General features: G+C 71.5%; 18 protein-coding genes and 1 pseudogene (1 of these 19 cut by a window edge). 6 read left to right on the top strand and 13 right to left on the bottom strand.

Annotated features, from left to right (window positions below; genetic code table 11):
* Positions 1-150: 150 nt before the first annotated feature.
* From AQJ54_RS20105 to AQJ54_RS20090, 4 genes are read right to left on the bottom strand one after another with little or no spacing between them, the layout of a single operon-like run.
* Positions 151-1,371 carry an ABC transporter permease gene (locus AQJ54_RS20105; RefSeq protein ID WP_062239259.1) on the bottom strand — a complete coding sequence of 407 codons (1,221 nt, stop codon included), beginning with the start codon at positions 1,369-1,371 and terminating at the stop codon, positions 151-153.
* Entirely contained in the window at positions 1,368-2,072 is a 705-nt protein-coding gene (locus tag AQJ54_RS20100; protein WP_062239256.1) for an ABC transporter ATP-binding protein, read from the bottom strand. Before AQJ54_RS20100 ends, AQJ54_RS20105 begins: the two co-directional genes overlap by 4 nt.
* A complete protein-coding gene (locus AQJ54_RS20095) occupies positions 2,069-3,163 on the bottom strand; it encodes an efflux RND transporter periplasmic adaptor subunit (protein WP_248845397.1) in 1,095 nt (364 codons plus the stop codon). Before AQJ54_RS20095 ends, AQJ54_RS20100 begins: the two co-directional genes overlap by 4 nt.
* Positions 3,147-3,761 (bottom strand): hypothetical protein, encoded by a 615-nt coding sequence (locus AQJ54_RS20090; protein ID WP_062239250.1) that lies wholly within the window; start codon positions 3,759-3,761, stop codon positions 3,147-3,149. Before AQJ54_RS20090 ends, AQJ54_RS20095 begins: the two co-directional genes overlap by 17 nt.
* Positions 3,762-3,966: 205 nt before the next feature.
* Here AQJ54_RS20090 and AQJ54_RS20085 point away from each other — a divergent pair, with 205 nt between their 5' ends.
* From AQJ54_RS20085 to AQJ54_RS20065, 5 genes are all read left to right on the top strand, one after another.
* Positions 3,967-4,893: a M20/M25/M40 family metallo-hydrolase gene (locus tag AQJ54_RS20085; RefSeq protein ID WP_062239247.1), complete on the top strand. Its 927-nt coding sequence runs from the start codon at positions 3,967-3,969 to the stop codon at positions 4,891-4,893.
* Positions 4,890-6,299, top strand: coding sequence for a M1 family metallopeptidase (locus AQJ54_RS20080; RefSeq protein ID WP_062239244.1), 1,410 nt, complete (start codon positions 4,890-4,892; stop codon positions 6,297-6,299). The genes AQJ54_RS20085 and AQJ54_RS20080 overlap by 4 nt, the downstream gene beginning before the upstream one ends.
* Before the next feature lie 46 nt (positions 6,300-6,345).
* Complete coding sequence (locus AQJ54_RS20075) at positions 6,346-6,984, top strand: HAD family hydrolase (RefSeq protein WP_062239240.1); 639 nt, start codon at positions 6,346-6,348, stop codon at positions 6,982-6,984.
* A gap of 113 nt (positions 6,985-7,097) precedes the next feature.
* A complete protein-coding gene (locus tag AQJ54_RS20070; protein ID WP_062239238.1) occupies positions 7,098-7,748 on the top strand; it encodes a hypothetical protein in 651 nt (216 codons plus the stop codon).
* Positions 7,736-8,353: a hypothetical protein gene (locus AQJ54_RS20065; RefSeq protein WP_159055537.1), complete on the top strand. Its 618-nt coding sequence runs from the start codon at positions 7,736-7,738 to the stop codon at positions 8,351-8,353. Before AQJ54_RS20070 ends, AQJ54_RS20065 begins: the two co-directional genes overlap by 13 nt.
* A gap of 134 nt (positions 8,354-8,487) precedes the next feature.
* Here the strand turns inward: AQJ54_RS20065 and AQJ54_RS20060 are convergent, their stop codons facing one another.
* The 3 genes from AQJ54_RS20060 to AQJ54_RS20050 form a co-directional block, all read right to left on the bottom strand.
* A complete protein-coding gene (locus AQJ54_RS20060; protein ID WP_062239232.1) occupies positions 8,488-9,315 on the bottom strand; it encodes a class I SAM-dependent methyltransferase in 828 nt (275 codons plus the stop codon).
* A gap of 169 nt (positions 9,316-9,484) precedes the next feature.
* Complete coding sequence (locus AQJ54_RS20055) at positions 9,485-11,311, bottom strand: HAMP domain-containing sensor histidine kinase (protein ID WP_062239229.1); 1,827 nt, start codon at positions 11,309-11,311, stop codon at positions 9,485-9,487.
* Positions 11,301-12,080, bottom strand: a complete 780-nt coding sequence (locus AQJ54_RS20050; protein WP_079069944.1) for a response regulator transcription factor — start codon at positions 12,078-12,080, stop codon at positions 11,301-11,303. The genes AQJ54_RS20055 and AQJ54_RS20050 overlap by 11 nt, the downstream gene beginning before the upstream one ends.
* Before the next feature lie 783 nt (positions 12,081-12,863).
* Here AQJ54_RS20050 and AQJ54_RS45695 point away from each other — a divergent pair.
* On the top strand, positions 12,864-13,157 hold the full coding sequence (locus AQJ54_RS45695; RefSeq protein WP_159055536.1) for a DUF6422 family protein: 294 nt from the start codon (positions 12,864-12,866) through the stop codon (positions 13,155-13,157).
* 128 nt (positions 13,158-13,285) lie between these two features.
* Here AQJ54_RS45695 and AQJ54_RS20045 read toward each other — a convergent pair whose 3' ends face one another.
* The 6 genes and pseudogenes from AQJ54_RS20045 to AQJ54_RS46395 all read right to left on the bottom strand — a co-directional run.
* The gene (locus AQJ54_RS20045; protein WP_062239227.1) at positions 13,286-14,119 is read right to left on the bottom strand and encodes a methyltransferase domain-containing protein; all 834 of its coding nucleotides are present in this window, start codon (positions 14,117-14,119) and stop codon (positions 13,286-13,288) included.
* Between the two features lie 64 nt (positions 14,120-14,183).
* On the bottom strand, positions 14,184-15,545 hold the full coding sequence (ccrA, locus tag AQJ54_RS20040; RefSeq protein WP_062239224.1) for a crotonyl-CoA carboxylase/reductase: 1,362 nt from the start codon (positions 15,543-15,545) through the stop codon (positions 14,184-14,186).
* A 62-nt stretch (positions 15,546-15,607) separates the two neighbouring features.
* Entirely contained in the window at positions 15,608-17,911 is a 2,304-nt protein-coding gene (locus AQJ54_RS20035) for a type I polyketide synthase (RefSeq protein WP_062239221.1), read from the bottom strand.
* Positions 17,908-21,078: pseudogene (locus AQJ54_RS20030) on the bottom strand (type I polyketide synthase); the annotation flags it as partial. The pseudogene AQJ54_RS20030 and the gene AQJ54_RS20035, both read right to left, overlap by 4 nt.
* Positions 21,079-21,169: 91 nt before the next feature.
* Positions 21,170-29,767 (bottom strand): type I polyketide synthase, encoded by an 8,598-nt coding sequence (locus AQJ54_RS20025; RefSeq protein WP_062239218.1) that lies wholly within the window; start codon positions 29,765-29,767, stop codon positions 21,170-21,172.
* Positions 29,768-29,824: 57 nt separating this feature from the next.
* Positions 29,825-47,599 carry the 3' portion of a type I polyketide synthase gene (locus tag AQJ54_RS46395; RefSeq protein WP_428843804.1) on the bottom strand. The gene runs 6 nt beyond the window's last position, so the window shows 17,775 of its 17,781 coding nt (coding positions 7-17,781); its start codon lies off the right edge, out of view; the stop codon is at positions 29,825-29,827.

The raw sequence follows: 47,599 nt of genomic DNA, 5'->3' as shown, positions 1-47,599 counted from the left end.
CCGCGGGCCGAGTGGAGCGCTTCGAGCGCCGCTACGGCCGTAGCGCCAAGGACCCCCGCTTCAAGGCACGCCAGCGCTGACGCCCCCGCACAGCACCCTCACCGGCCCAGCACCGCATACACCCCGGCACATCGGACGGCCCCGCACCCCTCAAACCGCCGCCAGCGCCTCCGTCGGTGGTAGTCGGGAGGCTCGTACGGCGGGGTACAGGCCCGCGGCTGCTCCGACGGCCACCGCTCCCAAAACGCCTGCGAGCAGGGTGAGTTGGGGGAACACCACGGGCCAGGACTGGGACCTCGCGTAGCCGGCCGCCACCGCTGCGCCGAGGGCCGTGCCCGCGCAGCCGCCCAGCGCCGAGAGAGCCACCGACTCCGCCATGAACTGCCCCCTGATCTGGCCGCGGCTGGCACCCAGTGCCCGGCGCAGACCGATCTCGCGGCGTTGCTCCAGGACCGAGACGACCATGGTGTTGGCCACGCCCACGCCGCCGACGAGGAGCGCCACGCCCGACAGGCCGAGGAGCAGCACCGACAGCGTCTGCCGGGTGGCGCGCTTGGCGGCCAGGGCGTCCGAGGGGCGGCTGACCTGAACCAGACCCGGCAGTTGGGGATGGACCGTGGCGGGGAGCACGGCGCGTACGGCCTCGATCTGCGACTCGCGGGCCGTGACGTAAACGACGGTGGGATGGCCGTCGAAACCCAGTTGTTCGCGTGCCGCGTCCCAGCCGACCAGGACGGAGGTGTCGAGGTCGGGGGCGAGCGGCAGGGGAGCGAGGATGCCGATGACGGTGAACCAGTGCCCGTCGATGTAGACCTGCCCGGTCTCCCGGCCCGGGCGGACGCGGTCGAACCCGAGGCGCGCGGCGGCGCGGGAGCCCAGGACCGCGGTCGGGAAGTGGGCGGACGTGGGGGAGAGGAACGAGCCGGAGCGGACGGTCCCGTGGACCGAGCGGAGGAGGTCGGTGCGCGCGGCGAGGACACTGATGCCGGAGGCGTCGGAAGGGTCGGCGCGGTCCGAACGACGTACGCTCCTGTGGGTGTTGGCGACCGCGCTCGCGCTCGTCACCGGCCCGATACGGGCGGCCATGGCGTCCGCGGTCTCGGGCAGGACGACCGGGGGATCGCTGTCCGCCTGCGGAGCCACGCGCAGCATGTCGGTGCCGAGGGCGGACAGTTGGTCCATCAGGGCCTGCTGGCTGGACGCGGGTACGGAGGTCACGACGACGAGAGTCGCGATGCCGAGTGCGATGCCGAGCGCGGACAGCGCGGCGCGTGGACCGCGGGTGCGGATGCCGAGCAGGCCCAGGCGGAGGATGTCCGCGAGACCCAGTCGTACGGGATGGGGGCCGGAGGCTTTCGGCGGGCGCGTCACGCGGCACTCACCACCCCGGTGACATCCGCCGTGATGCGGCCGTCACGCAGTTCCACCCGGCGGGGGAGGCGAGCCGCGATGTCGCGGTCGTGGGTGATGACGGCGATGGTCGTGCCCTGGGTGTTGAGGTCGACGAGCAGACGCAGGACCGCCTCCCCGTTGGCCGCGTCCAGCGCGCCCGTCGGCTCGTCGGCGAGCACGAGCGCCGGCCCGTTGACCAAGGCGCGCGCGATGGCGACGCGTTGGCGTTCACCGCCGGACAGCTGTTGGGGGAGGTGGGAGCGCCGGTGGTCGAGACCTACCCGGGCCAGCGCCTCGCGCGCGAGGGGTCCTCGTCTGCGCCTGGCGACACCCGCGTAGAGCAGGCCGGTGGCGACGTTCTCGGTGGCGTCGAGCCCGTCGGTGAGGTGGAAGTGCTGGAAGACGAAGCCCAGCAGGCGCGCCCGCAGCGCGGAGAGGTGACGGTCGCCCAGTGCGTGGACGTCGTGGCCCGCGATGCGGACGCTGCCGTTCGTCGGCCGGTCCAGGGTGCCCATGATGTGCAGCAGCGTCGACTTGCCCGATCCGGACGGGCCCACGATGGCGACGAGTTCGCCCGCGTCGACGCGGAGGGAGACGCGGTCCAGGGCGGTGACACCGCCGGGATGGCTCTTGGTGACCTCCTCGACGAGGAGGACGGGGGTCGCGCTGTGGGTGCTCACGATGCCGTCACCACCTTGGCGCCTACGGCCACTCCCTTGCCGCTCACCTCGACCAGCCCGCCCGCGAACATGCCCGTCGTCACCGCGATCAGCGTGCCGTCCGGGCGTTGTACGGCGTACCCGCCCTCCCGCAGGGCGACCAGCGCGCCCACGGGTACGGCGAGCACGCCCTTGCGGGTGGTGGTGTCGAACCGCACCTGTACCGCGGCCGCGTCCAGGCCCTTGAGGTCCGTGGCCCGGTTCGCCGCCACGGTCACGTCGATGGTGGCCGGTCCTGTCTGCTGCGCCGACTCCTCGGCGGAGCCGCCCTGCACGGTGCGGCTGAGGGCCTTGACGGTGCCGGGAATTGTTCTGCCGTCCGGCAGTGTGATGGCGGCGCCGTCGCCGGCTTTGACGGTTCCCATGTCGGTCGCGTCCATCGCGACGGTGACGGTCTTGGCGGCGGAGGTGTAGGTGAGCAGCGTGCCGTCGGCCGCGTCGCCGGGTTGCGCCTGGACCGAGTCGACCCGCACCGGGCCCGGCAGGACCACGGCCCGGCCCGGGGTGAGCGTACCTGTGGCGGTCTGCCCGGTGTCGTGCTGCCAGCGTTTGAGGGCGGCGGCGAGGGCGGGGGTGAACTCCTCGCCCTCGCCGCCGTCACCGGTGTTCCTGGCGACGGTGGCCGGGCCCGTGGCGTAGCCGAGCGCTCGCAGGTTGTTCCCGAGGACGCTCACGTCGTGACCGCGTACACCCGTCTTGGTCAGGGGACGGAAGAAGGGCGTGTCACCGAAGAAGACCGGGACGGGCCGGTCGTTTATCCGGTACAGCGCCTTGCCCCTGACCGCCAGGGCCCCGGGCTTCGGCAGCCGGGTCACGATCCCCTGCCCCGTGCCCTTGAGGGCGTGCGGGGTGCCGAAGCCGAGAGTGCCCGGCAGGGTGCGGCTGTCGGAGAGGTCGGTGCGCGTGACGGTGGCGGTCCGCACCCGGTCGGGAGCGGAGGCCCTGCTCTCCGGTCCGGAATGGACGTCGCGCCACACATACGCGCCCCCGCCCGTGACGCCCGCGACCAGTACGACGCTGAGCGCCACGACCCCCTTACCGCGTCGTGCCACGGAACGCCTCCAAGGTGCAGCTCCTGTCGACCTGGCTCTGCCGGGCGGCGCTCATCGTGGTGTTGCCGTCGTAGGTCCAACCGGAGTTGTCCGGCAGCGCCGTGACCTTGAGCCCTTTGCGGTTCAGGCACTTCACGTAGGCGCGGTAGTCGTCGTCGTAGTGCGGGTTCGTCGCCTCGTCCAACTCCGGCGGCTGCAAAGGCAGTTTGTTCGCGCAGGCCTTGGTGGCGGCCTTGGCCGTGGCGCTGTGGTCGGACTGGTCGATGGAGTCCGGGCCGCGTGCCGTGAGCATCTTGTGCCCGTGGTCCTTGAGGCACACGGCGTACAGGTGCCAGTAGCGGTCCTTCTCCTCCTCCGAACTGTCGAGCCGCAGTTGGGGGCGGCCGTCGTCGGCGGACGGCGTGGCCTGAGCGGTCGCGTTGCCGTCGGCCGCGTTTCCGTCGGGGGCCTCACTGTGCAGGGAGGCCACGTCCTGCCGCGTCGAGCCCTTGTCGTCGGAGTCGCCCGAACCGGCGCAACCGGTGAGCAGCAGGACGCCGGCGGTGAGAGCGGCAGCGCCGAGTACGCGGCGGTGGACCGCGATGTCGAAGTGGTTCATGCGGCTCATGGTCCGCGCCGGGTGTCGGGAAACGGTCGGCAACCGATGCGGGTCCGTTGGGACTTCGGTGCCGCTTCGGCCACGGCACGACGACAGCACGCGCACAGCACGCCCACGGTGGGCCGACCATTCCGCGACCGGAACGGGACATCCGCTTCCTACCGTCGTGCCCCGTCCGTTCCACGAGTGACAGGAGAGCCACTTCATGGCATCCCGCCCGTTCCTGCGCCGCGCCTCCGTCGGCGTCCTGTGCGCCGGCCTGTTCGGCGCCGTACCCGTCGGCCTGTTCGGTGCCGCACCTGTCGGCGCGAGCCCGCGTGTCTCCGGTCCGCCGGTGGTCACGGCCCAGCGCGTCATGCCGTATCTGAAGGGCTTTCAGTCGATCGCCGACCGCAACGGCGGCAACCGCGCCCACGGCACCCCTGGTTACCGGGAGTCGGTGACCTATGTGAGACGGGTCCTGGACGAGGCCGGTTACCGCACCACTCTCCAGCCGTTCAGCCACGACGGCGCCACCGGCTACAACGTCATCGCCGACTGGCCGGGCGGGGACACCCGCAAGACCGTGCTGGTGGGAGCGCACCTCGACAGCGTCCTGGCCGGCCCTGGCATCAACGACAACGGTTCCGGCTCGGCCGCCGTCCTCGCGACGGCGGTCGCCGTCGCCAAGGCGCACCTGCCGACCGAGCGCCACCTCCGGTTCGCATGGTGGGGCGCCGAGGAAGGCGGTCTGTTCGGCAGCGCGCACTACGTCAACTCCCTGTCGCCCGCCGAGCGTTCCTCGGTGCGCTCGTACCTCAACTTCGACCAGGCCGGCTCCCGCAACACCACGACCTGGCTGGTCACCCACGACCCGGCCGGATCCGAGGGCGCCCAGGAGGCGACCAAGGCCTTCGAGAAATACTTCGCCGCCCGCTCGATACCGACCTTCGACATCGGCGACACGGGCTCGGACGACCAGTCCTTCGCGGCCGCGGGCATTCCCGTCGCCGGTTTCACCACCGGCATCTCCGACTGCATCCACAGCGCCTGCGACGACATCCACAACGTCGACCCGGCCGTGCAGACCGCCAGCACCAACGCCGTGCTCGACGTCACCTGGCAGCTCGCCGTCACCAAGGACCGCCGATGAGGCGGCTCGCGGCCCCGCCGCTCGCCGCCCTCGCCCTGTGCGTGCTCACCGGCCTGGCCCCCGCGTCGGCGGCCGACGGCGGCCCCGGCCTGGGAGATCCCTACTTCCCCACGGACGGCAACTCCGGCTACGACGTCGACCGTTACGACGTCCGCATCGCCTACGATCCGGCCCGGCCCGACCACCTCACCGGGGACACCACCGTCACCGCACGGGCCCTGACCGATCTGGGCCGCTTCCACCTGGACCTGACAGGGTTCGACGTGTCGTCCGTGACGGTCGACGGCCGTACCGCCCGCTCGGTGGAGCGCGAGGGGGAGAACGAACTCGTGATCACTCCGGCGCGGGAACTGCGCAAGGGCGCCGACTTCTCCGTACGCGTGCGGTACTCGGGCAAGCCTGTCGGGGAGGGCTGGCACCCCATGGCCGACGGCGGCGTCGCCATCAGCGGCGAGCCGCACTCCGCCACCACCTGGTACCCGGCCAACGACCACCCGTCCGACAAGGCCACCTTCCGCCTCACGGCCACCGTCCCCGACGGCTGGAGCGCCGTCGGCAACGGCCGGCCCGGCCGGGTGACCCGGGACGGCACGGGCCGGCGCACCTTCCGCTGGTACGAGGACCGCCCCCTGACCACGTACGCGAGCATGGTGGCCGTCGGCCGCTTCACCGTGCGCAGCTCCGAACTCCCCGACGGCACCCCGGTCGTCAACGCCTACAGCCCCGACGCGCTGATCGACCCGGATGCCGAGGCGCTCCAGGAGGACATCCTGGGCTTCCTGGCCTCCCGGTTCGGCCCGTACCCGTTCTCCTCGGCCGGGGCCGTGGTGCTGGCCGGTCCGTCCGGTACCGGCCCGGTCGACCTGGAGACGCAGAGTCGTCCGACGTACGACACCGGACTCTTCGACGTCGCGATGGTGCACGAGCTCGCCCACCAGTGGTACGGCGACAGCGTGTCCTTCACGGACTGGCGTGACGGTTGTGTCGCCGAGTGCGTGGCCACGTACGCGCAGTGGCTCTGGTACGAGCACCAGGGGGACGACCTCGACCGCGACTACTACCTGGCCACGGTTAAGGAGCACCGCACCGATCCGGCCTTCTGGAGCGTCCCGCTGTACGACCCGGGAGCTGGTCGGGAGCTCGACTCCGCGCTGTACGCGCGCGGGCCGTTGATGCTGCATGCCCTGCGACGGACGGTCGGCGACCAGGCCTTCTTCGACATCCTGCGGACCTGGCCGGCCAGACACCGCTACGGCAACGCCTCCTGGCCCGAGTTCGAGACCCTTGCCGCCGAACGCTCCCACCGGGACCTGCGGGGCTTCTTCACCGCCTGGGCACACGGCACGCAGATCCCTCCCGACCGGTACCTGCTCCCGGAGGGCCTGTCCCGGGCTGCGACGGGCTGACGTACCTCGTGAGATGGCACGCTTGGCCATTGGAAGGGGTGAGGCCGTGAGGAAATACGTACTCTTCGATCACGATGGCGTCCTGGTCGACACCGAGCTCTGGTATTTCAGATCCGCGGAACGTGCCCTGGCGGAAGCCGGTTTCACGCTGGACAAGGATCAGTACCTTCGGGACATGGCTCGGGGAGCGGGCTCCTGGGCCCAGGCCAAGGCGGCCGGCATCGACGACCGGACCCTCAGCCGTGTTCGCGAGGCACGCAACGGCTACTACCAGGAGTACCTGCGGACTGAGGCCATCGAGATCGACGGAGTCGAGGACACTCTCGCCGAACTCTCGGCTTACGTCCGCATGGCCATCGTGACGACCGCGAAGCGAGCCGACTTCCACGTCATCCATGAGAAGCGTCAGATCATGCAGTTCATGGAATTCGCGATTGTGCGTGAGGACTACGAACTCGCCAAACCGCACCCGGGGCCCTACCTGGCCGGGTTGAAACGCTTCGGCGCTGCCAGAGAAGAGACCCTGGTCGTGGAGGATTCGGCCAGGGGACTGGCGGCGGCTGTGGCGGCCCGTATCGATTGCGCCGTTGTTCACAACGAGTTCACGAAAAACAGCGACTTTTCCCTGGCAAGGTACCGGATCGACAGCCTGAGCGAGCTGAAGGGCATCCTCGAGCTGAGCTGATGCGCTGTGACTCGGCTAGCGTTGCGCCGGAGAAGTTCGTGGAGGGGGATGAGGTGGGCGGCGCACTGGGTCTCCGACGCCGCCCACGTCAACCGCCGTGTCTCGGAGAACCGATGAAGCTACCCGTCACCATCCATCAAGTGCGCCTTGGACCCACGGAGTTCAAGGTGATTCGACCAGCCCGGCCTCTGGTCCACGCCGTGCTCGTCGACCATGATCGGCACCTGGACGCCTACCTCGATCATGAGGCCGCGGAGCGAATCGGCGGGCTATGGACGCTTGCCGCCTCTTCACCACGTTCGCTGGTCCACCTGCCGATGCGGGGGAACCGTGGCCCCTCCCACGGGCTTCCAGAAGACGGCGCCCGACAGCTTGATCTCGTGCTGCTGCACCACTCGCTCCAGTTCGCGCCCTCACGCTGGAAGGAAGTGCGCGGGCGACTCGGCCCAGGGCGCCCGCAGACGGTGACGCTGCCCGACCCAGGCCACACCCCGGAAGCGATTGATCCCGAGGCACGGCACCACCGGGAGAACCGGGATCTGTTTCACCAGCATCTCCACGCCGAGACCCTGTTCATGACCGGTAGCGCGAAGGTCTTCAGAGACACCACTCGGCACTTCTTCGACGTCGCCCGGAACGGCCCCGGATACGTCCCCGTCCATCCGAGCTACCCACACTTCTGCACCGAGCTGCACTCCAACGACGGAGTTCTCGGCGACGCGCGTGAGATCCACATCGAGTATTGCGACCAGTGGGACTCATGACCTCAGGGGACAGAACACCGCCGACCATGACGTTCCATGGTCACCTTCAGCGCCTCGTCGAGAGGGCCCTCGCGGCCATTCCGGCCGCCGATGCCGGCGACATCTACGCCCTCTCCTTCCTCATTGCCAACGAGGACGACGACCCTCGTCAGCCGACCCTGACGGTCGGCTGCAACACTGAAGCCCAGGCTCGACGCAGCATCCAGGACGCCTCTGACGAAGCAGAGGCCCGCTGGAACTACGCCTTCTGGATCCAGAATGAGCTGACTGTGGTCGGGGACCTGACCAACGACCCCGTCGGGGCCGCAGCTCGCCAGAAGTGGCTCACCGGACTCGGACTTTGGTACGACGAGCCGACCGACCTCGCCGACTGGGATTCAGTCGTCGGGCCACTCGCCGCGCAGATCGAGTCCCATTTCAACCAGACCTGCTGCCAGCTCGCCCGAACCCTCCATACGAACGGCGCGATCGAGAGATCTGTCGGTCGAACCGTGCCCGTGATCGTCCACGAGTTGGAGTACTACGAGGCGATCGCCCGGCAGACCGAGGAAGCCAACCCGCCCGGCGTCGCCGACGAGTTCACCGCGTGGGTCCGCGGCGGCTGAGGGGGTGCGCCTCAGCCTTGCCGCCACCGAAAGCAGACTTTCTCAGCTGGACGACCGCCGGCACCGGGCTACGACCATCAAGCTCGGGAGCCCTCGCAGGCCGTATCTCGCAGCCCAGAGGCAGGGCACTGGCTTCACTCGGCACGCTGCCCAACACGCAGGACGCTCAGATAACGGCGTGACGTGCGGTCGCCCATGCGTGAGCGGATGCGCTCGGCGATGGCGTCGAGCAGCGGCTCTCGGACATCCCGGTCGAGCCTCCGAAACAGCGACAATGAGCGAAGGTGATCGGCGAAGCCATCCCCGTCGAACCATTGAACAGTTGGATACCAGCGCACGATCGTCGGACCGAACAACCCTCCCGGACCGTCGACCAGGCCCCAACCCCCGTCGGTGCTGCGCACCTCTTCCTCCAGCGGTGGATGACCCCAGTCGGGGTTCCCGGGGCAGAACCTCTCGTGCAGATCGGCGGTCTCGGCGTACACCTCCGGCTCGCCCGGCCGGCGGACGACGACGTGGCCGAGCAGCGCCATCCACCCTCCGGGAGACAGCACGTCGTGCGCTCGCTGCCAGCCGATCGACGGGTCGACCCAGTGCCACGACTGCGCAGCCACGAGAACATCGAAGCGTCGGCCGCGGTCGTCCCACTCCTCGAACGTCGACCCTTCGATGTCGACGTCGGGGAAGGAAGCGAGCCGCTGCCGAGCCAGTGCGGCCATGCCCGCGCCAGGTTCGACGGCGGTCACCGAGCAGCCGAGCGTTGCCAGCGTGCGCGTCGCCTGACCGGTACCGCAGCCCACCTCCAGCACCGACGACGTTCGGTCCATGCCGGTGATGGTGCCGAGGTCCGCGAACAGTTCGTCGGGGTATCCCGGCCGGACCCGGTCGTAGAGCTCCGGTACCTCGTTGAACACTCGGCCGAGGTCGAGGCGATTCGGGCGCGTCTGCGGATCATCGGTCACAAGTGCACAAGCTATTGGGCTTGTCCGTGAAGGCGCCACTCGTTTGCCAGCAGCCACTGAGACGCTTTCGACGGTAGTCCAGAGTGGCGACCTGCTCTCCCTGCTGCATCGCAGGCACCCGTTGTCGAGCAGAGTTGTCTCACCAACCCCGACAGTCCAGATCGTCGTCCTACGACTCAGGCCGCCCGGTCGACATGCCGGGCAGCCTCAGCGAGAAGAGCGATCCCTTCCCCAGCACGCTGGAGGCGTGCACGGTGCCGCCGTGGGCTTCGACGAGTTTGCGGACGATGGACAGGCCAAGGCCGCTTCCCCCGCCCTGTCTGCTGCGCGACTTGTCCGCCCGCCAGAAACGGTCGAACACCTTGGGCAGGGCCTCTTCGCCGATACCGGAGCCGGTGTCCTCGACGGCGAACACCACCTGGTCGCCCAGTGGACGTACGGACAGGGTGACCGTGCCGCCGGTGGGCGTGTGCCGGATCGCGTTGGACACCAGGTTCCCGATCGCCTGGCGCAGCCTCAGGGAGTCGGCCCGCAGCCACGGCCGCTCGTGAGGGGAGCGCACCCGCAGCTCCACTCCGGCGGCACCGGCGCTGCCCTGGTGGGCGCGCGCGACCTGGGCGAGCAGAGCGGCCGCGTCCACGTCCTCCGGGTGCAGTTTGAGCGCACCGGCGTCGGCTGCCGCGAGGTCACGCAGGTCGTCGATGATGTGCTGGAGGAGCAGCGCCTCCTCCAGGAGGGAGGAGATGAGGGGCTTGTCCGCCGCTACGACGCCGTCCTCGACGGCTTCCAGCCAGCCCCGGACGTTCCCCAGCGGGGTACGCAGCTCATGGGCCACGTCGCTCACCAGCGCCCGGCGCAACTGCTCCAGTTCCCGGCGCCGGCTCGACATGAGGTTGAACGCCACGGCGAGCCTGCCGAGTTCGTCGTCGCCGGTGACCTCCACGCGCGCGTCCTCGTCCCCCTCGGCCATCCGCTGGGCCGCACCGGTCAGTGCCCGCAGCGGCCGGACCATACGGGTGCCGACGACCAGGGTGACCGTCACCGTGAGGAGCAGCACCACGAAGGTGACCCCGGCGATCCTCAGACGATTGGCGTCGGAGAGGTCGAAGAACGTGGCGATCTTCTGTTCGGGCGCGGTGGCGAAGAGCAGTGCCGGCGGAGCCACGTAGGGGGAGAGCTGGTCGCGACGCGCGGTGGAGATGCAGGACGTCACCGCACGGCTGTTCGGGGCGCCGCGGGCCGTGGAGGGCGTCCAGGTCAGGTCGTCGGCGAGCTGCACCGGGGCCGCGTGACGGGCGGTCAGGCACGCGTTGACCAGCCTGCCCAGCTGAGCCTGGGCCCGCCTCTCGGTGGGCGTGCGTTCGAGCAGGATGTCGACCCCGCACCGGTCGCCCGCGGTCAGGACGCTGCCGTCGAGCTCGATCTCCGGCCGGCCGTTCGGGGCCTGCACGATCTGGATGTCCGCCGCCCCTCCTCTGCCCTGCTGACAGGAGGACAGGACGCGGGTGGCGGTGACCCGCAGTGCCGCCTTCTCCTGAGCGGTCAGCCGGAAGGGCCCGACCGCCCGCGGGTCGATGCGGTCGGACGGTTCGCCGCCGTGACCGGCCACGAGTGTGACGTCCACGGCGAGTGCGTCGACGGTCGCCGACGGTGTGTCGGGCAGCGATCCGGCTGACCGCGAGGCCCTTCCGTCGGAGTCCGCGAGCAGGTGGCGGTTCTCGTCGGTGAGGGTGATGCGGCGGCCGGTCTCGCGGGCGAGCGCGCGCACCGTCGGTTCGACGCCCCGCCAGTCGGGGTGCGTGGCGGCGAAGCCGACCAGTGCGTCGTACACCCGGGCGTCGTCGGCGATGGCTTGGCCGCGCTCACGTCCGATGGCGACCGCGGTCACGCTGACGACCAGCCAGGCGGTTGCGACGATCGAGCACAGGGAGACCAGCACGCACACCGCGAGCAGCCGTGTTCGCAGGCTGCTGCGCAGGGGTATGTCAGCACGCATGGGGGGAACCGGCCGCGTCGTCGGGCTCTGCCTCCGCCGGTGGTTCGGCGGCTTTGTAGCCGACGCCGTAGACCGTGAGCAGCCGTTCGGGCCGCGCGGGATCGCGTTCGATCTTGCGACGCAGGTTCATGACGTGGCCGTCGACCGTGCGGGCGGTGACGTAGCGGTCGATGCCGTGCAGGTGCTCCAGGATCTGCTTCCTGGTGAACACCCGGCCGGGCGCCGAGGCCAGCACTTCGAGCACGCGGAACTCCCCGGGCGTGCAGTCCACCAGGCGCCCTTCCACCCGTATCTCGAACCGGCCGGGGTCGACCACGAGCGAGCCCACGGCGTGGACGGGTTCGGCAGGGTGCGGCGCGGTCTCGATGGCCGGGGCGGGGAGCTGAGCGTCGGCGGCTGCCGGACGGCGGGTGCGTCTGAGCAGCGTACGGACTCGGGCGACGAGCTCGCGGGGGCTGCACGGCTTGGTCATGTAGTCGTCGGCGCCCAGGTCGAGGGCGAGCAGCAGGTCGTCCTCCTCCGCGCGCGCCGTGAGCATGAGGACGGGGACGTCGGACTCGCGGCGCAGCACTCGGCAGACGTCCAGTCCGTCCACGCGCGGCATCATCCAGTCCAGCACGACGAGATCCGGCATGCGCTGCCGGATCTGCTCCAACGCGGCCCGCCCGTCGTGGACGACGTCGACCGAGTGGCCTTCCCGCTCCAGGTACAGGCGGATGAGGTCGGCTTGTTTGGCGTCGTCGTCGGCGAGCACCACATACGCACACATGGCCGCCATCGTAGGGAGGGGCGGCGGTCGAATCGCTGCGAGAGGGCGGAAGTTGGGGACGGGCCACCGGACTCCGACAGGAACGGAACAGGTTTCTGACATTTGACCGGTGGCTGACTGCTTCGGTGCCGGGGTCATTCGTGCCGCGACGGCACGATGGTCAAGCCGCCCGTGGTCGACCGGGTTCGCTGGAACGCCGTGTGGTGGGCGTGCAGGTGACGTGGCGCGCCGTTGGCACTGTGGGGCATTGCTCTCAGGGAAGTTGGTGTGGCAAGAGGCCATGACCACAGCTGGGGTGAGCGCAGGTTTCCCCAGAGCCTTTGAAGCCAGGGCAGGGATAGTCGGGGTCGTAGCATTTCGCGCAGAACGATTCATGCAGCTGCAGTAGCTCACGTGCCTTCTTCAGCACGTCTAGAAGTCGGGCCTCAGCCTCAGTCAGCTCAGCGAGAATTTTTCTCTGAGCGTCATTCAGGTTCGAGTCGACAGGCATTGGTATCACCCCCTTCCAGCTAGGCGCTGCGACCTCAAGGACAGTCTTCTCGCGCGACGTCCTACCCTTCCACCATCACACCGCTGGGCCGCTGACGCACCCCCTGACCAAGCGGGCGACGGCGGCGCCGTCGGGCTAGGGGATTTACTACTGTGAGCACTTCTCCAGTGGCAGGCGCACGTCACCAGTCGTAAAGTAGAGATGCACTCACTCGTTTCCCGTTTCCGCGATAGCCCTTCAGGCCGGGTTCAATCGACCGCTTCTTTCATTCGGCTGCATGGAGGTGTTCCGTCATGACGAAACCCAGCGAGCAGCAAGCCCCAGTGAGACATGCCGACTTCACTTATGCGGACCCAGGAAGTCTCACCAGCGAGCAGTCGGAGATTCTGGACAAGGCTGCGTTGGTGGTGATCCGGGCGAGAAGAGAAGCCGCGGACATGGTGAGGGGCGCAAAGCTGGAGGGGTTTGACGACGACTTCTTCGGGAGCAAGTGCAGGAAGTGCAACACCTGCGATGAATTCTGGGGAGAAGGCGCTGTCTGCAAGAGAAGCAGCTGCGGACACAGCGCATCACAACACGCGACTTGAATCGACGACTGTCCGAGCGCCCCGCGCATTTGGCGCCCAGGGCTTGAGCACAGTCGCGTGATGCCCGGTTCGTCACACCGGTCGGTCCGCAGGGTGCTGCGGACCGACCGGTGTGTGCGCACCGTTGGTCAGGGGCGTACCGCGGCGACCAAGAGGCAGCCGAACTCGTCGACTCCCAGCATGTCCGAGGGGTGGAAGAGGTCCGGGAGGTTGGTCTGGCCCAGGGCCTCGGGGCGGTCCGCGCCCTCGACCGGCCTCGCCAGTTCCTCGAACGTGCGTTGCATGGTGTGCTCGGTGATGTCCAGCAGTCCGCGCAGCCGAAGTCCCGCACGGTGCAGCATCGCCACGTACCCGTCGGCGTCGGCCAGGGTCACCATGAAGTTGCGGCAGAACTTGTCGATCGACGGATGCCGGGGGGTCTTCCGCGGAGCTCGCTCGAAGACATCGGTCAGGACGAGCCGGCCACCGGGACGCAGGACCCGGGCGACTTCGGTGAGGACCTGCTCCCGGTCGGGCATGTGGATGATCGATTCGAGGGCCATCACCGCGTCGAACGAGCCGTTTTCGAAGGGGAGTTCCATCGCGTCGGCTCGCCGGAACACCGCCCGGTCCGCGCGTCCGGCCTCCTCGGCGAGCCGGTTCGCCGTCTTCACCTGCTCCTCGCTGATGCTGATCCCGGTGAGCCGGGCACCGGTGCGCTCCACGACCCGCAGGCCCGGACCGCCCACCCCGCAGCCGAGGTCCAGGACATGGTCCGTCCCGCCGACCAGCAGCCGTTCGATCAGCACGTCGGTGAGGCGGTCGACGGCTTCCTCCAGCGGCGCCTTCGAGTCGGGCGTGTCCCAGAATCCGATGTGGATGTTCGGGTTGAACGTGCCGTCGCGCAACGCGGTCAGGGTCAGCCGGTCGTACAGCTTGCCGACGGCTTCCGGCACAGGCAGGGTCTGGGCGGTGTCGCTCATGAAGGCGGCCTTTCGGTTCAACAGGTCTGATGGTTGGGTGGGTTGAGGGGGGCGTCCGAGGAGTTCAGGCGACCGGCGCGGGGCGGGCGGCGAACGACCGCAGCGGATTGAGGGCGTCCTCGCCGATACGGGCGCGGAGTTCGGGTGCCGTGACACCGAGGCCCGCCTCGGGCGCCAGGCACAGCACACCGACCTTGCCGATGTGCTGGTTGAGCTGCACCAGCCGCGTCGCCTCCGCGACCTCGGCCAGCGGGAACAGCGAGGACAGCGTCGGTACGACACCGCCCTGTTCGAAGAGTCGGGCACACTCCACCTGTTCCTGGAGGTTGGCGACATGGCTGCCGATGACACGCTTCAGCCGCATCCACAGGTAGCGGTTGTCGAACTGGTGGATGTAGCCGGTGCTCGACCCGCAGGTCACGACCGTCCCGCCCCGCCGGACGACGAACACGGAGATCCCGAACGTGGAACGGCCCACGTGCTCGAAGACGATGTCGGGATCGGTCCCGACGGCGGCCCGCACCTGACGCCCGAGCCGCTTCCCGGCCGCCGCCACCTGCGCGGGGTCCTCACCCGTGTCGTCACCGATCCCGATCTCCTCACGGTTGACGACCACGTCGCACCCCACCCGGCGGGCGGCCTCCGCCTTCTCCTCCGACCCGACGACCCCGACGGCGATTCCGCCGCCGTTCTTCACCAACTGAGCCGCATAGGCGCCGAGTCCACCGGAGGCGCCCCAGATCAGCACGACATCGCCTTGCTTCATCCGTGCCCCGCGATCACTGACGAGCATGCGGTACGCCGTCCCCGCGCAGGCCGGGATCGTCGCGGCCTCCTCCCACGTCAAGTGGGCCGGTTTAGCGATGAGTTGACTTGTCCGGGCCACCGCGTACTGGGCGAGTCCGCCGTAGTTGGTCTCGTAGCCCCATGCGAGCTGGTGCTCGCCGAGCATGCCGTCGGCCTGGCTGATCGGCTCCTGGTCGTCCACATAGGCGGCGTTGACCATGGCGTGGTCCCCGGGCCGCCAATGCCGTACACCCGAGCCGGTGCGCACCACGACTCCGGCCGCGTCGGAGCCCAGAACGTGGAAGGGCTGGTCGTGCCGGGTCGCCCAGCCGCCCTCACGGCCGTAGTGGCGCAGGAAGCGGAACGTGGACAGCGGCTCGAACTTCGCCGACCAGACAGTGTTGTAGTTCACCGTGCTGGCCATCACCGCGAGCAACACCTCGTCGGGCGCGAGCTCCGGCATGGGGACCTCGCCGACGTGCAGCGTGCGCCGTACGTCCTTGTCCGCGTCCTCCGGCAGATCGGCGAAGACCTGCTCGTCCTCGACACGCAGATGCGCGGCGGTGAAGTGGTCGGGCAGCGGGGCGTGGGCGAGCTCTTGCGGCGACGCCCCGGACAGCACGGCATCGGACAACGACATGGCGTCTCACCTCTGTTCGGGGGCTGCGGAAACGGAACGGCACGAGGCCGCTCGGAGCGTGGTCATACGACGGACCAGTGGTGGTCGTCGCGGAACGCGTACGTCGGCAACGGCACGCGCACCGCGCCCAGCCCGGCGTACACCTCCGCCCAGTCGAGCCGGACCCCTGCCACGAAGGCCTCCGCCAACTGCTGTGCGGGCGCGGAACGTTCACCGTCGGACGGACCGATCGGAGGCAGTGGAATCAGACCGGCTGTCGAGGGGGCCGGCGAGAGGTCCGCCGAAGGATCTCGTCCGGCGATGAGCCCCTCCAGCGCGGCCTCCCAGGTGCAGGTCCGCCGCAGGTATGCTGCGGCCCACCGGCCCGGCCCGTCCTGGCCGAGGAACACGGCGGGCCGTACCCCGAACCTCCGCCACAGCCGGGCGGCGGCGACGGACAGGGCGAACGACTCGACGGCGGAGGGGACCTCGTCGCCCCCCGAGCGGAGCACACCCGTCGTTGGGACGGACACGAACGGCCGCAGCTCCTCCTCGATCCCCCCGACCACCGTCGTGAACACCGGCCACTCCCAGGGCAGTCGATCGAAGACCAGCGGCGCCACGGGAGGGGCGGAGCAGACCAGTACGGTCTTCGCCGTGCGGGCCCGTCCCGTGACGAGAGCGGGCCCCGACGGCTCTCCGTCCGCCAACGCCCTCAAGCCGGCAACGAGTTGCGTCCGGGTGCCGACGACGGCCGCCCGGTGAGGGAAAGCGCTGCGGGTGACGGCCAGGGAGTACGCGATGTCCAGGCACGACTGCTCCTGGTGACCATCCAGGTGGGCCAGCAGCTTGCGGGCCTGGCCGCGCAGCGCCTCAGGATCCTTGGCCGACAGGATCCACGGCATGGTGGGCGCACCCCGGTCCGACGGAGCGGACGACCAACTCCAGGCAGGCCGCTCGGGCTGCTCGACGATGACGTGCCCGTTCGTGCCGCCCGCGCCGAGCGCCGTCACCGCGGCCCGCCGGGGCCCGTCCGTCTCGGGCCACGGCACACTCTCGGGCACCGCTCGCAACGTACCGTGCGACCGCTCCACGGTGTTGATCTGCGGCTCGCAGTGGAGCGTGGCGGGCACCGTGCCATGGGTCAGAGCGAGAACCGTCTTCATGACCCCGGCCATGCCCGACGCCGACTGCGTGTGCCCGAAGTTGGACTTGACCGAGCCGAACAGCAGCGGCCGCTCCGCGTCCCGGTCATGGCCGTAGACCCGCAGCATGGCCTCGGCTTCCATCACGTCCCCCAGCGGCGTGCCGGTGCCGTGCGCCTCGACGAAGTCCACGTCCGCCGGCTTGAGCCCTGCGTCGGCCAACGCCCGCTCCATCACCCGCTGTTGTCCCGGGCCGTTGGGCACGGCGAGCCCGTTGCTGGTGCCGTTCTGGCCCACCGCCGACCCCCGCAGCACCGCGAGCACGGGATGCCCGAGACGCTCGGCGTCCGACAGGCGTTCCAGGAGGAGGACCCCCACCCCCTCCGCCCAGTTGCCGCCGTCGGCCTTCGCCGAGAACGGTTTCGTACGACCGTCCCGGGCCAGTGCGCTGAGCCGGCTGTGCTCCAGGAACACGTCCGGCACGGCGATCACGGTGACGCCTGCCGCCAGGGTCAGCGAGCACTCCCCGGTGAGGAGAGCCTGCCGGGCCAGATGCAGTGCCGACAGCGACGACGAGCACGCGGTGTCCACGGTCAACGCCGGGCCGTGCAGACCGAGGAAGTAGGAGATGCGGCCGGAGGCGGCGCTGGGCAGCGTCCCCACGGCCAGATAGTCGGTGCCCTCCTCCGGACGTTCCCGGCCGCCGTCGCTCCCGGCGTACCCCTGCGGTGTCAGCCCCACGAACACACCCGTCGCCGAACCACCGAGGGACAAGGGGTCGATGCCGGCGCTTTCGACGGCCTCCCACGCCGTGTGCAGGAGCAGCCGCTGCTGCGGGTCCGTACCTGCGGATTCGTCCGGTGTGTAGCCGAAGAAGGCCGCGTCGAAGGCGCTCGCGTCCGTGAGGAAGCCGCCCTCACGCACACAGCACCGGCCCGGCACCCCGGGTTCCGGGTCGTAGAGCCCGTCGACATCCCAGCCCCGGTCGGTGGGAAACGGTGACAGACAGTCCCGACCTTCCACCAGGGCCCGCCACAGGGCGTCCGGCGTGTCGATACCTCCTGGCCACCGGCACGCCATCCCGATCACGGCCACCGCGTCCGGCCCGACGGCAGGCCTGCTCTCGAACTCGGCCAGTCGGTCGGTGAGTTCACGCACCCGGCGCCGCTCCTCCTGGAGACCCACGGTCGCTCTGCGGAGATACTCGCGGAGCTTGGCCTCGCTCTGCGCGGCCTCGGTCATGACGCCTCCTCGGAGCCGGCGTTGTCGATGAGGGCGAACAACTCGTCGTCGCTCGCTTCGGCGAGACTTGCCTCGTCACTGTCCGGCGCGGCCCCGAACTTGTCCTGGTGCACGTCGGCCAGGTGCTCGGCGAGGAGCTGAGGGGTCGGATAGTCGAACGCCACACTGACGGGCAGGGCGAGATCCAGCGCCGCCACCAGCCGCTTGCGCAGGGCGACGGCCGTCAACGACTCGAACCCCAACTCCTGGAAGGGGCGGTCGGCAAGGATCGGCTCGACGGAGTCGTGCCCGAGGGCGACCGCGGCATGCGTGCGGACGAGGTCCAGCATCTCCTCCGCCACCTCGTCGCGTGAAAGCCCGGCCAACCGTTCACGGAACTCCGCGACCGGGTCGTCCTGCGGCGCGTCCGTCGGAACCGCGGTGCCGGTCGAGCGCAGGGGAGCGGTGCTTGATTCCAGCCAGTAGTGGTGGTGTTGGAAGGGGTAGGTGGGGAGTGGGGTGTGGTGGTGGGGGGTGGGGAGTAGCGCTGTCCAGTTGGGGGTGGTGCCGGTGGTGTGGGCGTGGGCGAGGGCGGTGGTGAAGGAGGCGGTGGTGTTGCGGCGGAGGGTGTGGAGGGCGTTGACGGCCGTTCCGGTCGCTTCTGCTGTTTCGTCGATGGCGGGGGTGAGGACGGGGTGGGGGCTGGTTTCGATGGTGGTGTGGGGGCCTTCGTTGATCAGGTGGGTGAGTGCTTGGTGGAAGAGGACGGGGTGGCGGAGGTTGGTGTACCAGTAGTCGGCGGTCAGTTCCGTGCCCTCAACCGGCTGTCCGGTCACCGTGGAGACCATCGGGATGATCGCTTGGCGTGGCTGGATGTCGGCGAGGGCGGTGGTGATGTGGTGTTGGTGGGCGTCGACTTGGGGGGAGTGGCTGGCGTAGTCGACGTTGATCCGGCGTACCCGGACGCCCTGGGAAGCCCACTGGGCGGTGAGCTCGTCGAGGGTGTCGGGTGTGGTGCTGATGACGGTGGTGGTGGGGGAGTTGTGGGCGGCGATGGTGACCCGGTCGTCGATGTGGTCGCTCACCCATTGAGCACTTTGGCTGACGGTGGCCATGACGCCGTGTCCGGCCAGTTGGCGCATGGCGGCGGAGCGGACGGTGACGATGCGGGCGGCATCCTTGAGGGTGAGGATGCCGGCGATATGCGCGGCGGCGATCTCACCCTGGGAGTGGCCGATGACGGCGGCGGGCTGGATGTCGTGGGCGATCCAGAGGCGGGCGAGGCTGGTCATGACGGCGAACAGGGCGGGCTGGACCATCTCGACGTGGTTCAGCCAGGTCTCGTCGTCTCCGGTGAGGGTGTCGATCAGTGACCAGCCGGTGAGCGGGTCGAGGACTTCAGCGCAGGCGTCCAGCGCGTCACGGAAGACCGGGCTGGTGGCGTAGAGGTCGGCGCCCATGCCGGCCCACTGCGAGCCCTGACCTGGGAACACGAACACCGGACCACGCCCGGTCGCCGTCACAGGCCCCGCACCGGCGATCACCTGCGGATGGGGGATACCCTCGGCCAGCGCTTGCAGCCCGTCGATCGCGCTGTCCCGGTCTCCCGCGACCACCACTGCCCGGTGTGGCAGCAAGGCCCGCGTCGTGACCAGCGCATGGGCCATGTCGGTCAGGTGGAGCTCGGCATCGGCTTCCAGACGCTCGGCGAGCCGCTTGCCGTAGGCGGCCAGCGCGGCCGTACTGCCCGCCGACACCACCAGCGGCACCGGCCCACCCGTCGACGGGACGAACTCCTCCGCCTCAACAGATACTTGGGCCTGTTCAAGGATCACGTGGGCGTTCGTCCCGCTGATGCCGAAGGAGGAGACGCCGGCGCGTCGGGGGCGGTCGGTGTCCGGCCAGGGCTGTGCCGTGTCGAGAAGGCGGATGTTGCCCTCGCTCCAGTCGACCTGGCTGGTGGGCCGTGTGAGGTGGAGACTGCGGGGGAGGGTGCCCTCGCGCATGGCCCAGATCATCTTGATGATGCCCGCGATACCGGCGGCGGCCTGGGTGTGGCCGATGTTGGTCTTCACCGAGCCGAGCCACAGGGGGCGTTCGGACGGGCGGTCCTGGCCGTACGTGGCGAGGAGCGCCTGGGCTTCGATGGGGTCGCCGAGCCGGGTCCCGGTGCCGTGGGCCTCCACCGCGTCGACATCGGCGGCGGCGAGGTGGGCGTTGTCCAGCGCGGCGCGCAGCAGACGGGCCTGGGAACGGCCGTTGGGGGCGGTGAGGCCGTTGGAGGCACCGTCCTGGTTGACGGCGGAACCGCGGATGACGGCGAGCACGGGGTGTCCGTGGCGTCGGGCGTCGGAGAGGCGCTCGACGAGGAGGGTTCCCACGCCCTCGCTCCATGACGAGCCGTCGGCGGCGTCGTCGAAGGCCTTGATCCTGGCGTCCGGTGCCAGTCCGCGCTGCCGGGAGAACTCGATGAACGACTCGACCGTCGACATGACCGTGGAGCCGCCGGCCACGGCGAGGTCGCACTCCTTGTTGCGCAGCGACTGCATGGCCAGGTGCAGGGCGACGAGGGAGGACGAACAGGCGGTGTCGATCGTGAGAGCCGGCCCTTCGAGACCGAAGACGTACGCCAGCCGTCCGGAGACGATGCTGCCCGCGCTGCCGGCGCCGATCATGCCCTCGAAGCCTTCGGGGGCCGGGGTGAGCCGGGTGCCGTGGTCGTGGGAGAGGACGCCGACGAAGACGCCCGTCCTGCTGCCGCCGAGGCCGTGCGGGTCGAGGCCTGCCCGTTCGAACGTCTCCCAGGTCACCTCCAGGAGGAGCCGCTGCTGGGGGTCCATGGAGAGTGCCTCGCGCGGCGGGATACCGAAAAGGGCCGCGTCGAAGCCGCCCGCGTCCTGGAGGAAGCCGCCCTCCTTGACGTACATCTTCCCGACGCTGTCGGGGTCGGGGTCGTACAGCTCGTCGATGTCCCAGCCGCGGTCGGCGGGCATCGCAGAGATCAGGTCGCGTTCCTCGGTGACCGCGCGCCACAGGTCCTCGGGGGAGTCGATGCCGCCGGGGAACCGGCACGCCGCCGACACGACGGCGATGGGCTCCTGGCGGCCGGACTCCAGCTCCAGGAGTCGGGCGCGGGCGCGATGCAGATCGGCCGTCACCCGCTTCAAGTACTCGATGACCCGCGTGTCTTCCACGGAACGCTTCCTTTCCGCTCGCTGGTGCGCCTGCTGTCGTCCGGTTCGGCGGCCGGTCCTGCGGGACCGGCCGCCGTCGTCGGTGTCAGAAGCTGCCCATGTCGTCGATGAAGTCGAGGAGTTGGTCGACGGAGGCACCCTCAAGGCCGAGTCCGTCCTCCGCCTCGCCGGGGGTCGTGGCGGCCGGTTCCTCGGCGGCCGCGCGCCATTTGGCGACGAGGGAGTGCAGCCGCATCGTGACTCTGGCGCGCAGGGCCGGATCGGCGTCGTCGGCGCCCAGCAGGGCGAGTTCGAGCCGGTCGAGGTCGGTGAGGATGGGCGGGGTGACCTCGACGGGTGTCGCGAACAGCTTCGCTTCGAGGAGGTCGGCGATGGCGCGGGGCGTGGGATGGTCGAAGGCCAGCGTGGCGGGGAGTTTCACGCCGCTGAGCGCCGTCAGCCTGTTGCGCAGGTCCACGGCCGTCAGGGAGTCGAGCCCCAGCTCCTTGAAGGCACGGCCGTCGTCCACCGCGTCCGCCGAACCGTGTCCCAGGACGAGGGCGACGGTCGCGCGCACCGTGTCGAGGAGGGCGGCGGTACGCTCGGCCGTCCCGAGTGCGGCCAGCCGCTCGCGGAGGCCGGACTGTTCGGCCGCGCCCGCCCTGCGGCGTACGGCCCGCACCAGCCCGCGCAGCAGCGGGGGCAGGGTGCCGTCGGCCGCCTGGGCGCGCAGCGTGGGGAAGTCGAAGCGGGCCGCGACGAGATGGGCGTCGGGGCCGGCCAGGGCCGCGTCCAGCAGGGCCATTCCCTGCTCGCCGGACAGACTCCATGTGCCGGAGCGGGCCATGCGGCGGGCCAGGTCCTGCTCGCTGAGACCGGCACCCATCTCGGACCGGTCCTGCCACAGCCCCCAGGACATGGACAGTGCCGGCAGCCCCGCCGCCCGGCGGTGCGCGGCGAGCGCGTCCAGGAAGGCGTTGGCGGCGCCGTAGGCGCCCTGTCCCGCGCCGCCGAAGGTGCCTGCCATCGAGGAGTACAGGACGAAGGCCGCCAGGTCGAGATCCTGGGTGAGCCGGTGCAACTCCCAGGCGGCGTCTGTCTTCGGGCCCAGGACGGTGTCGAGGTGTCCGGGCGTGAGCGAGCCGATCGCGCCGTCGGCGAGGACGCCCGCGAGATGGAACACACCGGTCAGTGGCCGCTCTGCGGGAATGTCCGCGAGGAGGCGGGTGAGCGCCGCGGGGTCGGCCACGTCGCAGGCGGCGAGGGTGACGGTCGCGCCGGCCTCGGTGAGTTCCGTGCACAGCGCCGACGCACCCGGTGCCTCGGCTCCCCGGCGGCTGGTCAGCAGGAGGTGCCGGACACTGTGTCGGGACACCAGATGGCGGGCCAGGATGGCGCCGAGGGTTCCGGTGCCACCGGTGATCAGTACCGTGCCTTCGGGGTTGAAGGGGCGTTCGCGCTGCTCGTCGACGGCTGCCCTGGCCAGGCGTGGGGCGCGCAGCACACCGTCGCGCACGGCAAGCTGGGGCTCGCCGGATACGAGTGCCGCGCCGATCAGAACGGACGGCACCTCGGCGGTGTCGCTGTCGAGCAGCAGGAAACGGTCGGGCTGCTCCTGCTGCGCCGAACGGAGAAGCCCCCACAGCGGCGCGTGCGCGAGGTCGCCGAGCACGTCGTCCGGTGCCGCCTGGACCGCGTCCCGCGTGAGGAACACCAGGCGTGCCTCCGACCAGCGTTCGTCGGCCAGCCAGGCCTGGCACAGCTCCAGGGCCCCTCCGAGCAGGTGCCGGTCGCCGGGTGCGCCACCGCCTCCGGCCACCACGACCGCGTCCGGCACCGGCGCACCCGCGTCCACCGCGTCCGCCAGCGCTGCGAGATCGGGGTACCGGCGACGGGCCTCGACCTCGGCCGGCCACACCTCCTCCGACTGTGCGCCGAGCACCACCCAGCGGTCCGTGGTGGACACCCCGGCCGAGGGCAGGGGCGTCCAGTCGACCCTGAACAGGGAGTGGTCCGTCCCGGTGCGCGCGGCCGTCAGACCGGCCGTCGACAGCGGCCGTACGGCGACGGACTCGGCCGTGAGCACCGGCAGCCCGGTGCCGTCGTAGAGGTGGAAGGAGAACGCGCCGTCCGAGAGCCGTCGCACCCGTACCCGCAGGGCCGTGGCGCCCTGGGCGTGCAGGGTGACACCGCTCCAGGAGAAGGCGAGTTGGCCGCTGTTCTCCAGTCCGTCGAGGACCACCACGTGCAGGGCGGCGTCGAGGAGGGCCGGGTGCAGGCCGTACGAGGCGGCGTTCTTGTGTTCGGAGTCGGGGAGTTGGACCTCCGCGAAGAGTTCGTCGCCGTGCCGCCAGGCGGTGCCGAGGCCCTGGAACGCCGGTCCGTACGCGATGCCGGCCGTCGCGATCCGCTCGTAGGCGTCCTCGGTCGGCAGGATCTCGGCGTCACGAGGAGGCCACACGGCGAGCGCCTCGGGGTCTGCGGTGACGGGGGCCAGGACGCCCTCCGCGTGCTGGACCCAGGAGCCGTCCTCGCCCTCGCTCTCCGGGCGCGCGTGGATGCGCAGCGCGCGTCGGCCCGTGCCGTCCGGGGCGTCGACCGCGACCTGCACGACCACGCCGCCCGTGCCGGGCACCACCAGCGGCGCCTGCAAGGTGAGATCCTCCAGCGCCGCGCAGCGCACCGCGTCGCCCGCGCGCACGGCCAGCTCCACGAAGGCCGCGCCCGGCAGGATCGCCACCCCGGACACCGCGTGATCATCCAGCCAGCCCAGTGACCGACGGCTCAGTCGGCCGGTCAGCAGGGCGCCCCCGTCGGCGAGGTCGACCTGGGTGTCGGTGACCGGGTGCCCGGTGCCCTGCACCCCGGCGCCCACCGGCCCGGTGACGGGCTCGAGCCAGTAGCGCTCCCGCTGGAAGGCGTACGTCGGCAGGTCCACCCGGCGCGCTCCGACCCCGTCGAAGACGGCGGCCGGCCAGTCGACGCCGATGCCGTTCACCCATGCCTCGGCGAGAGCCCGGGCGGTGCGTCCGGGGCCGCCGTCGTCGCGGCGCAGCGTGCCCAGCGCGGCCACCTGGGTGTCCTGGCTCTCGGCGATGTCCGCGATACCGCTGAGCAGCAGCGGGTGCGGGCTCATCTCCAGGAACACCCGGTGCCCGCGGTCCAGCAGGTGCCGTACCGCGGCCTCGAACTGCACCGGCTCACGGGCGTTGCGGTACCAGTAGTCGGCGTGCATCGACGTGTTGTCCAGGATCTCGCCGGTGACCGTCGAGCACAGCGGCACTGTGCCGGGGCGCGGTGTCACCTGCTCCAGGGCGCCGAGCAACTGCTCGCGCAGCCGCTCCATCTGCGGGGCGTGCCCCGGTGCCACGGCGCCGCGCACCCGCCGCACCTGCGCGCCCTCCGCCTCGGCGACCGTGAGGAACTCCTCCAGGGCCGTGACGTCGCCGGTGACGACGACCGACTCGGGTCCGTTGATCACCCCGACGCTCAACTCCTGCGCCCAGGGCGCGAGTCGTTCGGCCACCCAGGCCTGGGACTTGGACACTCCGGCCATGGCGCCCAGACCCACCACGTCCACGATCAGCCGGCTGCGCAGAGCCACGACCCGGGCCGCGTCCTCCAAAGAGAGCGCGCCCGCGATGTACGCGGCGGCGATCTCGCCCTGTGAGTGGCCCACCACAGCGGCCGGTTGCACTCCCGCGGCCTGCCAGGTGCGGGCCAGGGACACCATCACGGAGAACAACACCGGCTGTACGACGTCCAGTTGATCCAGGGAGGGAGCCCCGGGGGTGCCGGCCATCGCGTCCGTGATCGACCAGCCGACCAGCTCGGTGAAGACCCGCTCGCAGTCGGCGAACGTGTCCCGGAACACCTCCGATCCCCGCAGCAGCTCCGAGGCCATGCCGATCCACTGGGAGCCCTGGCCGGGGAAGACGAACACCGCGGCCTCTCCGGTCGGCCGGCCGGTGACCACGTTCGGGGTCTCGTCGCTCTCGGCCAGGGCGTCGAGTCCGGCCAGTGCGTCCTGTGCGCAGGCTGCTAGGACGACGGCACGGTGGGGGAGTTGGGCGCGGTGGTTCGCGAGCGACCAGGCGACGTCGGTCAGCTCCGTCGGCTCCAGCGGCTCCGTGGGCGCTGCGGAGGACTGCCGGAGCCGTGCGGCCAGTCGGGCGGCCTGTCCGCGCAGGGCCTGCGGGCTGTGCGCGGAGAGCGTCAGCGGTGTCACCGGCAGCGGGATACGCGGCTCGGTCGACACGGGCGCGGCCGGGGCCTGTTCGAGGATCACATGCGCGTTGGTCCCGCTCGCGCCGAACGCCGACACGCCCGCCCGGCGAGGCCGGTCGGTGTCGGGCCACGCCTGGCTCCCGGTCAGCAGCCGCACCGCTCCGAGCGACCAGTCGATCCGGGTCGAGGGCCGGTCCACGTGCAGCGTCCGCGGCAGCACCCCGTGGCGCAGGGCCATCACGGTCTTGATGACGCCGGCGACACCCGCCGCGCCCTGAGCGTGGCCGATGTTCGACTTGATGGACCCCAGCCACAGCGGCCGCTCCTCGGGCCGGTCACTGCCGTAGGTCGCCATGATCGCGTGCGCCTCGATGGGGTCGCCGAGCCGGGTGCCGGTGCCGTGCGCCTCGACGGCGTCGACGTCGGCGGATGCCAGGCCGGCGTTGTCCAACGCGGCCCGGATGACGCGCTGTTGGGCGGTGCCGTTCGGCGCGGTCAGCCCGTTGGAGGCGCCGTCCTGGTTGACGGCGGTGCCGCGCACCACCGCCAGGACACGGTGCCCATGCCGCTCGGCGTCGGAGAGCCGCTCCACGAGGAGCATGCCCACGCCCTCGGACCACATGGTGCCGTCGGCCCCGTCGGCGAACGACTTGCTGCGTGCGTCCGGTGCCATCAGTCCCTGCCCGGAGAAGCCCACGAAGGCCCCCGGCGTCGACATCACCGTCGCGGCTCCCGCGAGCGCCAGGTCGCACTCCCCGGAGCGCAGCGCGTGCACCGCCTGGTGCAGCGCGACCAACGCCGAGGAGCACGCCGTGTCGACGGTGACCGCGGGCCCCTCGAAGCCGAAGGTGTACGCGATGCGCCCGGTGGCGATCGAACCGCCGATGCCGGTCGCGAAGTACGGCACGAGGTCGTCGGGCATCCGTTCCGGACCGAGCAGGTAGTCGTGCCCCACCAGCCCCGCGAACACGCCGGTGCGACTGCCCCGGAGGGTGCCCGGGTCCAGTCCGGCCTGCTCCATCGCCTCCCAGCCGGTTTCCAACAGGAGCCTGTGCTGGGGGTCCATCGCCAGCGCCTCGCGGGGCGAGATGCCGAAGAACGCCGGGTCGAAGTCGGCCGCGTCGTAAAGGAATCCGCTCTCCCGGGCCTCCGTCGAGGTGCCCGGCGCACCGTCGGGGCTGAACAGCTCCTCCAGGTTCCAGCCACGGTTGTCCGGGAAGGCGCCCAGGACGTCACGCTCCTCGGCCACGAGCTGCCACAGCTCCTCGGGGCTGGTCACGCCGCCCGGGAAGCGGCAGCCCATGCCGATGATGGCGACCGGTTCGTCCACCCGGTGGCGGGTGGGCGCGGCGGCCGCTTCGTCGGTCTCGCCGCGCCGCTGCCGACCGAGGTGCGTGGCGAGCGCCTGGGGTGTCGGGTGGTCGAAGACGGCGGACGCGGGCACGGACAGGCCCGTCACCGCGCGCAGTTCGGCACACAGCTCGACCGCGCCGACCGAGGTCACCCCCAGTTCGGAGAAGGGCCGGCTCGGTGCCACGGCGTCCTTCGTGGCGTACCCGAGCACGGCTGCGGCTGCCGCTCGGACCAGTTCGAGCATCCCCCACTCGTTGGGGGTAGGGCCGGCTTCCGGACGGGTTTCCGGTGCCGGCGCCGGGTCCTCGTGCGGGGTGGCAGAGCGGTCGAAGGTGCGGCCCTCGGCGATCCAGTACCGACGATGCTCGAAGGCGTACGTCGGCAGCTCCGCGCGCACGGCCCCCGTCCCGGCGAAGACCCGCACCCAGTCGACGTCCACGCCCGCGGCGTACGCCTGGCCGACTCCGGTGAGGAAGGACCGGGTGTCGGGGCGGTCCTTGCGCAGCGTCGGCGCGAGCACCGCCGCCTCCCGGTCCAGCAGGCAGTCCGCGGCCATCGAGGCGAGCACCCCGTCCGGCCCCAACTCCAGGAAGACACGCGAACCTTGGGCCTCGGCCGTACGGATCGCGTCCAGGAACCGGACCGGCTCCCGCAGATGCCGCACCCAGTACTCCGGGTCCGTCACCGCGCCGGGGCCGACGAGCGCGCCGGTCAGCGCGGAGACCAGCGGGATGCGCGGCTCGTGGAAGGTCACCCCGGCGGCGATACGACGGAACTCCGCCATCGCAGGCTCCATCAGGACCGAATGAAACGCGTGGCTGACCTGGAGTTCCTTGGTCTTGTGCCCGCGGTCCGCGAGCAACCGCGCCACCTCGGCCGTCGCGGACGCCGTACCCGACAGCACCACCGACACGGGCCCGTTGACCGCTGCCACATCGACCTGGCCGTGCGTCTCGGCGAGCAGCGGGAGGACGTCCTCCTCGGCAGCCCGCACGGAGATCATCACCCCGTCCTGCGGGAGCGCCTGCATCACTCGGCCGCGGGCGGCGACCAGGGCACAGGCGTCCGGGAGGGTGAGGACCCCGGCAACGTGGGCGGCCGTCAACTCGCCGATGGAGTGGCCGATCAGACGGCCCGGCACGAGCCCCCAGGACTCGGCCAGCCGGAACAGGGCCGTCTCCACGGCGAACAGCGCGGGCTGTGTGTAGGCGGTCTGGTCCAGGAGCGCCGCCGTGGTGGAACCGGCCTCGGCGAACACGACCTCCTTGAGGGGCCGTTCAAGCAGCACGTCCATGTGTCCGCACACCGCGTCGAGCGCTGCGGCGAACGCCGGAAAATCGTTGTACAACTCCCGTGCCATACCGACGTGCTGGGCGCCCTGCCCGGTGAACAGGAAGGTAGGAGAGGGGTGTTCGGTGGCTTCGCCGCGGACGACTCCGCTGCCCGGGGCGCCGGCGGCGACGGCGCGCAGCCCGGCGAGAAGATCCTCACGGCCGGCCGCGACGACCACCGCGCGGTGCGGCATCCGGGCTCGCGTGGCCGCCGTGGACCAGGCGAGGTCGGCCGGGCGGGCACCCGGCCGCTCGGTGACGTGTGCGGCCAGCCGCGCGGCCTGACCTCGCAGGGCCGCCGGACTTCGTGCGGACAGGAGCCAGGGCAGAGTGGAGGGGGATGCTGAGGCTGCGGTAGACGGTGCTTCACCCACCGGCGTGGGCTCGGCTTCCTCCAGGACGACGTGCGCGTTCGTTCCGCTGATGCCGAAGGACGACACCGCCGCACGGCGCGGCCGGTGCGTGTCGGGCCACGGCTGTTCGGCGTGGAGCAGACGGATGCCGGCCGTGGTCCAGTCGACGTGCGGCGTCGGCGGCTCGGCGTGCAGGGTCCGCGGCAGCCTCCCGTGCCGCAGGGCCAGCACCGTCTTGATGACACCGGCGACGCCCGCCGCGGCCTGCGTGTGCCCGAGGTTCGACTTCACGGACCCCAGCCACAACGGCCGACCGGCCGGCCTGTCCTTCCCGTACGTCGCCAGCAGGGCGTCGACCTCGATGGGGTCCCCGAGTCGGGTGCCGGTCCCGTGCGCCTCCACGACGTCGACGTCGTCCGGTGCGAGACCCGCGTCGGTGAGGGCCTGACGGATGACACGCTGCTGGGCCGGACCGCTGGGAGCGGTAAGGCCGTTCGAGGCGCCGTCCTGGTTGACGGCGGTGCCGCGGACCACGGCCAGGACGCGATGACCGTGGCGGCGGGCGTCGGAGAGCCGCTCCAGCAGGAGCATGCCGACGCCCTCGGAGACCGCGGTCCCGTCGGCACCGTCGGAGAAGGTCTTGCACCGGCCGTCGGCGGCCAGGCCGCGCTGACGGGAGAACTCCACCAGCGTCCAGGGGCTGGACATGACGGTCGCGCCGCCGACGAGCGCCAGGTCGCACTCGCCGCCGCGCAGCGCCCGCACCGCCTGGTGCAGCGCCACCAGAGACGCCGAGCACGCGGTGTCCACGGTCACCGCGGGACCCTCCAGGCCCAGCGTGAAGGCGAGCCGCCCGGACAGCACGCTCTGTGTGGAGCCGGTGCCCAGGTAGCCGCCGAGATCGGCGACCCCGTCCATCATCGGCGCGATGTAGTCCTGGCCGTTGGTGCCGACGAACACCCCGGTGTCGCTGCCGCGCAACGACGTCGGATCGATCGCCGCGTCCTCCAGCGTCTCCCAGGCGACTTCGAGCAGCAGCCGCTGTTGCGGGTCCATCGCCAGCGCCTCACGCGGCGAGATCCCGAAGAACCCGGCGTCGAAGTCCCCGGCCGAGGCCAAGAACCCGCCCTCGCGGACGTACGCGGTGCCGGCTGCGGCCGGGTCGGGGTCGTAGAGGGCGTCCAGGTCCCAGCCCCGGTCGGAGGGAAGCGGTCCGATCGCGTCCGTGCCGGAGGACAGCAGCCGCCACAGATCCTCCGGGGAGCCGACGTCTCCGGGGAACCGGCAGCCCATGCCGACGACGGCGACCGGCTCGGAGCGACGCGCCCGCAGGTCGGCAAGGTCCCGCTTGGTCTCGTCGAGTTCGCGCGCCATCCACTTGAGCGTCTCGACGACCTTGTCCCGGCCGGCCGGAGCGCCGGCGCTGCTGTCGCTCGTCACTGCAAACATCTCCTGAGGTGCGGTGGGGCTGGGGCTGGGGCAGGGCGGCCGGGTGACTCAGGTGCCGAAGCGTTCCTGGATGAAGTCCAGGACCTCCTCCGCCGTCGTCGCGGCTTCCAGTCCGCCCGCATCCGTCGAAGGAGCGGGACCGGCCGGAGACTCCTGCGGCAACCGGGCGAGCAGGTCCCGCAGCCGGTTCGCGACTGTCGCGGAGGTGGGAAGGCCGCCCCGGTCGACACGGTCGACACGGTCGACACGGTCGAGTGCGGCTTCGAGACGGTCGAGCGCCTCCTCGACGGAGCCCGCTTCGTCGGCATGTGATGGGGCGGGGCCGGTCGGGTCGGGTGCCTCCGTCGCGAGCTCCGCGCCGACAAAGGCGGCCAGGGCTTCCGGTGTCGGATGGTCGAACACCACCCCGACCGGCAGCCGCAGCCCGGTGGCCGCGCCCAGCCGGTTGCGGAACTCGACCGCGGTGAGCGAGTCGATCCCCAGGTCCCGGAAGAGCCGGGTCGCGGAGAGGTCCTCCGGGTTCGCGTGGCCCAGGACGGACGCGAGGTGGCGGAGCACCAAGTCCCGTACGAGAGCGACCCGTTCGGCACCGGTGGCCGCGACCGCCTCCGTACGCCAGCGCGCCACCGTGTCGTCGCCACCGGCCGGGCCGGCACCGTCGGACGCATCCCTTGCGGCAGCGGTCTCCAACGCATCCCGGTAGCCGGGCTGTTCGAGGAACAGCCGGGTCGGCCGTGCCCCGATCGACCCGGGTGCCAGACGCGCGAAGTCGATGTCGGCGACGACGACGTGCCCGTGTCCGCCGTCGAGGCGCAGTGCCCGGTCCAGTGCGCGCACCGCCCTCTCCGGCGCCATGGACTCCATCGCGAACCGATGCAGCCGGTTGGCGATGACCTCGCCGCCCTCCAGGCCGCTGCCGCCCGCCCAGTGCCCCCATCCGACGGACAGGGCGGGCAGACCCAGAGCCCGGCGGTTCAGGGCGAGCGCGTCGAGGAACGCGTTGCCCGGCGCGTAGCCGCCCTGCCCCGCGTCCGCTGTGACGCCGGCGAACGAGGAGAACAGGACGAACAGTTCCAGTGGGAGGTCCCGCGTGAGTTCGTCCAGGTTGCGCGCGGCGAGTGCCTTGACCCGCAGTGCACGGTCCAGCTGGGGGACGGTGAGGGAGTCCAGCAACGCGTCGTCGACCGCGGCCGCCGTGTGCACGACGGCTGTGAGCGGGTATTCCGGCGGGATTTCGGCCAGCAGCTGTGCGAGCGCATGGCGGTCGCCCAGGTCGCAGGCCACGACCGTGACCTTCGTCCCCGACTCGCTTATGTGGGCGGCCAGTTCGGCGGCCCCCGGGGCATCGGGGCCCCGCCGTCCGACGAGGAGGAGATGCGGCGCGCCGAGTTCCGCGAGATGCCGGGCCACCTGTCCGCCGAGGGCGCCGGTTCCGCCGGTGATGAGTACGGTGCCGGTGGGCTTCCACTCCCCGGCCTCGGTGCCTTCGTCCGACTGCTGTGCGGCGAGGTCGAGTCCGGTCGCCGCGGTGTCCCCGGGCGCCGGCACGAGCCGCCGGGTCAGGGCCCCCGACGTGCGCACCGCGACCTCGTCCTCGTCCGTGGCCCCGGAGACGATTCCGACCAGCCGTGTCAACACCCGGGGGTCGAGTGGGTCGTCGGCGCCGTCGGGCAGGTCGACGACGCCGCCCCAGCGCTCGGGGTGCTCCTGCCGCATCGTCGCACCGAGGCCCCACACCATGGCGTGCTCGGGTGCCTGCACGAGGTCGCCCGGATCCGCGGCGACCGCACCGCGGGTGAGCACCCACAGCGGGGCGTCACCGGCGAAGTCCGTGTCCATGAGCGCCTGCACCACTGACAGGGTCGCCGCGAGTCCGCGCGGTACGGCCTCGTGCTCGGCGTGCGCACCGCTCAGCAGCCCGGTCAGTGCCAGCACGCCGACCGGCTCCGGCTCGGCGTTGCCCACGCGCAGGCCGACAGGCTCCGGCTCACCGCTGCCTGTGCCGAGGGCGACAGGCTCCCGCTCGGCGTCGCCCGCGCGCAGGGCGAGCAGCGTCTCGGCGAGTTCACCCCGTTCGGCGTCGGCCGCGAAACCGACCCGGGTGACCTCGGCCCCGTGCGCCCGCAGCGCGCTCTCCACCGGATCCGCCACCGCCCGTGCCCCCGCGTCATCGGGCACCAGCACCAGCCAGCGCCCGGAGAGCGCGGGACGGGCAGGTGTCCCGATCCGCTCCCAGACCACCCGGTGCCGCCAGCGGTCGACGGCCGCGTCCTCCCGCGAGCGCGTCCGCCAGTCGGCGAGCGCCGGCAGTACCTCGCGCAGTGACGCCAACTGTCCGTTGACCAGCGGTAGTTCCCCTGCAAGGGTGTCGAGATCCCCGCTCTCGACGGCCGCCCAGAAGCGTCGCTGCGCCTCGTCGGCCGGGGCCTCCGGCTGCATGGTGCCGCCCGCCGGGGTGGCGAAGTACGCCGACTGGCGTGGCGCGTCAAGCCAGTAACGCCGGTGCTGGAAGGCATACGTGGGCAGGTCGACGAAGGTGTCCGGCGTCCGCGCGTACAGGTTCTCCCGCCAGGGCACGTCCACACCGGCGACGTAGGCCGCTGCCAGCGAGGCGTTGAACCGGTCGGCGCCACCCTCGTCCCGGCGCAGCGTGCCCAGCACGGACGCCGAGGTGCCCGCGTCCTCCACGGTCTCCTGGAGCCCGGTCAGCAGTACCGGATGCGGACTGACCTCGATGAACACCCGATGTCCGCGCGTCAGCAACTCCCGTACAGCGGCGTCGAACCGCACCGGCTCCCGCATGTTGCGGTACCAGTAGTCCGCGTCCATCCCGGACCCGTCGCACGCCTCGCCCGTGACGGTGGAGACGATCGGCACCTCGCCCGTCCGGGGCGACACGGGCGCCAGTTCGGCCCGGACCCGGTCCTCCACCAGCTCCACCTGCGCGGAGTGACCGGCGGCGATGGCCCCCTTCACCCGCCGTGCCCGTACGCCCGCCTCTTCGGCGTCCGCGAGGAACTCGTCCACCGCCGCCGCCTCGCCCGACACCACCACCGAGGTGGGGCCGTTGACCGCGGCCACACTGAGGCGGCCGCCCCAGCGCTCCAGCCGTTCGGCGACCCACGCCTGGGGTTGTGCCACCGAGGCCATGGCGCCGAGTCCGGACAGCTTCTCCTGCATGGCCCGGCTGCGCAGGCAGATGATCCGGGCCGCGTCCGACAGCGACAGCGCGCCCGCCACGCAGGCCGCGGCCACCTCGCCCTGCGAGTGCCCCACCACGGCTGCCGGGGTGATCCCGGCCGCCTGCCAGGTCCTGGCCAGCGCCACCATCACCGCGAACAGCAGCGGCTGCACCACGTCCAGCTGCCCCATCGACGGGGCGCCCGGCCGTTCGTGCAGCACGTCGAGCACGGACCAGTCGACGAATTCGCCCAGCGCCGCGTCGCATTCGGCGAGCGCGTCCCGGAACCGCGGTGAGGAGTCGAGCAGTTGGAGTGCCATGCCGGGCCACTGCGATCCCTGCCCCGGGAAGACCAGCACGGGGTCGGCGCCCGGAGCGCCGGAACCCGTGGTCAGCTGGGGATGCGTCCCGTCCTCGGCCAGGGCGCCGAGCGCGGCGAGGACCGTCTCCCGGTCCTCGGCGACCACGGCCGCCCGGTGCTCCAGGTCTGTCACCCGGTGCTCGGCCAAAGCCCGCCCGAGGACAGCGAGTTCGAGATCCGGTGCGGCGTCCAGCAGCTCCCGCAGGCGCTGCGCCTGGCCGCGCAGGCCGGCCCCGCTGTGCGCGGACAGCGGCAGGACCACCGGTCCGACCACCTCCGCGGTGGACGGCTCGGAGGTCTCCGGTTCGGGCTGTTCGAGGATGACGTGCGCGTTCGTACCGCTGATCCCGAAGGCCGAGACGGCCGCACGGCGCGCCCGTTCCACGGACGGCCACTCACGCGCCCGGTCCAGCAGCTCCACCCCGCCGGAGGCCCAGTTCACGTGCGAGGACGGGGAGTCGAGATGGAGGGTGCGCGGAAGCACACCGTGCCGTAGAGCCTGGGCCATCTTGATGACCCCGGCGATGCCCGCGGCGGCCTGGGTGTGCCCGATGTTCGACTTGACGGACCCGAGCCACAACGGCCGTTCGCCGGGCCGGTCCTGACCGTAGGTGGCCAGCAGAGCCTCGGCCTCGATGGGGTCACCCAGCGGGGTCCCGGTCCCGTGTCCCTCCACGGCGTCCACGTCCCCGGGGGCCAGTCCCGCGTCGGCGAGGGCCTGCCGGATCACCCGTTGCTGGGACTGCCCGTTCGGGGCGCTGAGCCCGTTCGAGGCGCCGTCCTGGTTGATCGCGGAACCCCGGATCACGGCCAGCACGCGGTGCCCGTTGCGCCGCGCGTCGGACAGCCGCTCCACCACCAGGGTGCCGATGCCCTCGGAGAACGCCGAGCCGTCCGCGTCGTCCGAGTACGAACGGCACCGCCCGGTCCGGCCGAGCACCTGTTGCCGGCTGAACTCGACGAAGCCGCCGGGCGTCGACATCACCGTCGCCCCGCCCGCCACGGCGAGATCGCACTCGCCCGAGCGCAGCGCCCGCACCGCCAGGTGCAGGGCCACCAGCCCGGCCGAGCACGCCGTGTCCAGCGTCAGGGTGGGCCCTTCGAGCCCGAACACATAGGCGAGGCGACCGGAGAGGACGCTCGCCGTGTGCCCGAGCAGGAGATGGTGGGCGACCCCGTCCGGCGCGTCGGTCACACCGCCCGCGTAGTCCTGCTCACCCGCGCCGATGAACACTCCGGTGCTGCTGCCGCGCAGCGAGGTCGGCGGGATACCGGCCCGTTCGAACGCCTCCCACGAGGTCTCCAGCAGCAACCGCTGGTGCGGGTCCATGGCGAGGGCCTCGCGCGGCGAGATCCCGAACAGCCCCGCGTCGAAGCCCGCGATGTCGTCGAGGAAGCCGCCCTCGCGGGAGTACGACGTCCCGGTGGCGGCCGGGTCGGGGTCGTAGAGCGTGGCGAGGTCCCAGCCGCGGTCCTCGGGGAAGTCGCAGACCGCGTCCCGCTCCTCGGCGACCAGGCGCCACAGGTCCTCCGGGGTGTTCGCACCGCCGGGGTAGCGGCAGGCCATGCCGATGATCGCCACCGGTTCGTCCACCGTCGGGCGGTCCGTCGGCACGGGCGCGGTGCTCGAAGCGGTGCCGACGAGCCGGTCGCGTACCTCCTTGGCCAGGTCCCGGGGCGTGGGACGGTCGAACACCACGGTGGTGGGCAGCGTCAGCCCGGTCGCCGCCGTGAGCCGGTTGCGGACCTCCACGGCGGTCATCGAGTCCAGGCCCAGGGTTTTGAACGTCTGCGTCATGTCGAGTGCGTCGGAGGAGGCGTGCCCGAGCGCCGCCGCGACCACGTCCCGTACCAGCGTGGACACCGTCCGGTCCTGCTCGGAGGGCGGCAGTGCGCGGATGTGCCGGGCATAGGCGGCGCCCGCCTCCTCCGCCTCCGTACCGACTTCCGGTCGGGTGCCGTGGGGCAGCAGGGCGAACAGCGGTCCCGGCCGCGCGGCCTCGAACGCCGCGAGCAGCCGGTCCCAGTCCGCGTCGACGACGACGCGGCACGTCTCGTCCTGGTCCAGGACGTCTTGCAGCGCGGCGAGAGCGTCCCGCGGCTGCATCGGGACGAGACCGCTGCGCCGCAGTCCCGCGCCGATCTCGCCGTCCGCGGCCATTCCCTCGCCCGCCCACGGCCCCCAGGCGACGGAGGTCCCGGCCAGGCCGTCCGCACGCCGCCGCTGGGCGAGCGCGTCGAGCACGGCGTTCGCGGCGGCGTAGGCACCCTGCCCGATGCCGCCCCACACGCCGGCGATGGACGAGAACAGCACGAACGCGTCCAGGTCCAGGTCCAGCTCCCTGCTCAGCTCGTCCAGATGCAGCGCCCCGTCCGCCTTGGCGGACAGCACCGCCGCCCAGGAGTCGGCCGACAGGTCCGCTATCCCGCCGGCCTCGAACACCCCGGCCGCATGGAACACGGCCCGGGGCCGATGACGCCCGAGCACGTCGGACAGAGCGCTCCGGTCACCCGCGTCGCACGCCTCGACGGACACCCACGCCCCGCGCTCACGCAGCCGGTCGGCCAACTCGTGCGCGCCCGGCGCCTGTTCACCGCGCCGGCTCGTGAGGACGACGTGCTCGGCACCGCCGTCGACGAGCCAGTCGGCGACCCGCGCGCCCAGCGCTCCGGTCCCGCCGGTGACGAGGACGGTCCCGGAGGGCCGCCACGGCCGATCGCCTCCGCGGCTGGTGGGCAGCGCCACCACGCGCCGCCCGAGCACCCGCCCGTTGCGCACAGCGACCTGGTCCTCGCCGCTTGCACCACTCAGCACCGCACCCAGCACGTCCATGTCGCCGTCGAAGCCGCCCAGATCCATCAACCCGCCCCACAGTTCGGGTAGTTCGAGCGACATCGCCTGACCGAACCCCCACACCGCCGCCTGCCTGGGGTCCAGCACGGGGTCACCGCTGCCGGTGGCGACGGCGCCGTGGGTCACGAACCACAGCCCGGCGCCGCCCGGCGCCTGCCGGACGACCTCCACGGCGAACAGGCCCGGGTCGTCGGCGAGCGCGGTCACGGCCACCAACCCCGTCAACTCCGCTTCGACCAGCGTGACATCACCCATGACGACCTCGGCACCGGCCCGCTCCAGCGCCCTGGCCAGCGCCATCACCCGCGTGTCGAGGGGGTCGGCACCCGCAGGAACGACGACCTGCCAGCGTCCGTCGAGCCGCCGGCTGCCGCTGAGGGTTTTCGCCGGCACCCAGGTCACCTGACGGTCGGACAACTCCCGGCGCTGCGGCTGCTCCTGGGCCCGCAACCAGTCCGTGAGCGCCGGGACGAGCGCCCGCGCGTGAATCTCGTCGACGTTCAACGTCCGTGCCAGCTCGTCGGGCTGAAGCCCGGCAAGGCGCTCCAGGGCGGGTCGGGTGCTCCGCTCGGCTGCCTGGAGCCAGAAGCGGCTGTGCTGGAAGGGATAGTTGGGCAGGTCGACCATGCGGGCACCGGTGCGCGCGAACGCGGCCGACCAGTCGACGGACAGACCGGACAGGTGCAGGCCCGCCATCGCCTCCGCGAAGGTCGCCACCTCCGACCGGTCGCGCCACAGGGCGGAGACGATCACCGGCTGCGCTTCCTCCGGCAGGCTGTCGCGGACCGCTCCGGTGAGCACACCCGCGGGCCCGAGTTCGAGATACGCGGTGACGGACTCGCCGTGCAGGGTGGTGACACCGTCGGCGAACCGCACCGCGTCCCGCGCGTGGCGCACCCAGTACGCCGGGGAGCACAGTTCCTCCGGGTCGGCCAGCGAGCCGGTCACGTTGGACACCACGGGCAGCGTCGGTGGCCGGAAGGGCACACCGGCCAGGACCTCGGCGAAGGCGTCCAGCATCGTGTCCATGTGTGCGGAGTGGAAGGCATGACTGACGCGGAGCCGCTGCACCCGCCGCCCGGCCGCCTCGAACCGCGCGGTCACCTCCTCCACGGCGTCCCGGTCGCCCGAGACGACCACCGAGGCGGGCCCGTTGACGGCCGCGACACCGACCCGGTCGCCGTACGGGGCGAGCACGGGCCCGACCTCCTCGGGAGTGACGGCGAGGGCGGCCATGGCGCCGTCCGCCGTCACGCCCTGCATCAGCGTGCCCCGCGCGGCGACGAGGGCGCAGGCATCGGGCAGCGTCCACACGCCGGCCACGTAGGCGGCGGCGAACTCCCCGATCGAATGCCCGATCAGCAGACCGGGCCGGAGACCCCAGTGCTCCACGAGCCGGTACAGGGCCACCTCGACCGCGAACAGGGCGGCCTGCGCGTATCCGGTCCGGTTCAGCAACTCGGCGGATTCGCCGAACACGACCTCCCGCAAGGGAAGGGGCAGGTGCGGTGCGAAGTGGGCGCAGATTTCATCGAAGGCTGCCGCGAACACCGGTTGTGCGGCGTGCAGTTCACGTCCCATGTCGAGCCGTTGACTGCCCTGTCCACTGAAGACCACGGCGAGCCGCCCGTCCGGCTCGGCCCGCCCGGTCAGCACTCCGGCGGACGCGCGTCCCTCGGCCAGCGCCCGCAGCCGCTCGATCGCCTCCTCGGGCCCGGGGGCGATCACGGCCGCCCGCCGGGGCAGCGCGGCCCGTCCCTCGGCCAGCGACCATCCCACATCCACCAACGCGGCGGCGGAATCGCCCGCCTCCTCCAGGACGCCCGCGAGTCGCGTCGCCTGGGCGCGCAGCGCCTCGTCGCCGGCGGCGGACAGCAGCAGGGGTACGACCGCCGGTGCGGGACCCCGCTCGGACGGCTCGTCGCCGGCCGGGGCCTGCTCCAGGACGATGTGGGCGTTCGTCCCGCTGATCCCGAACGACGACACGCCGACCCGCCGCACCCGGTCCCCGTCCGGCCACTCGCGCGCCCCGGACAGCAACTCGACGCCCCCGGACGCCCAGTCGACATGGGACGAGGGGGTGGCGCTGTGCAGGCTGCGCGGAAGGACTCCCGACCGCATCGCCATGATCATCTTGATGATGCCGGCGACGCCGGCGGCGGCCTGCGTGTGCCCGATGTTCGACTTGACGGACCCGAGCCACAGCGGCCTGTCCGCCGGACGTCCCTGACCGTACGTGGCCAGGAGCGCCTGCGCTTCGATGGGATCGCCCAGCACGGTGCCGGTCCCATGCCCCTCGACCGCGTCCACGTCGTCCGGTGACAGCCCCGCGTCGGCGAGGGCCTGGCGGATCACCCGCTGCTGGGCCTGGCCGTTGGGCGCGGTCAGCCCGTTCGAGGCACCGTCCTGGTTGACGGCCGTACCGCGCACGACGGCGAGGACCCGATGTCCGTTGCGCCGCGCGTCGGACAGCCGCTCCACCAGCAGCATGCCCACGCCCTCGGACCAACCGGTCCCGTCGGCACCTTCGGCGAACGACTTGCAGCGCCCGTCTCCCGACAGTCCGCCTTGCCGGGAGAACTCCGTGAAGGTGTCCGGTGTCACCATCACCGTCACCCCGCCCGCGAGCGCGAGATCCGACTCGCCCTGCCGCAGCGACTGGACGGCCAGATGGAGCGCCACGAGCGAGGACGAGCAGGCGGTGTCGACCGTCAGCGCTGGACCCTCCAGCCCCAGGGCGTAGGCGATCCGCCCCGAGGCCACACTGCCCGCACCCCCCGTCAGCAGATACCCCTCGACACCCTCTGGCACCTGCGTGAGCCCTGTGCCGTAGTCGTGGTACATCAACCCGGCGAACACCCCGGTACGGGAGCCCCGCACCGCGTCCGCCGGGATGCCCGCGTTCTCCAGGGCCTCCCACGACACTTCGAGCAGCAGCCGCTGCTGCGGGTCCATGGCGAGCGCCTCGCGCGGTGAGATCCCGAACAGGGAGGGATCGAATCCTGCGGCATCGTCCAGGAAACCCCCGTGCCGGGTCGCGCTGGTGCCTCCAGCACCGCTGCCGGCAGCGAACAGTGCGTCCACATCCCACCCGCGGTCGGCCGGGAACTCCCCGACCGCGTCTCGCTCGTCGAGCACCAACTGCCACAGATCGAGGGGACCTTCGACCCCGCCGGGATAGCGGCAGGCCATACCGACCACGGCGACGGGATCGTCATCCGCAGGCCGCTCCACGACGACCTGCCCGGCCTCGGGCAGCGCGCCGGTGAGCCGTTCGTGCAGCAGTCGGGCCAGCGCCTGCGGCGTCGGGTGGTCGAACACGACCGTGGACGGCAGCGTGAGCCCGGTGACCGCAGCCAGCCGGTTGCGCACCTCCACCGCCATGAGGGAGTCGACACCCAACTCCCGGAACTCGCCCGCCACATCGAGCACCGCACCCTGCGCATGCCCCAGCACCAGGGCGGTCTCGTCCCGGACCACGGACAGCAGAAGCCGCTCACGCTCGTCCCGGGACAGCCCCGCCAACCGCTCCTCGAACGCCGACAGCGCACCGGAGCCCGCCTCGACCGCCCGCGCGACCGTCCTGCGGCCGACCCGCGGCGCCAGCCGCGACAGCAGCGCCGGAACCGCCCGCCCGGCCCGGACCAGGGTCGCGGCATCGACCCGTGCCGGCACCAGCACCGCCGCACCGGGCGAGCCGGCCAGTGCCGCGTCGAGCAGCGCCAGCCCCTCCTCGGCCGACAGGGGCAACAGCCCGCTCCGCCGCATCCGCGCCAGATCCTGCCCGCTCAGTTCGGCCGTCATCCCGCTCGGCTGCTCCCACAGCCCCCACGCGAGCGACAGCGCGGGCAGCCCGAGTCCGGCGCGCACCTCGGCCAGCGCGTCCAGGTAGGCGTTGGCCGCCGCGTAATTGGCCTGCCCCGCGTTCCCCAGCACCCCCGCGACCGACGAGAACAACACGAACGCCGACAGGTCGAGATCGGCCGTCAACTCATGCAAATGCAGGGCTGCTTCGGCCTTCGGACGCAACACCGCGTCCACGGCCTGCTCGGTCAACCCCGCGACCGTGCCGTCCGCGAGCACACCGGCCGCGTGCACCACGGCACCGAGCGGATGTCCCGACTCCTGCACCTCGGCGATCACCCTGGCCAGCGCTGCACGATCACCGACATCACAGGCGCGTACGTCCACCACGGCACCCGCGCCGGTCAAGTCCGCCACCAGCTCAGCCACTTCGGCTGCCCCCGGCCCCGACCGGCTGAGCAACAGCAGCCGCCGTACACCGTGCGAGGCGACCAGGTGCCGTGCCACGAGACCGCCCAGGGCCCCCGTCCCACCGGTGATCAACACCGTGCGATCGGCGTCGAAGACAGTGGGGGACCCGTCCTCCGGCCGATGACGGTCGAGCCGCGGAGCGAAGAACGACCCGTTCCGCAAGGCGAGTTGCGACTCGCCGGTCGCCAGCACGAGTCCGGGTGATTTCGGCGCCTCCGCGCCGGCGACCCCGTCGACCAGAACGAACCGCCCCGGATGCTCACTCTGCGCCGAACGCACCACCCCCCACACCGCCGCGTCCGCGGGAGCCGTGATCCGGTCCTCCGCCAGCGCCACGACTGCCCCGCGTGTGCGCACGACAAGAACACAGTTCCGCAGCGCGGGGTCGGTCACGAAACGCTGTACGACGTGAAGGGCGCCCTGCACGGCGTCCTTGGGCTCGTACGGGGAGCCGGGACGTGCGGAGGTGTCGAAGAGCACGGCGGACGGTTCCTCGGGCGGTACGGCACCGCACACCTCGTCGATCTCTTCGGACCGGGACATGACGGCGGCCCAGTGTTCCGGCACGGACACACCCGAGGGTCCGCCCGGTGCGGCCACCTCCTCCCAGTGCAGAGCCAGCAGGGCGTCAGGGCGTGCGTCCCGGGAGGCGGCGCGCAGCTGTTCGGGGGCGATGGGCAGCAGCGTGAGCGCATCAAGGGACACGACCGTCGCGCCGGACTCGTCAGCGGCCGTCAACGACACGGCATCCGCACCCGCACGACGCAGTCGGACCCGCAGCGTGCTCGCGCCGGCCGCGTGGACGCGCACGCCGGACCAGGCGAACGGCAGGCGGATGCCGTCGGACGCCGGCAGCAGCCCGGCCCCCGCGACCGCGTGCAGCGTTGCGTCGAGCAGGGCGGGGTGGAGGACGAACTCCTGCGCATCCGCGCCCAGCTCATCGGGGAGTCGGACTTCGGCGAACACCTCGTCGTCGCTCCGGCGCCAGAGGGTGCGTACTCCGCGGAAGGCGGGGCCGTAGTCGTAGCCCTGGGCGGCGAGTCCGTCGTAGAGCCCGGCAACGGAGACTGGTTGAGCCCCTACGGGGGGCCAGACGGCGAAGTCGGCGTCATCTGTGCTCGGTTGGCCGTCGCCGATCGCCAGCAGACCTTCGGCGTGCAGAGTCCAGGAGTCGTCGCCCGGGCCTGAGGCGGACGCGGGGCGGGAATGAACCGTGACCCGCCTGCGGCCCGAGTCGTCCGGCTCCTCCACCACCACCTGGACGGCCACCGGAGCGAGCAGCGCGAGGGGCGCCCGCAGTGTGAGTTCCTCAAGAGTGCCGCACCCGACCTCGTCACCGGCGCGCACCGCCAGCTCGACGAAAGCCGTACCCGGCAACAGGACCGACCCCATGACGGCGTGGTCCGCGACCCATTCGGGCGCAGCGGGCCCCAACCCGCCGGTGAGGACGACCCCGCCGTCCGCGAGCCGGACAGCCGCGCTGAGCAAAGGGTGCCCAGCGACATCGACACCGGGTTGCACGGCGGCGGCCAGTTGGGGGCGGTCCAGCCAGTAGTGCTCGTGTTGGAAGGGGTAGGTGGGGAGTGGGGTGTGGTGGTGGGGGGTGGGGAGCAGTGCCGTCCAGTTGGGGGTGGTGCCGGTGGTGTGGGCGTGGGCGAGGGCGGTGGTGAAGGAGGCGGTGGTGTTGCGGCGGAGGGTGTGGAGGGCGGTGAGGGGTGTGCCTGTGGCTTCGGAGGTTTCTTCGATGGCGGGGGTGAGGACGGGGTGGGGGCTGGTCTCGATGGTGGTGTGGTGGCCTTCGTTGATCAGGTGGGTGAGTGCTTGGTGGAAGCGGACGGGGTGGCGGAGGTTGGTGTACCAGTAGTCGGCGTCGAGTTCGGGGCCTTCGACTGGCTGTCCTGTGACGGTGGAGATCATGGGGATGGTGGCGGGGTGTGGCTGGATGTCGGCGAGGGCGGTGGTGATGTGGTGTTGGTGGGCGTCGACTTGGGGGGAGTGGCTGGCGTAGTCGACGTTGATCCGGCGTACTCGGACGCCCTGGGAAGCCCACTGGGTGGTGAGCTCGTCGAGGGTGTCGGGTGTGGTGCTGATGACGGTGGTGGTGGGGGAGTTGTGGGCGGCGATGGTGACCCGGTCGTCGATGTGGTCGCTCACCCATTGAGCACTTTGGCTGACGGTGGCCATGACGCCGTGTCCGGCCAGTTGGCGCATGGCGGTGGAGCGGACGGTGACGATGCGGGCGGCGTCGTGGAGGGTGAGGATGCCGGCGATGTGCGCGGCGGCTATTTCGCCTTGGGAGTGGCCGATGACGGCGGTGGGTTGGATGTCGTGGGCGATCCAGAGGCGGGCGAGGCTGGTCATGACGGCGAAGAGGGCGGGCTGGACCATCTCGACGTGGTTCAGCCAGGTGTCGTCGTCTCTGGTGAGGGTGTCGATCAGTGACCAGCCTGTGAGCGGGTCGAGAGCGGCGGCGCAGGCGTCCAGCGCGTCACGGAAGACCGGGCTGGTGGCGTAGAGGTCGGCGCCCATGCCGGCCCACTGCGAGCCCTGACCTGGGAACACGAACACCGGACCACGGCGGGCTGGTGTGACAGGTCCTGTGCTGGGGATGACGTGCGGCGCGGGCCGGTCCTTGGCCAGCGCTTGCAGTCCGTCGATCGCGCTGTCCCGGTCCTCGGCGACCACCACTGCCCGGTGCGGCAGCAAGGCCCGAGAAGTGACCAGCGCGTGGGCAACATGCGGGAGGTGCAACTCCGTTCGGTCATCCAGCCACTGGGCCAGCCGGCCCCCCGCCGCCGCCAGCGCGTCCGGGCTCCCCGCCGAAATGACCAGCGGCACCGGCCGACCCGACGGGACGGACTCCTCGGCCTGTACAGGCACATGGGCCTGCTCAAGGATCACGTGAGCGTTCGTACCGCTGATGCCGAACGCCGAGACGGCGGCCCGTCGGACCCGGTCGGTGTCGGGCCAATTGCGTGCCTCCGCGAGGAGCCGGACCGCGCCCGAGGACCAATCGACGTGGGAAGTCGCTTCAGTCAGGTGCAAGGTGCGCGGGAGCACGCCATGTTGCAGGGCGAGGACCGTCTTGATGACCCCGGCGATGCCGGCGGCGGCCTGGGTGTGGCCGATGTTCGACTTGATGGAGCCGAGCCACAAAGGGGCCTCGGTCGCGCGCTGCTGACCGTAGGTGGTGAGGAGGGCCTGGGCTTCGATGGGGTCGCCGAGCCGGGTTCCGGTGCCGTGGGCCTCGACGCTGTCGACGTCGGTGGGGGTGAGACCGGCGTTGGCCAGGGCAGTTCGGATGAGGCGTGCCTGGGAACGCCCGTTGGGGGCGGTGAGGCCGTTGGAGGCACCGTCCTGGTTGATCGCGGAACCTCGGACGACGGCGAGCACGGGGTGTCCGTTGCGCCGCGCGTCGGAGAGACGCTCGATCAGCAGGGTTCCGACGCCCTCGGACCAGCCGGTGCCGTCCGCGCTCTCGTCGAACGCCTTGCAGCGCCCGTCGGGCGACAGCCCGCCCTGACGGGAGAACTCGAGGAACATCCCCGGCGTCGACATGACGCTCGCGCCACCGGCGACGGCCAGATCGCATTCACCGTTGCGCAGGGACTGCGTCGCCAGGTGCAGAGCGACGAGGGACGACGAGCAGGCGGTGTCGACCGTCAGCGCCGGACCCTCCAGACCCAGCACGTAGGCGATCCGCCCGGAAGCCACGCTCGCCGCGTGCCCGGTCAACAGGAACCCTTCGCTGCCCTGCGCCTGTTGGGGCGCGGTGTAAGTGGCGTAGTCCTGCTCGTTGGTCCCGACGAACACCCCCGTACGGCTGCCGCGCAGTGAGCCGGGGTCGATGCCGGCCCGCTCGAAGGCCTCCCAGGACGTCTCCAGAAGAAGGCGCTGATGCGGGTCCATCGCCAGCGCCTCGCGGGGCGCTATGCCGAAGAGCGACGCGTCGAAGCCGGCGATGTCGTCGAGGAAGCCGCCCCGGCGTACGTAGGAGGTGCCCGGGTGGGTCGGATCGGGGTCGTACAACTCCTCGATGTTCCAGCCGCGGTCCTCGGGGAACTCCGTGATCGCGTCCCGTTCCTCCAGCAGCAGGTGCCACAGGTCGTCCGGAGTCCGGACCCCGCCCGGGAACCGGCACGCCATGCCGACGATGACGATCGGATCGTCGTCCACCGGGGTCTGGTCCGCACCGGTGACCGGTGCCCCTTCGCCCGAGACCCCGGCCAACTCGTCCCGCAGGAACGCGGCCAGGTCGGCCGGACTCGGGTGGTTGTAGGTGGCGTTGACCGGCACCCGGTGGCCGAGCAGAGCGGAGAGCCGCTTGCACAGCTCCACACCCGCGAAGGAGTCGAAGCCCAGCTCCTTGAACGGCAGATGTTCCGGGACTTCGGAAGCGGATGAGTGTCCCAACACCCGGGCGCATTCATTCAGCACGACGTTCAGTAGTTCCGAGAGCTGCGGGGTCGGGGCAAAACTCGTGCCGTCCTCCTCCTGCTCCTCGCTCTCGGTGATCAGCGCGGTGGGACTCGCGGATTCGATGAACTCCGGCCAGTAGCTGCGGCGTTGGAAGGGGTAGGTGGGGAGTGGGGTGTGGTGCTGGGGGGTGGGGAACAGTGCCGTCCAGTTGGGGGTGGTGCCGGTGGTGTGGGCGTGGGCCAGCACAGTGGCGAAAGGCGTCGAGGTGTTGCGGCGGAGCGTGTGCAGCGCGTTGACGGCTGTCCCGGTCGCTTCTGCTGTTTCGTCGATGGCGGGGGTGAGGACGGGGTGGGGGCTGGTTTCGATGGTGGTGTGGTGGCCCTCGTTGATCAGGTGGGTGAGTGCTTGGTGGAAGCGGACGGGGTGGCGGAGGTTGGTGTACCAGTAGTCGGCGGTCAGTTCCGTGCCCTCAACCGGCTGTCCGGTCACGGTGGAGACCATCGGGATGATCGCTTGGTGTGGCTGGATGTCGGCGAGGGCGGTGGTGATGTGGTGTTGGTGGGCGTCGACTTGGGGGGAGTGGCTGGCGTAGTCGACGTTGATCCGGCGTACTCGGACGCCCTGGGAAGCCCACTGGGTGGTGAGGTGGTCGAGGGTGTCGGGGGTGGTGCTGATGACGGTGGTGGTGGGGGAGTTGTGGGCGGCGATGGTGACCCGGTCGTCGGCGTGTTGGAGGACCCAGGGGGCGTCTTTGCTGACGGTGGCCATGACGCCGTGTCCGGCCAGTTGGCGCATGGCGGCGGAGCGGACGGTGACGATGCGGGCGGCGTCCTGGAGGGTGAGGATGCCCGCGATGTGCGCGGCGGCGATCTCACCCTGGGAGTGGCCGATGACGGCGGCGGGTTGGATGTCGTGGGAGATCCAGAGGCGGGCGAGGCTGGTCATGACGGCGAAGAGGGCGGGCTGGACCATCTCGACGTGGTTCAGCCAGGTGTCGTCGTCTCTGGTGAGGGTGTCGATCAGTGACCAGCCGGTGAGGGGGTCGAGGGCGGCGGCGCAGGCGTCCAGCGCGTCGCGGAAGACCGGACTGTCTGCGTAGAGGTCGGCGCCCATGCCGGCCCACTGCGAGCCCTGACCTGGGAAGACGAACACCGGACCACGCCCGGTCGCCGGCGCTGGCCCCGCTCCGGCGATCACCTGCGGATGCGGGGTCCCCTTGGCCAGCGCTTGCAGCCCGTCGATCGCGCTGTCCCGGTCCTCGGCGACCACCACTGCCCGGTGGGGCAGCAAGGCCCGCGTCGTGACCAGCGCATGGGCCATGTCGGTCAGGTGGAGCTCGGCATCGGCTTCCAGACGCTCGGCGAGCCGCGCTCCGTAGGCGGCCAGCGCGGCCGTACTGCCCGCCGACACCACCAGCGGCACCGGCCCGGACGTCTGGGCGGTCGCGATGTCGGTCGTCAGGGTGGGGGTGGGGGCTTCGCCCAGGACGAGGTGGGCGTTGGTGCCGCCGACGCCGAACGCCGATACGCCGGCGAGCAGCGGGCGGTCGTCCTGGGGCCAGGGCCCGCTCGCGGTCTGTACCCGCAGGTTGAGGTCGTCGAGAGGGATGGCCGGGTTGGGGGTCTCGAAGTTGAGGCTCGCGGGGAGTTCGCGGTGGTGCAGGGACAGGGCGGTCTTGACGAGGCCGACCACGCCGGCAGCGCCCTCCAGATGTCCCACGTTCGTCTTGGCCGAGCCGACCGCGAGGGGGACCGGCCTGTTGGGCCCGGTGCCGAACGCAGCGCCCAGTGCCGCCGCCTCGATCGGGTCGCCGACCGGTGTGCCGGTGCCGTGCAGTTCGACGTACTGCACGGCGTCGGGGCGGACGCCCGCGGCGGCGAGCGCCGCGTCGATGACCTCGTGCTGCGCTTCGGCGTTGGGGACCGCAAGGCTTTCGCCCGCGCCGTCGTGGTTGACGGCAGAACCGTGGATGACGCAGTACACACGGTCGCCGTCGGCAAGGGCCCGGGTGAGGGGCTTGAGGACGACGAGGGCGCCGCCCTCACCGCGGACGAAACCGTTGGCGCGGGCGTCGAAGGTGAAGCAGCGGGCGTCGGGGGACAGGCCACCGAAGCGTTCGACGGCGACCGTGCTCTCGGGGACGAGATTGAGGTGGACGCCACCTGCGAGCACGAGGTTCGACTCGCCCCGGCGCAGGCTCTCGGCGGCCAGATGGACTGCGACCAGTGAAGAGGACTGGCCGCAGTCCACCGTCATGCTCGGCCCCCGCAGCCCCAGCGAGTAGGAGAGCCGGTTGGCGATCACGCCTCGCTGGGTGCCGGTGAACATGTGCCGGGTGATGCCTTGTGGGCCGCCACGGCGCAGCAGGGTCGCGTAGTCGTCGGAGATCGCGCCGACATAGACGCCTGCGGGGGTGCCTCCGACCGAGTCGGGGGCGATTCCGGCGTCCTCCAGTGCTTCCCAGCCCAGTTCGAGGGCGAGTCGCTGCTGGGGGTCCATGGCCAGTGCCTCGCGCGGGGAGACACCGAAGAAGGCCGCGTCGAAGCCGTCGACACGGTCGAGCCAGCCGCCGGGGCGCTCGTTTCCGTCCTGCGCAGGGTGGCGGTCCGCGGCGGGTACGCCGATGGCGTCCGTGCCTTCGCGCAGGAGCTGCCAGAAGGCGGACGGATCCGGGGCGCCAGGAAGCCGGCAGGCGATCCCGATCACCGCGATCGGCTCAGGGTCGTCCGTGTC

The organism is Streptomyces griseorubiginosus, from assembly GCF_001514195.1.
In the GTDB taxonomy this organism is placed as follows: domain Bacteria; phylum Actinomycetota; class Actinomycetes; order Streptomycetales; family Streptomycetaceae; genus Streptomyces; species Streptomyces griseorubiginosus.
Note: the sequence above shows the minus strand (reverse complement) of the source record. Positions and strands in the feature narration are given on the sequence as shown.

Excerpts from the sequence above, each read along its gene's own strand:
- AQJ54_RS20090 (WP_062239250.1), bottom strand. The coding sequence starts at position 3,761 with ATGAACCACTTCGACATCGCGGTCCACCGCCGCGTACTCGGCGCTGCC.
- AQJ54_RS20085 (WP_062239247.1), top strand. The coding sequence starts at position 3,967 with ATGGCATCCCGCCCGTTCCTGCGCCGCGCCTCCGTCGGCGTCCTGTGC.
- AQJ54_RS20080 (WP_062239244.1), top strand. The coding sequence starts at position 4,890 with ATGAGGCGGCTCGCGGCCCCGCCGCTCGCCGCCCTCGCCCTGTGCGTG.
- AQJ54_RS20070 (WP_062239238.1), top strand. The coding sequence starts at position 7,098 with ATGAAGCTACCCGTCACCATCCATCAAGTGCGCCTTGGACCCACGGAG.
- AQJ54_RS20055 (WP_062239229.1), bottom strand. The coding sequence starts at position 11,311 with ATGCGTGCTGACATACCCCTGCGCAGCAGCCTGCGAACACGGCTGCTC.
- AQJ54_RS20050 (WP_079069944.1), bottom strand. The coding sequence starts at position 12,080 with ATGTGTGCGTATGTGGTGCTCGCCGACGACGACGCCAAACAAGCCGAC.
- AQJ54_RS45695 (WP_159055536.1), top strand. The coding sequence starts at position 12,864 with ATGACGAAACCCAGCGAGCAGCAAGCCCCAGTGAGACATGCCGACTTC.
- AQJ54_RS20045 (WP_062239227.1), bottom strand. The coding sequence starts at position 14,119 with ATGAGCGACACCGCCCAGACCCTGCCTGTGCCGGAAGCCGTCGGCAAG.
- ccrA (WP_062239224.1), bottom strand. The coding sequence starts at position 15,545 with ATGTCGTTGTCCGATGCCGTGCTGTCCGGGGCGTCGCCGCAAGAGCTC.
- AQJ54_RS20035 (WP_062239221.1), bottom strand. The coding sequence starts at position 17,911 with ATGACCGAGGCCGCGCAGAGCGAGGCCAAGCTCCGCGAGTATCTCCGC.